Source organism: Streptomyces sp. L-9-10, assembly GCF_004151105.1.
Classification (GTDB): domain Bacteria; phylum Actinomycetota; class Actinomycetes; order Streptomycetales; family Streptomycetaceae; genus Streptomyces.
On sequence record NZ_PHRF01000095.1, the window covers coordinates 1 to 57,671 of the forward strand.

General features: G+C 71.8%; 46 protein-coding genes (1 of these 46 running past the window's edge). 20 read left to right on the forward strand and 26 right to left on the reverse strand.

Annotation, left to right across the window (positions count from 1 at the left end; translation table 11 throughout):
* Nucleotides 1-175: 175 nt before the first annotated feature.
* Nucleotides 176-808: a response regulator transcription factor gene (locus CU044_RS21370; protein WP_129770874.1), complete on the reverse strand. Its 633-nt coding sequence runs from the start codon at nt 806-808 to the stop codon at nt 176-178.
* Between the two features lie 100 nt (nt 809-908).
* Nucleotides 909-1,928 (reverse strand): Ku protein, encoded by a 1,020-nt coding sequence (locus CU044_RS21375; RefSeq protein ID WP_129770343.1) that lies wholly within the window; start codon nt 1,926-1,928, stop codon nt 909-911.
* Between the two features lie 50 nt (nt 1,929-1,978).
* Here CU044_RS21375 and ligD point away from each other — a divergent pair, with 50 nt between their 5' ends.
* Complete coding sequence (gene ligD / locus CU044_RS21380) at nt 1,979-2,863, forward strand: non-homologous end-joining DNA ligase (RefSeq protein WP_129770344.1); 885 nt, start codon at nt 1,979-1,981, stop codon at nt 2,861-2,863.
* A gap of 48 nt (nt 2,864-2,911) precedes the next feature.
* Here the strand turns inward: ligD and CU044_RS21385 are convergent, their stop codons facing one another.
* Nucleotides 2,912-3,817 (reverse strand): nuclease-related domain-containing protein, encoded by a 906-nt coding sequence (locus CU044_RS21385; RefSeq protein WP_129770345.1) that lies wholly within the window; start codon nt 3,815-3,817, stop codon nt 2,912-2,914.
* Nucleotides 3,818-4,066: 249 nt separating this feature from the next.
* On the opposite strand from CU044_RS21385, the gene CU044_RS21390 reads away from it, so the two are divergent.
* The 4 genes from CU044_RS21390 to CU044_RS21405 all read left to right on the forward strand — a co-directional run bounded on the left by CU044_RS21390 (nt 4,067) and on the right by CU044_RS21405 (nt 8,659).
* The gene (locus CU044_RS21390) at nt 4,067-4,384 is read left to right on the forward strand and encodes a zinc-ribbon domain-containing protein (protein WP_129770346.1); all 318 of its coding nucleotides are present in this window, start codon (nt 4,067-4,069) and stop codon (nt 4,382-4,384) included.
* A gap of 107 nt (nt 4,385-4,491) precedes the next feature.
* Nucleotides 4,492-5,889 carry an FtsW/RodA/SpoVE family cell cycle protein gene (locus CU044_RS21395; RefSeq protein WP_129770347.1) on the forward strand — a complete coding sequence of 466 codons (1,398 nt, stop codon included), beginning with the start codon at nt 4,492-4,494 and terminating at the stop codon, nt 5,887-5,889.
* 64 nt (nt 5,890-5,953) lie between these two features.
* Complete coding sequence (locus CU044_RS21400; protein WP_129770348.1) at nt 5,954-7,411, forward strand: penicillin-binding transpeptidase domain-containing protein; 1,458 nt, start codon at nt 5,954-5,956, stop codon at nt 7,409-7,411.
* Between the two features lie 69 nt (nt 7,412-7,480).
* The gene (locus CU044_RS21405; protein ID WP_129770349.1) at nt 7,481-8,659 is read left to right on the forward strand and encodes an amidase family protein; all 1,179 of its coding nucleotides are present in this window, start codon (nt 7,481-7,483) and stop codon (nt 8,657-8,659) included.
* On the opposite strand, the gene CU044_RS21410 is transcribed toward CU044_RS21405, so the two are convergent.
* Complete coding sequence (locus CU044_RS21410; protein ID WP_129770350.1) at nt 8,622-9,512, reverse strand: ADP-ribosylglycohydrolase family protein; 891 nt, start codon at nt 9,510-9,512, stop codon at nt 8,622-8,624. The genes CU044_RS21405 and CU044_RS21410 overlap by 38 nt on opposite strands.
* A gap of 327 nt (nt 9,513-9,839) precedes the next feature.
* On the opposite strand from CU044_RS21410, the gene CU044_RS21415 reads away from it, so the two are divergent.
* The 4 genes from CU044_RS21415 to CU044_RS21430 all read left to right on the forward strand — a co-directional run bounded on the left by CU044_RS21415 (nt 9,840) and on the right by CU044_RS21430 (nt 13,478).
* Nucleotides 9,840-10,775, forward strand: coding sequence for a diiron oxygenase (locus tag CU044_RS21415; protein ID WP_129770351.1), 936 nt, complete (start codon nt 9,840-9,842; stop codon nt 10,773-10,775).
* A 122-nt stretch (nt 10,776-10,897) separates the two neighbouring features.
* Nucleotides 10,898-11,644 (forward strand): TetR/AcrR family transcriptional regulator, encoded by a 747-nt coding sequence (locus tag CU044_RS21420; protein WP_129770352.1) that lies wholly within the window; start codon nt 10,898-10,900, stop codon nt 11,642-11,644.
* An 86-nt stretch (nt 11,645-11,730) separates the two neighbouring features.
* Nucleotides 11,731-12,051 (forward strand): hypothetical protein, encoded by a 321-nt coding sequence (locus tag CU044_RS21425; RefSeq protein ID WP_129770353.1) that lies wholly within the window; start codon nt 11,731-11,733, stop codon nt 12,049-12,051.
* 101 nt (nt 12,052-12,152) lie between these two features.
* Entirely contained in the window at nt 12,153-13,478 is a 1,326-nt protein-coding gene (locus CU044_RS21430) for a C40 family peptidase (RefSeq protein WP_240045754.1), read from the forward strand.
* Nucleotides 13,479-13,508: 30 nt separating this feature from the next.
* Here the strand turns inward: CU044_RS21430 and CU044_RS21435 are convergent, their stop codons facing one another.
* From CU044_RS21435 to CU044_RS21455, 5 genes are all read right to left on the reverse strand, one after another.
* Nucleotides 13,509-14,756 carry a styrene monooxygenase/indole monooxygenase family protein gene (locus CU044_RS21435; protein ID WP_129770354.1) on the reverse strand — a complete coding sequence of 416 codons (1,248 nt, stop codon included), beginning with the start codon at nt 14,754-14,756 and terminating at the stop codon, nt 13,509-13,511.
* A gap of 241 nt (nt 14,757-14,997) precedes the next feature.
* Nucleotides 14,998-15,699: an ATP/GTP-binding protein gene (locus CU044_RS21440; protein WP_193564029.1), complete on the reverse strand. Its 702-nt coding sequence runs from the start codon at nt 15,697-15,699 to the stop codon at nt 14,998-15,000.
* Nucleotides 15,680-16,093 carry a DUF742 domain-containing protein gene (locus CU044_RS21445; RefSeq protein ID WP_129770355.1) on the reverse strand — a complete coding sequence of 138 codons (414 nt, stop codon included), beginning with the start codon at nt 16,091-16,093 and terminating at the stop codon, nt 15,680-15,682. Before CU044_RS21445 ends, CU044_RS21440 begins: the two co-directional genes overlap by 20 nt.
* Nucleotides 16,090-16,572: a roadblock/LC7 domain-containing protein gene (locus tag CU044_RS21450; protein WP_129770356.1), complete on the reverse strand. Its 483-nt coding sequence runs from the start codon at nt 16,570-16,572 to the stop codon at nt 16,090-16,092. The genes CU044_RS21445 and CU044_RS21450 overlap by 4 nt, the downstream gene beginning before the upstream one ends.
* The gene (locus tag CU044_RS21455; RefSeq protein ID WP_240045755.1) at nt 16,569-19,511 is read right to left on the reverse strand and encodes a nitrate- and nitrite sensing domain-containing protein; all 2,943 of its coding nucleotides are present in this window, start codon (nt 19,509-19,511) and stop codon (nt 16,569-16,571) included. Before CU044_RS21455 ends, CU044_RS21450 begins: the two co-directional genes overlap by 4 nt.
* Before the next feature lie 702 nt (nt 19,512-20,213).
* On the opposite strand from CU044_RS21455, the gene CU044_RS21460 reads away from it, so the two are divergent.
* Nucleotides 20,214-20,996 (forward strand): protein phosphatase 2C domain-containing protein, encoded by a 783-nt coding sequence (locus CU044_RS21460; protein WP_129770357.1) that lies wholly within the window; start codon nt 20,214-20,216, stop codon nt 20,994-20,996.
* A gap of 121 nt (nt 20,997-21,117) precedes the next feature.
* Here the strand turns inward: CU044_RS21460 and CU044_RS21465 are convergent, their stop codons facing one another.
* Entirely contained in the window at nt 21,118-21,612 is a 495-nt protein-coding gene (locus tag CU044_RS21465; RefSeq protein WP_129770358.1) for a MarR family transcriptional regulator, read from the reverse strand.
* A 215-nt stretch (nt 21,613-21,827) separates the two neighbouring features.
* On the opposite strand from CU044_RS21465, the gene CU044_RS21470 reads away from it, so the two are divergent.
* A complete protein-coding gene (locus CU044_RS21470; protein ID WP_129770359.1) occupies nt 21,828-22,673 on the forward strand; it encodes a lysozyme in 846 nt (281 codons plus the stop codon).
* A gap of 222 nt (nt 22,674-22,895) precedes the next feature.
* Here the strand turns inward: CU044_RS21470 and lon are convergent, their stop codons facing one another.
* Nucleotides 22,896-25,307 (reverse strand): endopeptidase La, encoded by a 2,412-nt coding sequence (gene lon / locus CU044_RS21475; protein ID WP_129770360.1) that lies wholly within the window; start codon nt 25,305-25,307, stop codon nt 22,896-22,898.
* A 209-nt stretch (nt 25,308-25,516) separates the two neighbouring features.
* On the opposite strand from lon, the gene CU044_RS21480 reads away from it, so the two are divergent.
* From CU044_RS21480 to CU044_RS21500, 5 genes are all read left to right on the forward strand, one after another.
* A complete protein-coding gene (locus CU044_RS21480; RefSeq protein WP_240045756.1) occupies nt 25,517-26,314 on the forward strand; it encodes a flavin reductase family protein in 798 nt (265 codons plus the stop codon).
* Nucleotides 26,315-26,512: 198 nt separating this feature from the next.
* Complete coding sequence (locus tag CU044_RS21485; RefSeq protein ID WP_129770361.1) at nt 26,513-27,229, forward strand: spermidine synthase; 717 nt, start codon at nt 26,513-26,515, stop codon at nt 27,227-27,229.
* A 104-nt stretch (nt 27,230-27,333) separates the two neighbouring features.
* Complete coding sequence (locus tag CU044_RS21490; RefSeq protein ID WP_030355662.1) at nt 27,334-28,071, forward strand: response regulator transcription factor; 738 nt, start codon at nt 27,334-27,336, stop codon at nt 28,069-28,071.
* 365 nt (nt 28,072-28,436) lie between these two features.
* Nucleotides 28,437-29,492 (forward strand): HAMP domain-containing sensor histidine kinase, encoded by a 1,056-nt coding sequence (locus CU044_RS21495; protein ID WP_129770879.1) that lies wholly within the window; start codon nt 28,437-28,439, stop codon nt 29,490-29,492.
* A gap of 269 nt (nt 29,493-29,761) precedes the next feature.
* Nucleotides 29,762-33,619, forward strand: coding sequence for a multifunctional oxoglutarate decarboxylase/oxoglutarate dehydrogenase thiamine pyrophosphate-binding subunit/dihydrolipoyllysine-residue succinyltransferase subunit (locus CU044_RS21500; RefSeq protein WP_129770362.1), 3,858 nt, complete (start codon nt 29,762-29,764; stop codon nt 33,617-33,619).
* Between the two features lie 125 nt (nt 33,620-33,744).
* Here the strand turns inward: CU044_RS21500 and fxsT are convergent, their stop codons facing one another.
* From fxsT to CU044_RS21540, 8 genes are all read right to left on the reverse strand, one after another.
* Nucleotides 33,745-36,765: an FxSxx-COOH system tetratricopeptide repeat protein gene (gene fxsT, locus CU044_RS21505; protein ID WP_129770363.1), complete on the reverse strand. Its 3,021-nt coding sequence runs from the start codon at nt 36,763-36,765 to the stop codon at nt 33,745-33,747.
* A gap of 78 nt (nt 36,766-36,843) precedes the next feature.
* Nucleotides 36,844-38,253 (reverse strand): HEXXH motif-containing putative peptide modification protein, encoded by a 1,410-nt coding sequence (locus CU044_RS21510; RefSeq protein WP_129770364.1) that lies wholly within the window; start codon nt 38,251-38,253, stop codon nt 36,844-36,846.
* Complete coding sequence (locus tag CU044_RS21515) at nt 38,250-39,446, reverse strand: FxsB family cyclophane-forming radical SAM/SPASM peptide maturase (protein ID WP_240045757.1); 1,197 nt, start codon at nt 39,444-39,446, stop codon at nt 38,250-38,252. The genes CU044_RS21510 and CU044_RS21515 overlap by 4 nt, the downstream gene beginning before the upstream one ends.
* Nucleotides 39,447-39,826: 380 nt before the next feature.
* Complete coding sequence (fxsA, locus tag CU044_RS21520) at nt 39,827-40,021, reverse strand: FxSxx-COOH cyclophane-containing RiPP peptide (RefSeq protein WP_129770880.1); 195 nt, start codon at nt 40,019-40,021, stop codon at nt 39,827-39,829.
* A gap of 142 nt (nt 40,022-40,163) precedes the next feature.
* Nucleotides 40,164-43,559: an SAV_2336 N-terminal domain-related protein gene (locus CU044_RS21525; RefSeq protein ID WP_193564030.1), complete on the reverse strand. Its 3,396-nt coding sequence runs from the start codon at nt 43,557-43,559 to the stop codon at nt 40,164-40,166.
* 7 nt (nt 43,560-43,566) lie between these two features.
* Nucleotides 43,567-44,655 carry a MoxR family ATPase gene (locus CU044_RS21530; protein WP_129770366.1) on the reverse strand — a complete coding sequence of 363 codons (1,089 nt, stop codon included), beginning with the start codon at nt 44,653-44,655 and terminating at the stop codon, nt 43,567-43,569.
* Nucleotides 44,656-44,761: 106 nt separating this feature from the next.
* Complete coding sequence (locus CU044_RS21535; protein WP_240045759.1) at nt 44,762-46,846, reverse strand: trypsin-like peptidase domain-containing protein; 2,085 nt, start codon at nt 46,844-46,846, stop codon at nt 44,762-44,764.
* Nucleotides 46,843-47,406: a CU044_2847 family protein gene (locus tag CU044_RS21540; protein WP_129770367.1), complete on the reverse strand. Its 564-nt coding sequence runs from the start codon at nt 47,404-47,406 to the stop codon at nt 46,843-46,845. The genes CU044_RS21535 and CU044_RS21540 overlap by 4 nt, the downstream gene beginning before the upstream one ends.
* 163 nt (nt 47,407-47,569) lie before the next feature.
* Between CU044_RS21540 and CU044_RS21545 the strand changes: the two genes are divergently transcribed.
* A complete protein-coding gene (locus CU044_RS21545) occupies nt 47,570-47,758 on the forward strand; it encodes a DUF6104 family protein (RefSeq protein WP_129770368.1) in 189 nt (62 codons plus the stop codon).
* Between the two features lie 64 nt (nt 47,759-47,822).
* On the opposite strand, the gene CU044_RS21550 is transcribed toward CU044_RS21545, so the two are convergent.
* Complete coding sequence (locus CU044_RS21550; protein ID WP_129770369.1) at nt 47,823-48,629, reverse strand: hypothetical protein; 807 nt, start codon at nt 48,627-48,629, stop codon at nt 47,823-47,825.
* 171 nt (nt 48,630-48,800) lie between these two features.
* Here CU044_RS21550 and CU044_RS21555 point away from each other — a divergent pair, with 171 nt between their 5' ends.
* Together CU044_RS21555 and CU044_RS21560 are read left to right on the forward strand one after the other, a co-directional pair.
* Nucleotides 48,801-49,703: a DUF4097 family beta strand repeat-containing protein gene (locus CU044_RS21555; protein ID WP_129770370.1), complete on the forward strand. Its 903-nt coding sequence runs from the start codon at nt 48,801-48,803 to the stop codon at nt 49,701-49,703.
* A gap of 2 nt (nt 49,704-49,705) precedes the next feature.
* Complete coding sequence (locus CU044_RS21560) at nt 49,706-50,626, forward strand: PadR family transcriptional regulator (RefSeq protein ID WP_129770371.1); 921 nt, start codon at nt 49,706-49,708, stop codon at nt 50,624-50,626.
* 331 nt (nt 50,627-50,957) lie between these two features.
* Here CU044_RS21560 and CU044_RS21565 read toward each other — a convergent pair whose 3' ends face one another.
* From CU044_RS21565 to CU044_RS21590, 6 genes are all read right to left on the reverse strand, one after another.
* A complete protein-coding gene (locus CU044_RS21565) occupies nt 50,958-51,518 on the reverse strand; it encodes a Clp protease N-terminal domain-containing protein (RefSeq protein ID WP_129770372.1) in 561 nt (186 codons plus the stop codon).
* Nucleotides 51,518-51,727 carry an HTH domain-containing protein gene (locus CU044_RS21570; RefSeq protein ID WP_030355647.1) on the reverse strand — a complete coding sequence of 70 codons (210 nt, stop codon included), beginning with the start codon at nt 51,725-51,727 and terminating at the stop codon, nt 51,518-51,520. The genes CU044_RS21565 and CU044_RS21570 overlap by 1 nt, the downstream gene beginning before the upstream one ends.
* Nucleotides 51,728-51,776: 49 nt before the next feature.
* Nucleotides 51,777-52,730 (reverse strand): zinc-binding dehydrogenase, encoded by a 954-nt coding sequence (locus tag CU044_RS21575; protein ID WP_129770373.1) that lies wholly within the window; start codon nt 52,728-52,730, stop codon nt 51,777-51,779.
* Between the two features lie 73 nt (nt 52,731-52,803).
* Nucleotides 52,804-54,363, reverse strand: coding sequence for an alkaline phosphatase D family protein (locus CU044_RS21580; protein WP_129770374.1), 1,560 nt, complete (start codon nt 54,361-54,363; stop codon nt 52,804-52,806).
* Nucleotides 54,360-54,881: a phosphoesterase gene (locus CU044_RS21585; protein ID WP_240045760.1), complete on the reverse strand. Its 522-nt coding sequence runs from the start codon at nt 54,879-54,881 to the stop codon at nt 54,360-54,362. Before CU044_RS21585 ends, CU044_RS21580 begins: the two co-directional genes overlap by 4 nt.
* A gap of 494 nt (nt 54,882-55,375) precedes the next feature.
* On the reverse strand, nt 55,376-56,605 hold the full coding sequence (locus CU044_RS21590; RefSeq protein WP_129770376.1) for an NADP-dependent malic enzyme: 1,230 nt from the start codon (nt 56,603-56,605) through the stop codon (nt 55,376-55,378).
* A 531-nt stretch (nt 56,606-57,136) separates the two neighbouring features.
* Here CU044_RS21590 and CU044_RS21595 point away from each other — a divergent pair.
* A protein-coding gene (locus CU044_RS21595; protein WP_129770377.1) for an ABC transporter substrate-binding protein crosses the window boundary here: on the forward strand, nt 57,137-57,671 show its 5' portion. 431 nt of this gene lie beyond the right edge of the window; the window shows 535 of its 966 coding nt (coding positions 1-535); the start codon lies at nt 57,137-57,139; its stop codon lies off the right edge, out of view.

Genomic DNA, 57,671 nt, shown 5'->3' on the forward strand with positions numbered 1-57,671 from the left:
GGGGGCGCTTCGCTGTGGTGCTTGGCGACGAAGGAAACCCTACCAGCTTCGGCGGGGTGGCCGTGAACAGGTATTTCCAGGTCGGGTGGGGCGGGGCGGGGCGGGGCGGGGCAGGGACGGGCAGGGCAGGGACGGGCGGGGCAGGGAAGGACGGAGGCGGGGACAGGAGAAGAGGTCAGGCGCGGAGGTAGGTGAGGACCGCCAGGACGCGGCGGTGGGTGTCGTCCGCCGGGGGGAGGTTCAGTTTGGCGAGGATGCTGCCGATGTGTTTGCCCACGGCCGCCTCGGAGACGACGAGTTGGCGGGCTATCGCCGCGTTGGACTTGCCCTCGGCGACCAGGGCCAGGACCTCGCGTTCTCGGGGGGTCAGGCGTTCCAGGGGGTCTCTGCGGCGGCGGAGCAGGTGGCGGACCACTTCCGGGTCGACGACCGTGCCGCCGGAGGCCACGGACTGGAGGGCGGCCTCGAAGTCCTCCACCTGGCCCACGCGGTCCTTGAGGAGGTAGCCGACACCGGAGCCGTCGCCGGAGTCGAGGAGTTCGGCCGCGTAGGTGCGCTGGACGTACTGGCTGAGGACGAGCACGGGAAGCGACGGCTGCCGCTCGCGGAGGCGGACGGCCGCGTGGAGGCCCTCGTCCTGGAAGCCCGGGGGCATCCGTACGTCGGTGACCACGATGTCCGGGGCGTGCTCCGCCACCGCCGTCAGCAGCGCGGGCGCGTCGCCCACCGCCGCGGCGACCTGGTGGCCGAAGCGGTCCAGCAGGGCGATCAGGCCTTCTCGGAGCAGCACGCTGTCCTCGGCCAGCACGATGCGCAGCGTTCGGTCCACTCGCGCAGTGTGCCATCCGGGGCGGGGGCGCCGCCGGGGACACCGGCCGGGCCCGGGGACACCGCTCAGGGGACACCACTCAGGCCGAGGCGCGCTTCCGGGCTCCGGAAGCCGTCTTCGAGGCCGTCTTCGAGGCGGTCTTCTTCGCCGACTTGGCCGCCGTCTTCGAGGTCTTCGCCGTCTTTGATGTCGTCTTCGCCGCGGTGCCCGACTCCGGCTCGGACGCGGTCTTCTTCGCCGCCGCCGTCTTCTTCGCCGGCGCCCTCTTCGCCGTCTTCTTCGCCGGAAGCTGCGTCACCTCCGCCACCTCGTCGCCCTCCGCCCGGCCTTCCTTCGCCGCGCGCACGCTGTTCTCCAGCGCCGCCATCAGGTCGAGGACCTTCCCTCCCCCGCCCGCCGCCGGCTCGCGTTCCGGTACCGGCCCGCCTTCCGCCTTGGCCGCGATCATTTCCTCGACGGCCTCCCGGTAGTCGTCGTGCAGCGAGCCGAGGTCGACCGAGCCGAGTGTGTCCATCAGGGCGTCGGCCAGGTCGAGTTCGGCCTCCCGTACGGTGACGTCCGTCTCCGGTGCGACGCCCTCCGGGGCTCGGATCTCGTCCGGCCAGAGCAGGCCGTGCATCGCGATCACGTCGTCGACCACCCGCAGCATCCCGAGCCGCTCCCGCCCCCGCAGGGCGAACTTGGCGACGGCCACCTTCCGGCTGCGCTTCAGCGCCTCACGCAGCAGGGTGTACGGCTTGGCCGCGGGCACGCCGGCGGCGGAGAGGTAGTACGCCGTGTCCATCTGGAGCGGATCGATCGAGTCCGCCGGTACGAACGCGACGATCTCGATCGTCTTCGCCGTCGGCAGCGGCAGCGCGGCCAGATCGTCGTCGGTGATCGGGATCATGGACCCGTCCCCGTCCTCGTACGCCTTGCCGATCTCCGGCGTCGACACCTCCTCGCCGTCCAGTTCGCAGACTTTCCGGTAGCGGATACGGCCGCCGTCCGTCTTGTGGATCTGCCGGAAGGAGATCGAGTGGTTCTCGGTGGCGTTGACCAGTTTGATCGGGATGCTGACCAGCCCGAAGGAGATCGCGCCGTTCCATATGGATCGCACGTTCCATCCCTTTCATCCGAGATTCACGAAATATATGGGATTCTCATCGTATGACGCCGATCACAGAGGTGGAGGGGCGACGCCTGGCGCTCAGCAACCTGGACAAGGTCCTGTACACCGCCACCGGCACCACCAAAGGCGAGGTCCTGCACTACTACGCCCGCGCGGCGGCCCCTCTGCTGGCCCATCTCGCCGACCGCCCCGTCTCCTTCCTCCGCTACCCGGACGGGCCCGACGGCCAGCTCTTCTTCACCAAGAACCCGCCGCCCGGTACGCCCGACTGGGTACGGATCGCCGAGGTGCCCAGAAGGACGGCCGACACCGGCCGACAGGTGGTGGTCGAGGACCTGGCATCGCTGATGTGGGCGGCGAACCTGGTGGTGGAGTTCCATACGCACCAGTGGCGCGCCGACGCACCCGAGCGCGCCGACAGGCTCATCCTCGACCTGGACCCCGGGGCGCCCGCCACCGCCGTGGAGTGCTGCGCGGTGGCGCTCTGGCTGCGCGAGCGGCTGGGTACGGACGGGCTGGAGGCGTACGTGAAGACCTCGGGGTCGAAGGGCCTGCACCTCCTCGTACCGCTGGAGCGCGCCCCGTCCGCCGAGGTCTCGGCGTACGCGAAGGGGCTGGCCGTCGAGGCGGAGGCGGCGATGCCGGAGCTGGTGGTGCACCGGATGCGGCGCTCGCTGCGGCCCGGGAAGGTCTTCGTCGACCACAGCCAGAACGCCGCCGCGAAGACCACCGCGGCGCCCTACACGCTCCGCGCCAGAGCGGAGCCGACCGTCTCCACTCCCCTGACCTGGGAGGAGGTCGCGGGCTGCACGGACGCCGGGCAGCTGGTCTTCCGGCTGGGGGACATCGAGGAGCGGCTGGAGCGCTACGGGGACCTCCTCGGCCCGCTCACCGACCCCGACAGCGCCGCGCCGCTGCCCTGAGCCAGGCGGGGACTTCGAAGACGACTATGAAGACAGTGAAGACAGGCCCTACACGCGCAGCCAGCTGTGGCGGTCCCGCGCCGTCGCGTACAGGGACTCGATGTCCGCCGGTTTCAGTACGCCCCCGAGCGACGCCAGGGCCGGGATCTCGGTGTCGCGCAGGATCCGTACGTCCCCCGGCGCCGGCAGGGCGTCCAGGCGTCCGGGCTCGACCACGGCCAGTACGGGGCGTACGTCGGCCGCCAGAGCGCGCGAGGCGCGTTCCGCGGCGCGGCGGGCCCAGCGGAGATGGGGCGCGGGCGCGGCGCGCCCCACGCGGACCAGCGGGTCCTCCACACCGACCCGGCGCTTCCGGGCCGGGAGCGTCCGTACGGCGAGGACGCCGGCCGGACCGATCGCCAGATGGTCGATGCGGGCGGCGCCGGGGAGCGGTATCGAGTGCAGCACCCGCCAGCCTGCGGCCTCCAGCCCGTCGAGCCGGTCACCGACGGCCTCCTGGGCCAGTAGTTCCGCCTGCCGGGGGTCCTGATGCCATCGGCGCCACAGCGGAGACGAGGGGGAGGAAGGGGACGAGGAAGCCCCGGAGGCCCCTGAGGAGCCGGAGGAGCCGGAGGACCGGGAGGACCCGGCAGCGCCTGCCGCCCGCGGCGCGTCCAGTTCCGACAGTTCCGCGTGGAGCGCCTCGCCCGGACGGTTCGGGGCCAGGTCGTCATCGGGGTGGAGCGAGAGCCGGTCGAGATCCGCCGGGGTCGGCACTCGCGGTGGCCCCACGGTCACCTCACCGGTGAGATACGGCGCCAGGGCGGACAGCACCTCGTCGCGCCCCGCTCCGGAGAGCACACTCACCCGGCCGGTGTCCTTGTCGTACCAGGCGACGGTCGTACCGTCCCTGAGGCTGACGTACAGCCGGTCCCGGCCCTGCCCGCGCGTCGGCGTGACGCGTAATCGGCTCATGCCCCACCACCCCCACGACCATGGGAACAGCACCCGGGCCACGGGGGCAAGAGCCTTCGGCCGCGGCAGCCCTCGGCCGCGGCAGCCCTCGGCCGCGACTCTCCGTCCCCGCCCCCGACCCCGGCGGGCCTCCCTGACCATTCCGTCCCGTATCGCGCGCCAGAATTCACCCCCGTGCGGCAGACTCTCCTCAGTACGCGAGTACGCGCTCCCTCGGCACGCGCCGGTCCTCCCTAAGGAAACCCACTCATGATCATCTTCGGCACCAAGGGCTACCTCTACCAACTGGCGATACTGACCCTGGTCTGCGGCCAGTGCGGCAACCCGTCGGCGCACACGCTCCGCAAGCGCGTCACCAAATTCACGCTGTTCTTCGTGCCGCTGTTCCCGTTCTCCACCAAATTCGCGACCCAGTGCACGTTCTGCGGCGCGGAGCGGCAGGTGACCAAGGAGCAGGCCGACCAGCTCATGGCCCAGGGCACCGGCCAGGCGGGCGGACAGGGGTACGGGCAGGGCGGCGGTCAGCCGTACGGGCAGCCGCAGCAGCAGAACCCCTACCAGCGCTGAGCGACAGGGAGAACGGGAACGGGCCGGGAGCCGCCTGAGGAGTCCGGCATGCCTTACGTCCCTACATAAACGGACATAAGGCACATCGCCTTGCTACGTTTCGTCGCATGACCGCAACGACGGCGGACGCTCCCCCACCCGCGATTCGCCGCCCCAAGCGCCGGGGAGTCGAACTCTCCCTCCTCGTCTGCGCCGTCCTCATCTCCGTCTTCGGCTACATCGCCGTCGGCCTCGGCAGGAACCACGCCGTACCGCCCGACGCGGCCGGATACGGCGCCGGTCTGGGCATGCTCGCCCTCCTCGCGCATATCGCCGTACGGCTGCGCGCACCGTACGCGGATCCCCTGCTGCTGCCCATCGCGGTGCTGCTCAACGGCCTCGGTCTCGTGCTGATCTACCGCCTCGACCTGGACACCCCGGGCGACAAGGCCGCGCCCACCCAGCTGGTCTGGTCCACGCTCGGTGTCGCGCTGTTCATCGTCGTCGTCGTGTTCCTGGTCGACCACCGGGTGCTTCAGCGGTACGCCTATCTGTCGGTCGCCACCGCGCTGGTGCTGATGATCGTGCCGATCTTCTTCCCCGCCGTGAACGGGGCCAAGATCTGGATCCGGATCGACGGACTGTCCTTCCAGCCCGGCGAGTTCGCCAAGATCCTGCTGGCCGTCTTCTTCGCCGCGTATCTCGCCGCCAACCGCAACGCCCTCGCCTACACCGGCCGCAAGGTCTGGCGGCTCCAACTGCCCACCGGCCGGGTGCTCGGCCCGATCGTCGCGATCTGGCTGCTCAGCGTCTTCGTCCTCGTCATCGAACGGGACCTGGGGACGTCGCTGCTCTTCTTCGGGCTCTTCGTGATCCTGCTCTACGTCGCGACCGGGCGCACCGGCTGGATCGCCGTCGGGCTGCTGCTCGCCGCGCTCGGGGCGTTCGCCGTCGGTTCGTTGGAGCCGCATGTCCACAGCCGCGTACAGGACTGGCTCGACCCGTACGCCTCCATCGCCGCCGGCCGCGGACCCGGCCAGCTCGCGCAGTCCCTCTTCGCCTTCGCCGCGGGAGGGATGCTCGGCACCGGACTCGGGCTCGGCCGGTCCATCCTGATCGGTTTCGCCGCCAAGTCCGACTTCATCCTGGCCACGGCGGGCGAGGAGCTGGGCCTGGTCGGCCTGACCGCGCTGTTCCTGCTGTACGCCCTGCTGGTCGCCCGCGGCTACCGCACCGCCCTCGCCGTGCTCGACCCCTTCGGCCGGCTGCTCGCCGTCGGCCTCTCCGCGATCCTCGCCCTCCAGGTCTTCGTCATCGCGGGCGGGGTGACGGGGCTCATCCCGCTGACCGGCATGGCGATGCCCTTCCTCGCGCAGGGCGGCTCGTCCGTCGTCACCAACTGGGTGATGGTCGCGCTGCTCATCCGGCTGAGCGACTCGGCCCGCAGCCCGCGCCCGGAGAACGCGGAGCCGGGCGTCATCGCGCCCGCCGAGGAGAACGGGAACGCCTGGAGGAACCAGTGGTGACCCGGCACGACCGACGGGAAGAGCCACACCGACAGGGAGAGCACTACCGACAGGGAGAGCAACGGTGACTCGCTATATCCGACGGACCGCCGCCTTCTGCCTCCTCCTTCTGCTCGCCCTGCTGGTCAACGCGGCCAGAATCCAGGTCATCGAGGCGCACTCCCTCGATCACAACCCCGCCAACCGCCGTGACACCGTGGCCCGTTACTCGCAGCCGCGCGGCACCATCCTCATCGGCGGCCGAGCGGTCACCGGTTCCCGGGACAGCGGACAGCAGCTGCGGTACGAACGCACCTATACGCGGGGCCCGCTGTACGCGCCCGTCACCGGCTACGCCTCCCAGACGTACGGCACGACACTGCTGGAGAACGCCGAGGACGGCATCCTCTCCGGTACGGACCCGATGCTCGCCCCGTTCCCCTTCTGGAACGAGATCACCCGCGGCCGGCGCCCCGGCGGGCACGTCGCCACCACGATCAAGGCGTCCATGCAGCGGGCCGCGTACGACGGACTGGCCGGCAGACGTGGCGCGGTCGCGGCCATCGAGCCGTTCAGCGGCAGGATCCTGGCGCTGGTCAGCAGTCCGTCGTACGACCCCGGGCAGTTGTCGGGCACCGGCGGGGCCGTCGACGACGCCTGGGCGCGGCTGACCGGCGCGGACGCGCAGCCCCTGCTCAACCGGGCCATCCGGCAGACCTATCCGCCCGGTTCCGCCTTCAAGATCGTGACGGCGGCGGCCGCGCTGGACTCCGGGACCGTCACCGATGTCGACGCCCCCACCGGCATCCCCGAGCCGTATGTCCTGCCGGGCACACGCACCGAACTGCCCAACGAGGCCGACGGGTGCGACAAGGAGTCACTGGACTACGCGATCAGATGGTCCTGCAACACGGTGATGGCCGGGCTCGGGGTCAGGACGGGGCTGTCCGCGATGGTGGCGACGGCGGAGAAGTTCGGCTTCAACGACACCGGCATCACGATCCCTTCGGGGGTCGCCGCGTCCCGTTTCGACACCCGCATGAGCGACGATCAGCTGGCGCTGTCGTCGATCGGGCAGTTCGACACGCGGGCCACTCCGCTCCAGATGGCGATGGTCGCGTCGGCGGTCGCGAACGGCGGGGAGCTCAAGTACCCCTTCCTGGTGGACCGGACCACCGACTCGGACGGCGACATCGTCTCCCGTACCGGCGAGCGCTCCTACCGGCGTGCGATGGAACCTGCCACGGCGCGGTCGCTGCGGCGGATGATGATCGGGGTCGTGGAGGACGGGACGGGGGCGAACGCGGCGATCGACGGGGCGACGGTCGGCGGGAAGACGGGGACGGCGCAGCACGGGGTGGACAACGCCGGTACGCCGTACGCCTGGTTCATCGCCTGGGCGCAGGCCGGCAATTCGAGCAGACCGGCGGTCGCGGTGGCGGTGGTCGTGGAGTCCGCGGAGGCGAAGCGGTCGGAGATCAGCGGCGGGGGCGACGCGGCGCCGATCGCGCGGGCGGTGATGCGGGAGGCGCTGCGAGACTAGGGCGTGTTGCGAAAGCAGCGCCGTCCGGTGGGGGAATGGCCGGGGAAATCGCCGGGGAATGGCTGGGGGATGTCTGTGGTGGACGGGGTCGCGGAGGCGCTGGCGCGGATCGAGCGGCTCGATCCCTCTCTGTGCGCCTTCATCGAGGTATGGGACGCGGAAGCCAGGGAACGGGCGCGGACGGTGGACCGCCGACTGCCGCTCGCGGGGCTGCCGTTCGCGGTGAAGGGACCGTCCGGCCTCCGGTCGTACGCGGCGGGGCGGCTGATCGCGGCGGGCGCGGTGCCGGTGGGGTCGACGGCGGTACCGGGGCCCGGCACGTACTGGCAGACCTGGGGGCAGGGCAGGCACGGCCGTACGGTCAACCCGTACCGCGCCGACCGTACCCCCGGCGGATCCTCCGCCGGGTCGGCGGTGGCGGTCGCGGCGGGCATGGTGCCGCTGGCGACCGGCAGCGACGGCGCCGGTTCCGTCCGGATCCCGGCGGCCTGGTGCGGGGTGTTCGGGCTGAAGACGACCAACGGGCTGCTGCCGTCCCCGGACCGTACCGGCCTGGCCTCGGCGGGGGTGCTGGCGCGTTCGGCGGCGGAGGCGCGGGCGTATCTGCGGTGTGTGGGGGGCGGTGACGAGGCGCCGCCGCCCGCTTTCCCCGTGCGCGCCGTCTTCTCCCCCGACCTGGGGTACGCGCGGCCGGACCCGGAAGTCGCGGCGGTGGTACGCGCGGCGGTGGACCGGCTGGTGGCGGCGGGGGTCGTACGCCTTGAACCGGCGCGGCGGCCGTTCACGCTGCTGGATCCGCGCGAGGCCTGGACGGCGATACGCGAAGGCGGCAGCCCGGAGAAGGCGGCGGGAGTACGGACGGAGAACGACCGGCGGCTCGACGCGCTCTTCGCCCGTACGCCGCTGCTGCTCACCCCGGTCACCCCCAACAGGCCGCATGGTCACGAAGGTCCGGGCGAGCTGTACTCCACCGCGCTGACCTGGGCGTTCAATCTGAGCGGGCATCCCGCCGCGAGCATTCCGGCCGGTTTCACGGCGGACGGATGTCCGGTGGGGCTGCAACTGGTGGCGGCGCGCGGGGCGGACGCCTCGCTCGCCGACATCGCCCTCGCGGCCCCCGCCGTCCCCGCCCCTGCCCCGCCCCCTCCTCTCGCTGCCCTCGCCCCTGCCCAGGCTCCTGCCCCTGCCCCTGCCCCTGCCCCGAAGCCGGCTACGTCAGCGCCTCCCGGCGCTCGCGCCACGCCGTAGGGACCGAGCCCGTGCCGGTGCGGGCGGCGACGATGCCCGCCGTGATCGCACAGGTCGTGTCGACATCGCCGAAGCCCTCCGCCGTCGACCAGAGCGCGGCGGCCAGATCGTCGCGGTGCCGGGCCGCCGTCCATACCGCGAACGGCACGGTGTCGTCGGCGCGGATCCGCTGGCCGTTGCCGAGCAGATCCGCCGCCTTCCAGGGCTCGGTGGTGAAGGACAGCTCCGCCGCCCGCGCCAGGCCGTCCCGTACCGGGCCATCGGGCGTGGCCTCCGCCACCGCCGCCACGGAGAGCTCGGACCGTACCGACAGCGCCGCCGCCGTCGCGACCGCCACCGCGCCCGCTATGCCCTGTGGGTGCGCGTGGGTCACCTCGGCCGACAGCACGGCCTGTTCGGCCACGCGGTCCAGGTCGGCCGCGAACCAGGCGCCGAGCGGCGCCACCCGCATCGCCGCGCCGTTGCCCAGGCTGCCGCCCTCGAACAGCCCTGGGGCCAGGGTGCGCCAGCTCGTCGGCTCCGCCAGCAGGGCCGGCAGCAGCATGTGCATACCGTGCCCGTAGCCCCGGGCCGGATCGGCGTCGTACGTGAGGGCGAAGCAGAGCGCGAGCCGGTCCTGGTCGATGGCGCCGCGTTCGTCGAGGACGCGTTGTACGGCGAGGGCCATCGCGGTGTCGTCCGTCCAGTGCCACTCCAGCTCCGGCGGGGTGATCCTGGCCCTGATCTCCGCGTACGCGCGTTGACGTTCGCGGAAGAGAGGGAACCAGCGTTCGCCGAAGGCGTCGCCCAGGGCGAGTCCTTCGAGGCTGCGGCGGGCGGCTGCGCGGTCGGCACCGGGGTGTGGGGCGGTCATACGCGCCATCGTGCCGTGCGGCGCGGTGTTACGCGGGGGATTCGGGCGTATATCCGCCATGAGCATGCCGCGGTCGGTCGCCGACGGACCCATCTATTGGTAGACGCGATGTCAACAAGTCGCGCACAGGGGATTGACGCCCTTGTTGACGAGCGGTCTCATAAGGGGTGACCGCCGGTAACACCGCTCGACGACCCGGCCGGCAGACCGACGTGGCGCCCTGGCCCGGCGCCCCGCCCCCGTGACCCGGCCCGGCGACCGTGACCCGGCCCGGTGACCCGGCGCGTCACACACAGCCCGTACTCCAGCCATGAGGTGCGCTCAGCCATGACGACAGTGACCGAACGCGACGTACAGCTGCTCCGCGACGCACTCGGCCCGCTCCGGGACCGCGAACAGGTCGCCGAGCGGCTGCTCGAATCCTCCGCCAAGCACTCCTTCGACCCCGACAAGGACATCGACTGGGACGCACCGGTCGAGGACGGCAAGTGGTTCTGGCCGCCGGAGCTGGTCTCGCTCTACGACACCCCGCTCTGGCGGACGATGTCCGAGGAACGGCGGATGGAGCTGGCCAGGCACGAGGCCGCGTCGCTCGCCTCGCTCGGCATCTGGTTCGAGATCATCCTGATGCAGCTGCTGGTCCGTCATATCTACGACAAGCCGGTGACCAGCAACCACGTCCGCTACGCCCTCACCGAGATCGCGGACGAGTGCCGGCACTCGATGATGTTCGCGCGGCTCATCAACAAGGGCGGCGGCCCGGCGTATCCCGTGCCGCGCTACTACCACAATCTCGCGCGCATCCTGAAGACCGTCTCCACCACCCCCGGTTCGTTCGCCGCCACGCTCCTCGGTGAGGAGATCCTCGACTGGATGCAGCGGCTGACCTTCCCGGACGAGCGGGTCCAGAGCCTCGTGCGCGGGGTGACCCGTATCCATGTCATCGAGGAGGCGCGCCATGTCCGGTACGCCCGCGAGGAGCTGCGCCGCCAGATGGTGACCGCGCCGCGCTGGGAGCGGGAGTTCACCCGGCTCAGCTGTGGTGAGGCCGCCCGCGTCTTCTCGGTCTGCTTCATCAATCCGCAGGTGTACGAGAACGTCGGCCTCGACCGCCGGCAGGCCGTCGCGCAGGTGCGCGAGAGCGGCCACCGCCGGGAGGTGATGCAGTCGGGTGCCAGGCGGCTCACCGACTTCCTGGACGACATCGGTGTGCTGCGCGGGGCGGGGCGCAGGCTCTGGAAGTCCTCGGGCCTCCTCGCCTGACCACCGCCCCCGCCGCGTCCCCGCCGCCTCCGCCGCCGCCTCTCTCGCCGCCGCCCCACGGTCGCACCGGCTGCCGCGCCATTCCCCGTCCCGCCCGGCCGCCCGGCGGTTACGCTGCGGACATGACCGCGCCCGCAACGCCCGCGTACCGAAGGCTCAGCGTCGAGGAGCGCCGTACGCAACTCCTCGACGCGGCCCTCGGCCTGTTCGCGCACCGGGCGCCGGAGGAGGTCTCGCTCGACGACGTCGCCGTGGCGGCCGGGGTGTCCCGGCCGCTCGTCTACCGCTACTTCAGCGGCGGCAAGCAGCAGTTGTACGAGGAAGCGCTGCGCTCCGCCGCCGACGAGCTGGAACGGTGCTTCACCGAGCCCCCGGTGGGGCCGCCGACCGGGCGGCTGGGGCGCGTCCTCGACCGTTATCTCGCTTTCGTCGACCAGCACGACACCGGGTTCAGCGCGCTGCTCCGGGGCGGCAGTGTCTGCGAGACGTCCCGGACGACCGCGATCGTCGACGAGGTACGGCGGGCCGCGGCCGAACAGATCCTGCTGCACCTCGGAACGGGCGGCGGCACAGGTGGCGGCGCGGCGGCGCCCGGCGCGCGGCTGCGGATGCTGGTGCGCACGTGGATCGCGGCCGTCGAATCCGCCTCGCTCATATGGCTGGACGAGGAGAAGCGCCCGCCCGCCGACGAGTTGCGCGACTGGCTGGTCGACCATCTGATCGCGCTGCTGGTGGTCACGGCCGCCGCCGACGAGGACACCGCGACGGCCGTCGGCGCGCTCGTGGCGTACGAACACCCGGACGGACCCGTGGGAGCGCTGGCCCGCCGGGTGCTGCCCCTGGTCAACGCGGCGGCGCACCTCACGTAGGGCGGCGCACCTCACGTAGGGGTGCGCCTCACCTAGGCGCGCGCCTCACGTAGGTGGGACGGGGGCCCGTGGATAAGACTGGGGGCGTGAGAAGCGAAGACACTCCCTTTGTCGGCGGGCCGCTGGACGGGCGCGTACTGCCCGTACTGACCGGACCGACCGGGCAGCCGCCCAAGTGGTACGAGGTCCCGGTGCCGGACGCGGACGGCGGGCCGCCCACCGTCTTCGCCTACCGTCGCGCCCCGGCCGGCTACACCAAGCGGCTCGGGATCCAGCGCGGCTGGAAGTACGAGTACGTGGCCGAGGGCCGCGAGCGGCACACGCTGAAGTGGCCCTGGTCGAAGCCCGGCGGCCGTACGGAGCGGAGCAGCGGTACGGACCAGGGCGACCGTCCCTCACAAGGATGATGCTGTTGCGCCACTCCGCCCATTAATGCGCTCTTCACATGCCATATCACCTCATCATCGCCTAGTGCTGGACTGCCCGTCCCGCAACCGGAGGTGATGACGTGTCAGGCAGAGTGTCGCAATCCGTCTGTACGGCGGCGCTGGCCGCCGCGACGGTCTTCGCGGCGGTGCCGATCGCGTCGGCGTCGCCGTCTCCCCCACCCGTCCCGGCGGCCGTCCCCTCGGCCGTTCCGGCGGCCGTCCCCTCCCCCTCGGCTTCCGCCGGGCCAGGTGGCCTCGGCGGACCCGAAGGCCTGGGCGGACCCGGAGTCACCGACGACGCCCCGCCCCGTACCGTCGCGGAGATGCTCACCCGGCTCCAACAGCTCTACCGCGAGGCCGAGAAGGCCACCGAGGAGTACAACGCCACCGCCGCCGAGCTGACCCGGCAGCGGGCGGAGACCAAGCGGGTGGACTCCGAACTCGCGCGGACCCGCTCCGCGCTGGCCCTCAGCCGCGTCAACGCCGGGCGGCTGGCCCGCGAGCAGTACCAGGGGCAGTCCGGTCTCTCCGGCTATCTGCGGCTGTTGCTCGCCCGCGACCCGCAGAGCGCCCTGGACGAGACGTATCTGCTGGCGCGCGCGGCACGCGGCAGGGCCGAGACGCTGAACCGGCTGACGGGCGGCGAACAGCGCGCCCAGGCCCTCGCCCAGGAGTCCCGCGAGGCCCTCGCCCGGCAGCAGGCGCTCGCCACGAAGCAGAAGCGACAGCGCGACATGGTCAGATCCCGGCTCCAGGAGGTCGAGAAGCTGCTCGCCTCCCTCAGCCGTGCTCAGATCACGGCACTCAACGCTCTCGAACGGGCCGGTACGGACAAGGCCCAGCGCGAACTGCTCGCCTCCGGCGCCCTCGGCGACGGCACACCCCAGGGCGCGGGCGGTCCCCAGGGCGCGGGCGGTCCGGCCGGCACGCCCGTCCGTATGGCGCCCTCCCGGGCGGGCCAGGCGGCCCTGGAGTACGCCGTCGCGCAGATCGGCAAACCGTACGAGTGGGGCGCCGAAGGGCCCGACTCGTTCGACTGTTCCGGGCTGACCTCGCGGGCCTGGGCGCGCGCGGGCCTCGCCATCCCCCGCACCAGCCAGGAGCAGTGGAGCGAACTCCCCAAGGTCTCGCTGCGCGAGCTGCGCCCCGGCGATCTGGTGGTCTACTTCCCGGGTGCCACGCATGTGGCGATCTATCTGGGCGACGGGATGGTGATCCAGGCGCCGCGCCCCGGCACCAGCGTCAAGGTCTCCCCCATCGCGGCGAATCCCCTGCTGGGCGCGGTGCGTCCGGACCCGGAGGCCGGGGCGCTCGCCCCAGGGGTGTACGAGCCGCCCGCACTGCCCCCGGGCGCGCTGGACGGCTCGGACTCCGGTTACGGCGAGGAGGCCGCACCGGAGGTCTGAACCGAGCCGAGTCGGGCGGCGGGCCCGGCGTCAGGCCGCGCCCGCCGCCTCCGCCGCCTCCGCCAGAAACGCGTTCGTCTTCTCCGGCTCGTAGAAGAAGTTCTCGAAGTCCGCCGGGTCGTTGAAGCCGTTCGCGAACCGGTCGGCGACCCGCGGCAACTGCCCCGCCGCGCCGATCAGGTTGAGGACATGCTCCGGCGGCACGCCCAGCATCGCGTTCGTCCACTTGGTGACATGCCGCGCGGTGTCCCAGTAACGGTCGAACGCCGACCGCATCCACGCCTCGTCGAACGGCCGGTCGCCATGGCTCACGATCGAGTCCAGATACGAAGCGGCGCACTTGGAGGCCGAGTTGGAGCCCTGTCCGGTGATCGGGTCGTTGGCGACGACGACATCGGCGACACCGAGCACGAGACCGCCGCCCGGCAGCCGCCCGACCGGCTTGCGTACGGTCGGCGCGTACCGCCCGGACAGGGTCGCGTTGGCGTCCGTCAGCTCGGCCTTCGTGGCGCGCGCGTACTCCCAGGGCGTGAAGCGTTCCATCAGCTTCAGCGTCAGCGAGAGATGCTCGGCGGGGTCCTTGATGCCCTGGAAGACATCGAGCGGGCCGCCGGGTATGCCCTCCCAGAAAAGTATGTCCGCGCGTCCGGAGGTGGTGAGGGTGGGCATCACGAACAGCTCGCCGACACCCGGCACCAGATTGCAGCGGACCGCGTCGTACTCCGGGTGCTCGGGGCGCGGGCCGAGACCGTGGACGTAGGAGACGGCGAGCGCGCGCTGCGGCGCGTCGTACGGGGAGCGCGCGGCGTCGCGGCCGAACATCGAGACCAGCTCGCCCTTGCCCGCCGAGACCAGCACCAGGTCGTACGTACGGGAGAAGAAGTCCAGGTCGGAGACTGCCGCCCCATGGATCACCAGTTGGCCGCCGCGCTGCGCGAAGGTCTCCATCCAGCCGGCCATCTTGACCCGCTGGTCCACGGACTGGGCGTAGCCGTCGAGCTTTCCGACCCAGTCCACGGCCCGGGAGGAGTCGGGGGCGGCGACCGAGACGCCCAGGCCCTCGATCCTCGGCGCCTGGGACTCCCAGAAGCCCAGCTTGAGATCGCGCTCGTGCTGGAGCGCGGTGTGGAACATGCACTGCGTGGACATGACCCGGCCGGACCGGATCTCGTCCGCCGTGCGGTTGGACATCAGGGTGATCTCGTACCCCTGCGACTGGAGCCCGAGGGCGAGCTGGAGCCCGGACTGGCCTGCTCCGACGATGAGTATCTTCCGCATGGCGGGTTCTCCGTTTGCGTACGTGATGCTACGTGTGGCGCCTGGTGTGGCGTACGTGGCTGCTGGTGCGGCGTGGATGACAGGGGTGGCATGGGGAATACGGGGGACGTACGCCACGTACGCGACATGTACGACAGACAGCGCCGAAAGACGACGTGAGGCGCGGTGACGCGGCGCGCGCGTACCGACGACCGACGTGGGCTGACATGGCTGATAACTGACGTCGACTCAGGCTACTCGGCTACTCCGGAGAGACGTCGAGCGCATGCCGCACCAGCGCGAGCAGCGACTCGACGGCCGTGTTCCGTTCGCGTGCGTCCATGATCAGTACAGGCACGCTCGGCGGAATCGTCAAGGCATCACGCACATCCGCCGGCTGGAACGCCGGTGTTCCCTCGAAGTGGTTGACCGCCACGACATACGGCAGTCCGCAGCTCTCGAAGTAGTCGAGCGCCGGGAAGCAGTCGGGCAGCCGTCGGGTATCGGCCAGCACGACGGCGCCGATCGCACCGCGCACCAGGTCGTCCCACATGAACCAGAAGCGCTTCTGGCCCGGGGTGCCGAAGAGGTACAGGACGAGGTCGTCGTCGAGGGTGATACGCCCGTAGTCCATCGCCACGGTCGTGGTGAGCTTGTCGGGCGTCGCGCTGAGATCGTCGATCTCGGCGCTGGCCTGGGTCATCAGCGCCTCGGTCTGGAGCGGCGGGATCTCCGAGACCGACCCGACGAAGGTCGTCTTGCCGACACCGAAGCCGCCCGCGACCACGATCTTGGTGGCGATCGGCGCGCGCGTACGGTCCAGCTGCCAGGGCTTGAGATCCTCTTCACGTTCGGGTTCGCGTTCAGGCTCGACGGCGGTCCGCGTCGAACCGGCCGAACCGGCCGAGCCGACCGGACCGGCGACGCCGAACGCGGCGATGACGTCAGAGGCGGCGGAGTCCACTCAACACCCTTTCCAGCAGTGCGTGGTCGGGCTGGCCGGTGTCGTGCCCGGTCCCGTACACACGGATCTTTCCCTGGTCGGCGAGGTCGCTCAGCAGCACCCTCACCACCCCCAGCGGTATCTTGAGCAGCGCCGACACCTCGGCGACGGTACGCATGCGCCGGCACAGCTCGACGATGGCGAGCATCTCCGGCATGACGCGCGACACGCCCGAACCGTCCGTCAGTTCCCTGCGCTCCTCGGCCGCTTCGAGGGCGGCGACGAAGGTCTCGACCAGCAGGACATGGCCGAACCGGGTACGTCCGCCCGTGAGCGAGTACGGACGCACCCGGGCGGGCCTGCGGTCGGAGCCGCGCACAGGCAGCCTGCGGGCGGGCTCGGCGGACAGGGTCACTTGGTGTTCTCCATCGACTTGCGCAACTCGTCGCGGAGTTCGGGCGTCAGTACGTGTCCGGCGCGGCCGACGAAGAGCGCCATGTGGTAGGCCACCACGCTCATGTCGCAGTCGGGGGTGGCGTGCACCCCGAGCAGCGAACCGTCGCTGATCGCCATGACGAAGACGCTGCCCTCCTCCATGGCGACCATGGTCTGTTTGACCCCGCCGCCCTCCATCAGCTTCGCCGCACCGATGGTGAGGCTGCCGATGCCCGAGACGATGGTGGCCAGATCGGCGCTGGAGCCGCGGGGGCCCTTCCTGCGCACGGGAGTGGCCGCCTCGGTGTTCAGCCCCGGGTCGGAGGAGAGCAACAGGAGTCCGTCGGACGAGACGACGGCGACCGAGTGAACCCCTGGCACCTCCTCGACGAGGTTGCTCAACAGCCAGTGCAGATTACGTGCTTCGCTGCTCAGTCCGAATGTGCCGGTCGCAGTCAACTGCGTGCCTCCTCGACTGTCTCCCCCGACTGTCCGGTATGTTCCTCGGTCCGTGCCGCGGAGGCTCTGGGCTCGCCCGCGTGCTCGGCCCGGTCAGACCGCTCCGACTGCTCCGACTGCTCCGTCAGTTCGGCCTCGACGTCGCGCCGGCCTTCCTTCGCCCCCCGGTGGAAGCCGCCGAGCCTGCGGCGCAGTGCTTCCGCGTCCACACTGCCGGTACGCGCGGTGGGCGCGGCGGCAGGTCTGACGATCTTGGGGGTGCGCTTGGGCAGCCCCTTGTCGGTGATGCTCTCCGGTCCGTCCGCGTCGGTCGGCTCGTCCGGCTCCGCCTCGGCGGATCGCGGCTGCCGGGGCAGCCGCATCGTGAACGTGTCCTGGTCGGGGCCGGTGGTCAGCGGCTCGCCGTCGTGGACACGCTCGTGGGAGTCGGGGCCGATGGCATACGGGCCGACGGCCGTGTCCGGGGTGGTCGTCCCGTACGCGGCGACGGCTCCGGTGCCGACGCCGGTGTCAGCGTCGGAGTCGGTGTCGGTCGTACGTTCGCGCTCCGGCGCGCTCGCCCCATGGGCCTCTTCGGCCTCGGCCCTGCGGATCGCCGCCTCGGCGGCGAGCACCATCGGGTCGACTTCCGGGACCGCGGCTTCGGCGGGAGCCGCGGGTTCCGCGGGCTTCCCGGCGTCTGCGGGCTTTCCGGCATCCGCGGGACTCCCGGCTTCCGCCGCCGGCCCCTTCAGCTCCGAACGGCCCCGGAGCGTGTTGGAGTTGGCCTCCGCCGTCGAGCCCGGCAGATGGAGCGCCGGGGACCCGGCCCCGGCTCCCGCCCGGTGCTGCGGCGAGGCGGCCGGGGACGCCGGAAGCAGTGCCTGCGGCAGTACGACGACAGCGGCCACACCGCCCTGCTGGTGCTCGCGCAGCTCGACCCGTACGCCATGGCGCGCCGCGAGCAGCCCGGCGACGCGCAGGCCGAGCCCCTCGCCCTCCGGCTCGCTCACGTACGGCTCGCGCGGAGCGCTGTCGCCCCCCTCGCGGACGTCCGGGCCGGCGAGCCGCGCGTTGAGCGCGGTGAGCCGGTCCGCGGACATGCCGATGCCCTGGTCCTGTACGGAGAGCATCACCTCGCCGGTCTCCAGCAGCCAGCCGGAGAGCTGGACCTCGGCCTCGGGCGGCGAGAAGGAGGTGGCGTTCTCCAGCAGCTCGGCCACGAGATGGCTGAGATCGTCCGCGGCGAACCCGGCCACCTGCGCGTGCGGCGGCAGGGACTGGATGGTGACCCGCTCGTACCGTTCGATCTCGCTGACTGCCGCGCGCAGTACGTCCACGAGCGGTACGGGCCCGGTCGAGCCGTGGCCATGCTCGTGGCCGGCGAGCACGAGCAGGTTCTCGCTGTGCCGGCGCATGACGGTGGCCATGTGGTCGAGCTTGAAAAGGGTCGCGAGCTGCTCGGGGTCCTGCTCGCGCTCCTCCAGGCCCTCGATGACACCGAGCTGGCGCTCCACGAGCCCGAGGTTGCGCAGCGAGAGATTGACGAAGGTGTGGTGCACGGTGTGGCGCAACCGCTGGAGCTGGGCGGCGAGTTCGGTGGTGCGCTCCTGGAGTTCGGCGCGCTGGGCGACGATCTTCTCGCGCGCGCCGATCAGGCCGAGCCGCTCCCTGTCCAGCTCCCCGGCGCGGGTGGAGAGGTCGAGGAGCTTGCTGTGCAGGCTGTTGAGGGACCGTACGACCTGCGCGAACTCGTCGTTGCGGCCGGTGAACCGGACCGGCTCCTCGGTCTCCGGCGCCGCCGAGAGGCGGGCCGCTCCGATCCGTACGACCGCGAGCGGGCGGGTGAGCGTCCGGGCGACGGCGGTGGAGACCCCGACGGCGATCAGCAGACAGCCGCCGAGCAGCGCGATCCGCAGTTCGAGGCCGGTGACGGCGTCGTCGCGCAGCTTTTCGAGCCGCTCCACCTGGCTGGTGCCGAGGCCCGACTCGACGCCGCGCATCTGGTCGATCCTGGCGGTGAGCGCGGATTCGACCTTCTCCTGGTCGGCCTCGCGGTCGGAGTCGGAGAGTTCGGGCCGGTCGGTGAGCCGGGTCAGATACCCCTCGGCGGTCTTGATCTCGGGCCCGGTGACGGTGCCGGTGAGGGACTCCCGCGCCTGGGTGTCCGCGCTCTGGTCGAAGTCGGCGAGCGCGCCCAGTTCGCGCACGTGTGCCTTCTGCGCGTCGGCGCTGAGGTCGTCGCGGAGCTGGTCGCTCTTCTCGCTGTCCGAGCCGGTCCCGGACTCGACGGGCAGGCCCGTGACCGGGTCGTACTGCGGTGCGGTGTCGGTGGGGCCGGGCACGGCGAGCGCGGCCAGCAGCAGTCCGCGGGTGGCGGAGGCCTGCTCGACGGCGCGGGAGAGCGCCCCGGGGGCGCGGGTGCCGTCGGCGGCCTCGGCCGGCGTCCGCTCGGCCAGTTCGTCGGCGAGGGCCTGGAGCTTGGCGATGACCTCGGAGTACGCGCGGTACGCCTCCAGCGCGGAGCCCTCGCCGGTGAGGGCGGTGCGGCGGATGGAGGGGACGGTGGAGAGATCGCGGAGCAGGCCGGGCGAGGCGGACGCGGTGGCCCGCATCTCGTCGATCTGCCGGTCGACCCGGGCGCTGCGGGTGTCCGAGATCGTGTGCTTGCCCTTGTCGCCCTTGCCGCCGCCCCCGCCGGGCTGCTCGTCGCGGCCCGCGGCGATATAGACGATGACCTCGTCGCGCTCGTCCGCGAGGGAGTGGCTGAGGATCACGGCCTGCCGGTTCAATTCGGCGAGGACGACCAGGTTCTGGGCATCGTTCAGCTCGGTGGAGGCGGTGAGTACGGCGGGGGTGCCTGCCGCGATGACGGTGACCCCCAGGACCGCGACACCGGCCACCAGCCGGTTGCGTACCCGCACTCGGCGTCCTTCCTGAGCCTTGGCGGCATCGGTCATGGAATTCCCGTGCGTGGCGTTCTGTGCTGTGGCGTGGTGAGCCATGGCGTTCCGGGCCGTCATCTCGGCGGCCGTGGCGTTCGCGGCCTGAGCGTTTCCGGCCTGAGCGTTTCCGGCTTTCTTCTTTCCGGACTTCTTCTTTCCAGACTTCGTGCCGGCCTTCGTGGCCGAAGTGGAGGAAGTGACCGAAGTGGTCGAACTGGTCCCGGCCGTGGTGTCCGAGGTGGCCTCGTCCCGCCCGACACCGATACCCCGAGGCCGCTTCTTCTGCACCGGTGCTCGCATTCTTGATTCGTCCGCCCATGAAGCAGAGGTGACGACCGGTCACTGCATGAGAACCCCCACCCCTGGCACGGCTGTCGACCATTCCAGCGCCCTTGGGAGGAAGGCGCGCATCGGCCGCTCCGCCACCTGAACGAGTGAACATCAAGAAGGAGTTGACGAACAACTCTTCCCACTCGGGGGCCCTCGTGAACATGGCGTGCCGGGTGGACCTTCCGCGCGCGCTTTGGCAGGATGCGCGCCCGCAGCTTCCCCTGTCCCCTCAATGCGGGCCCCTTCCTGTCCTCGTCCGGCTCCGTCCGGGACTCATTCTGACCGAATGAGAGCGGTTGACCTGGCGGAACGGACCGATCGGCACGGCGTGCAGACAGCGTGAAGAGTTCATGCGGATAACCGGGAGAGTCATGCACACTGGTGCGCATGCGTATCGAACTCGCCACCAGGCCCGGCACCGCCGTACGGCCCAATGAGGACTGGACTTCCGTGGTCCTGCCCGCAGAGGGCGAGGGGGGCGCGCTGGTCGTACTGGACGGAGTGACGCCCCCGGCCGGGGACGACGGATGTGTACACGGCGTGCCCTGGTTCACCGCCAGACTGGGTGGCGCGCTCGCCGAACTGTCCGGTTCACGACGGGATATGCCACTGGCAGAGATCCTCGCGGCATCCATCGCGCGTACGGCGGATGCCCATCGCGAAACCTGTGACCTTTCTCACGTACGTACACCTCAGGCGACCGTCGTCCTCGCACGCTGGGGTGCGGACACCGTCGAACATCTGGTGCTCTCCGACTCGGCGCTGCTGATGGAGTCACCGGGCGGCGAGGTGCGCGCGGTGCTGGACGGCCGTCTGGACCGGGTCCCGCGCGAGGCGCTGCGCTCGGTGGCCACGGCGGACGCGCTGCGCAACGCGGAGGGCGGCTTCTTCACGGCGGCGGCGGACCCGGCGGTCGCGGCGAGGGCGGTGACGGGCCGTACGCCGGCGGCCGAGGTGCGCGCCCTGCTGGCGCTGACGGACGGCGCGACCCGCTGGGTGGAGGTCTTCCGGGAGGGCGGCTGGGCGGACTGCCTGGCACTGGTGCGCAAGAACGGCGCGCAGGAGCTGATCGACCGGGTGAGGGCCTCGGAGTCGGCGGACCCGGACGGGGTGGCGTTCCGGCGGGGGAAGGCGAGCGATGACGCGACGGTGACGTACGTGGAGCTGTAGCGCGCGCGGACGCGGGGCCCGCCCCGCAGGGCACCCTCCCGCCCCCTCGTACCCCCTCGCCCCCCTCGCCCCCCCTCGCCCCTCCCGCTCCCTCCGCCCCCTCCTCCGCCCCCGTTCCCGGTCAGCTCTCGGCGCGGGCGTTCAGATGGTGGAGCAGCCGGGCCAGTTCGGCGACCTCGCCGCGGTCCCAGTCGGCGAGCTTCCGCACATACCGCTCGCGGCGCGCGTCGCGCACACGCCGGAAGCGGGTGCGGCCCTCGTCGGTGATCCGGACGAGCGAGGCGCGACCGTCGGCCGGATCGGGCTCGCGCGTCACCAGTCCCAGTTCCTCCAAGGCGCGCAGCTGACGGCTTATCGTCGCCTTGCCCACCCCGAAATAGGCGGCGAGTTCGGTGGCCCGCTGACAGCTGTTCTCCTCCAGCCGTACGAGCAGTCCGTACGCGGCGGGCTCCAGCTCGGGGTGGACCTCGCGCGCCATTTCTCCGGAGCTGGCCCGAGCGCGGCGCAGAAAGACCGCCAGTTCCCGTTCCAGTGCCAGGAATTCGTGGTCCACACCACTGCTTCCGTCGAGGGCGGGATCTTTCGCCGTACCATTTCCGTGCACGTCAGCACCCATCGCGCGCTTTTCCGCTCCTGAAAGTTTCTTTCGCCGACGACCGTTGCCGCAGCTCCGCCAGTATTTCGCAGGTTTATACCAACGGAAGCCGCGTGGCGCTCTTCCGTCGTAAGGGTCTACGTGCGTAGCGTCAATACTGGCATGTCCATTGCACTACATGTCGACGTGTCAGACCCGTCATGAGATCCCCCCACCGAGGTCTTCGGAGGCACGCAATGCCCGTGCACAGATCCGGAACGACCGGTCGTTCGTTCGCCACCGCGGCCGGCGCTCTCCTCGCAAGTCTCGCGCTCCTTCTCACCCTCCCGGGTGCGGCGGGCGCCACCACCCCGGCCGACCCACCGGCCGGCATCCCCGAACGCGGCTCGGCCCACATGGGCATGGGCGTCATCGAGCACGACGGCCAGGGCGGTCTGCCCCGCGCGGACCGCGTCGTCCAGACGGAAGGCGTGGACGTCTCCGGCCATCAGGGGAACGTCGACTGGGCGTCCCTGTGGAACAGCGGCGTGAAGTGGGCCTACGTCAAGGCCACCGAGGGGAACTACTACAAGAACCCCTCCTTCACGCAGCAGTACAACGGCTCCTACAACATCGGCATGATCCGCGGCGCGTACCACTTCGGTACGCCGAACGACTCCAGCGGCGCCAACCAGGCCAACTACTTCGTGGACGGCGGCGGCGGCTGGTCCCGCGACGGCAAGACCCTGCCCGGCGTGCTGGACATCGAGTGGAACCCGTACGGCGCGCAGTGCTACGGCAAGACCCAGGACCAGATGATCGCCTGGATCCGCGACTTCCTGACCACCTACAAGGCCCGCACCAGCCGCGACGCCGTGATCTACACGGCCACGAGCTGGTGGAAGGCGTGCACCGGCAACTACACCGGCTTCGGCTCCACGAACCCGCTCTGGATCGCCCGCTACGACACCACGATCGGTGAGCTGCCGGCGGGCTGGGGCTTCCAGACGATCTGGCAGTACACCTCGACCGGACCCATCGTCGGCGACCACAACCGTTTCAACGGCGCCCTGGACCGAGTCCAGGCCCTGGCGAACGGCTGACCTCACCGCGACACCGCGGTCCGGACCGGAACGGAGGACCGGTCGGGAGCACGCGGTGTCATAGGCGGTGTTCATACATGGCCCGGGGGGGACGGTAGTGGCCGCGGCCGGGGGATGGCGATGCCTGCGGCCGAGCCGGGGGGAACGGCGGTGGCCGCGGCCGGGACTCTCGTTCCGGGCGCGGCCACTTCCGTTACGTCGGCTGCCGGGGCCTCCTGTGCGTCAGGCCGCCGCCGTGACCAGGACCTCCGCCGGGGCCAGCGCGATGTCCAGGACCTGGCGGACATCCGTCACCGGGTGGACCTCCAGCTTGTCGAGGATCTCGGCCGGGACGTCGTCCAGATCCGGTTCGTTGCGCTTCGGGATCACGACCGTCGTGATGCCCGCCCGGTGCGCGGCCAGCAGCTTCTGCTTGAGGCCGCCGATGGGCAGGACCCGTCCGGTCAGCGAGACCTCGCCGGTCATGGCGACGTCCGTGCGGACCAGCCGGCCGCTGAGCAGCGAGGCCAGGGCGGTCGTCATCGTGATGCCCGCGCTCGGGCCGTCCTTCGGCACCGCGCCCGCCGGGAAGTGGATGTGCACGCCCCGGTCCTTCAGATCCGCCACCGGCAGTTCCACCTCGGCGCCGCGCGAGCGGAGGAAGGAGAGCGCGATCTGTGCCGACTCCTTCATCACATCGCCGAGCTGTCCGGTCAGGGTCAGGCCGGAGCCGCCCGTCTCCGGGTCGGCCAGCGACGCCTCGACGTAGAGGACGTCACCGCCCGCGCCCGTGACCGCGAGGCCCGTGGCCACGCCCGGCACCGCCGTGCGGCGCTCGGCCGGGTCCTGGGCGGACTCGGGCACGTGGTGCGGCCGGCCGATCAGCTTGCGCAGGTGCTCGGCGCCGAGTGCGAACGGCAGCTCCCGCTCGCCCAGTTCGTGCTCGGCCGCGACCTTGCGGAGCAGCCGCGCGATGGCGCGTTCCAGGTTTCGTACGCCCGCCTCGCGGGTGTACTCGCCGGCCAGCTTGCGCAGCGCGTCGTCCTCCAGCGTGACCTCGCCGGCCTCCAGGCCCGCGCGCTCCAGCTGCCTGGGCAGCAGGTGGTCCCTGGCGATGACGACCTTCTCGTCCTCCGTGTAGCCGTCGAGCCTGACCAGCTCCATACGGTCGAGCAGCGCCTCCGGGATCGCTTCCAGGACGTTCGCCGTGGCGAGGAACACCACGTCGGACAGGTCGAGTTCGACCTCCAGGTAGTGATCGCGGAAGGTGTGGTTCTGCGCCGGGTCCAGGACTTCGAGCAGCGCCGCGGCCGGGTCGCCCCGGAAGTCGGAGCCGACCTTGTCGATCTCGTCGAGCAGGACGACCGGGTTCATCGAACCGGCCTCCTTGATGGCCCGGACGATACGGCCCGGCAGGGCGCCGACGTACGTACGCCGGTGGCCGCGGATCTCCGCCTCGTCCCGTACACCGCCCAGCGCGACCCGGACGAACTTACGGCCCATGGCGTGCGCGACGCTTTCGCCGAGTGAGGTCTTTCCGACGCCGGGAGGGCCCACCAGGGCCAGCACGGCGCCGCCGCGACGGCCGCCGACCACACCGAGACCGCGGTCCGCGCGCCGCTTGCGCACGGCCAGGTACTCGGTGATGCGTTCCTTCACGTCCTCCAGACCGGAGTGCTCCGCGTCGAGCACGGCCTGGGCGCCTCTGATGTCGTACTCGTCCTCCGTGCGCTCGTTCCAGGGCAGTTCGAGGACGGTGTCCAGCCAGGTGCGGATCCAGGAGCCCTCGGGGCTCTGGTCGGACGAACGCTCCAGCTTGTCGACTTCCTTCAGCGCGGCTTCCCGCACCTTCTCGGGGAGGTCGGCGTTCTCGACGCGGGTCCGGTAGTCGGCGGACTCGTCGTCGTCACCCTCGCCGTTGATCTCTCGCAGTTCCTTGCGTACGGCGTCGAGCTGGCGCCGGAGCAGGAACTCGCGCTGCTGCTTGTCGACGCCCTCCTGGACGTCCTTCGCGATGGACTCGGCGACATCCTGTTCGGCGAGGTGTTCGCGCAGCTGCTCGGTGGCGAGCTTGAGCCGGGCCACCGGGTCGGTGGTCTCCAGCAGCGCCACCTTCTGGGCGGTGGTCAGGAACGGCGAGTAACCGGAATTGTCGGCGAGCGTGGACACGTCGTCGATCTGCTGGACGCGGTCCACCACCTGCCAGGCGCCGCGCTTCTTGAGCCAGTCGGTGGCGAGCGCCTTGTATTCCTTGATCAGCTCGGTCACGGACCCGGGGATGGGGTCGGGCGCCGTCTCGTCGACGGCGATGCCCTCGATCCAGAGGGCCGCGCCGGGCCCGGTCGTACCGGCACCGATGCGCACGCGGCCCCGGCCGCGGATCAGCGCGCCCGGATCCCCGTCGGAGAGCCGGCCGACCTGCTCGACGGTTCCCAGCACACCCGTCCCGGCGTACGTCCCGTCGATGCGCGGCACGAGCAGCACCTTGGGCTTTCCGCCGCCGTCGCCCCCGTCACGGGCGGCCGCCTGCGCGGCCTCCACCGCGGCGCGGACTTCGGCGTCGGACAGATCCAGAGGCACCACCATGCCGGGCAGGACGACCTCGTCGTCGAGCGGCAGCACGGGAAGCGTGAGCGATGTGGAGGTGTCAGCCATGATCTCCCCTTCGGCAGTCAAGTTGAGCTATACCGACTCAATGCTTGTGAGTCTCTGGATGTTCCCCGGGCTCCGTTCGCTCTGAGCGATCAGCGGGCGATCAGCGGGCGGTCAGCGGATGATCGCCGGCCGTGGGACCGCCGCGTGGCGCATGACCAGCGCTGATCCTTCGGCCGGCGCCGAAGCGTCCGCGTCCTAGCGTCGGCCGTATGAACAACTCGACGGACACCCTGACGGATTCCCCGATGGCTTCCAGGACGGATCCCCCTCCCGGCTCCGTCACGGAGCCACCGACGGCGGCCGAGAGCCGCCATGTGGTCATCGAACCGAGCATTCTCTACTTCGGGACCCCCGTCGTCCTGCTCACCACCGAGAACGACGACGGCTCGGTCAATCTCGCCCCGATCTCATCGGCCTGGGCGCTCGGGCAGGTGGTGGTGCTGGGGCTCGGTGCCGACGGCCAGACCGCGCACAATCTCAGTGCCGGGCCCGGACCCCGCCGCGAGCTGGTGATCAGCCTGCCCGCTCCGGATCAGTGGCCCGCCGTGGAACGGCTGGCCCCGCTCACCGGACGCGACCCCGTCCCGGCGAGCAAGCCACCCGCGTGCCGCTTCGAACCGGACAAATTCGGGGCGTCCGGCTTCACCCCCACGCCCTCCCACCTGGTCGGGCCGCCGCGCGTCGCCGAGTGCCCCCTCCAGCTGGAGGCGTACGCCGACCGGGTCCAGCCCGACGTCTCGGGACGCTTCCTGATCGTCGAGGCGGTGGTACGGAAGGTCCACGCGGCCCCGGACATCGTCGTGCCCGGCACCGACCACATCGATCCCGCCGCGTGGAGTCCCCTCATCTACAACTTCCGCCACTACTTCGGCCTCGGTCCGGAACGCGGCCATACCTACCGGAGCGAAACCGCGGCGATGACGGCGGCGGCGGGAGGGTCCTGCCGCGCACGGCCGGGCGGTGCGTATGTACAGGGACAAGGGGGCACCACGCCGCGCCGCCGGTGAGTGGCTCAATCCCGCTACTCATCCCACATTCGTCTGGTACCACCCGAGGGGCGGCGATCACAGCCCCGGTCCGGGCCCGGCCCGGTCCGGGCCCGGGTCCATGTCCACCGCCCTGTCCGGAGGAAACGGATTGTCCCGCTCCAGCCCCTGCGAGCAGGATGTCAGGCGGTACCAGCCGCCCTGACGAAAAGGTCCAGCATGTCCGTACCCGCACCCGGCGCCGCGACCGCGCCTCATCCCGATCCCGTCACCCTCGACCGCCGCGACGGACCCTACGGCGAGATCGTGCTGCGCCAACGCGGTGAACGGCTGGAAATCATCGCCAACGGCTGCTTCCTGATGGACACCTCGGACGGCCGCTCCGAGCGGCTGCTCATCGACGCGGCCCTGGCGGCGCTGCCCGGGGAGCGGCCCGAAGAGCGGGGCCGGCCGGCTGTTCTCGTCGGTGGTCTCGGGGTCGGGTTCTCGCTCGCCCACGCCGCCGCCGATCCCCGCTGGGGCCGGATCGTGGTCGTCGAGCGCGAGCGGGCCGTCATCGACTGGCACCGGGACGGGCCGCTCCGGCGGATCTCCGGGGCGGCGCTCGCCGATCCGCGCGTTGTGATCCTGCACACCGATCTGGTGGCGTATCTGCGGACAACCACGGACCGTTACGACGCCCTCTGCCTGGACATCGACAACGGGCCCGAGTGGACCGTCACCGAGGACAACGGGAACCTGTACTCGCCTGACGGACTGGCCGCCTGCCGGGCGCGGCTGAATCCGGGCGGTGTCCTCGCCGTATGGTCGGCGAATCCCTCTCCCGCCTTTGCCGAAGCGTTGGGGAATGCCGGATTCAGCGGGGTACGGGCGGAAGAGATCCAAGTTGCCCGAGGCGTACCCGACGTGGTCCATCTCGCTGTTCGCACTGCGTAGCCGGAAGGCTCCCGCTGCCTCTACGCTGCTCCACACACACGGATCTGCATACTTCATGCAGATCGCGGAACAAGGATCGCGGAACGCGTACCAGGGGCGGGGCGATGGAGCAGACACACACCAGCCACAACGGAGTCGCGGCGACGCCCGGCGCCCAGCGCCGGGTCCTGGTGGTCGAGGACGATGCCACGATCGTCGACGCCATCGCCGCACGGCTGCGGGCCGAGGGTTTTCTGGTGCAGACGGCGCTGGACGGACCGGCGGCCGTGGACGCGGCCGAGGCCTGGCAGCCGGACCTGATGGTCCTCGACGTCATGCTGCCGGGCTTCGACGGCCTGGAGGTCTGCCGTCGCGTCCAGGCGCAGCGCCCGGTGCCGGTGCTGATGCTGACGGCGCGCGACGACGAGACCGACATGCTGGTCGGCCTCGGGGTCGGCGCCGACGACTACATGACCAAGCCGTTCTCGATGCGCGAGCTGGCCGCGCGGGTGCATGTGCTGCTGCGCCGGGTGGAGCGGGCCGCGCTCGCCGCGGTGACCCCGCGAAGCGGCATCCTGCGGCTCGGCGAGCTGGAGATCGACCACGCGCAGCGCCGGGTCCGGGTGCGCGGTGACGACGTCCATCTGACGCCCACCGAGTTCGATCTGCTGGTCTGCCTGGCGAACACACCGCGCGCGGTGCTCTCCCGGGAGCAGCTGCTCGCCGAGGTGTGGGACTGGGCGGACGCCTCGGGGACCCGTACGGTCGACAGCCACATCAAGGCGCTGCGCCGGAAGATCGGCGCCGAGCGTATCCGTACCGTCCATGGTGTCGGCTACGCGCTGGAGACCCCGGCGCCGTGACCGGGCCGGGTGACGGCGGCGGCGCCGACGGAGACAGAGCCGGAACCGGGGCCGACGGACGGGGCGTTCCGCCGTCCTCCGCCGCCTCCGGCTCCCCCCGGAAGCCCGGCTCCCCCTGGAAGCCCGGCTTCCCCTGGAGGTCAGGCTTCCCCTGGCAGTCCGGGTCCGCCCGGAAGCCTCGCTCCCGCGGCCCCCGTTCCGCCGGGAACAACGGGTGGACCACCAGCAGTGCCAGCGGCGGCCCCGGTGCCGCGGCCGACGCCCGGACCAGCGCCAGGACCGCCAAACGCGGCGACAGCCACGGGGGCCGGCGCCCCCAGGCCCTGGAATTCCGCCCCGGACCCCGCGGCCTCGACGCCAGCGGCCTGCGGCCCTTCTCCATCAAGGCCAAGCTCGGCGCCCTCGTCGTCATCTCCGTCTTCATCACCACCGGGCTGCTGATGGTGGCCCTGCGCACCGAGACCGAGCTGCGCTTCATCACCGTCTTCTCGATGATCGCCACGCTGCTGATCACCCAGTTCGTGGCGCACGGCCTGACCGCGCCCCTCGATGAGATGAACACGGTCGCGAAGGGCATCTCGCACGGCGACTACACCCGCCGTGTCAGCGGCGCGGACCGCCGCGACGAGCTGGGCGACCTCGCGTCCACGATCAATCGCATGGCCGACGACCTGGAGGCCGAGGACCGGCACCGCAAGGAGCTGATCGCCAATGTCTCGCACGAGCTGCGCACGCCCATCGCGGCCCTGCGCGCCGTGCTGGAGAACGTCGTGGACGGGGTCTCGCCCGCCGATCCCGAGACGATGCTCACGGCCCTGCGGCAGACCGAGCGGCTGGGCCGGCTGACGGAGACGCTGCTCGATCTGTCCCGGTTGGACAACGGGGTCGTACCGCTTCGGTCACGGCGCTTCGAGGTCTGGCCGTACCTCTCCGGGGTGTTGAAGGAAGCCAATCTGGCGTCCTCGCAGCGCGGGCCGATCTCCGGCTCCGGCCATCACACCCGTACGGACGTACATCTCCACCTGGACGTCTCGCCGCCCGAGCTGACCGCGCACGCGGACGCGGAGCGGCTGCACCAGGTCGTCGCCAACCTCATCGACAACGCGGTCAAGCACAGCCCGCCGCACGGCCGGGTCACCGTACGGGCCCGGCGCGGCACCGGCCCCGAGTCGCTGGACCTGGAGGTGCAGGACGAGGGGCCCGGGATCCCGGAGCAGGAGCGGCACCGCGTCTTCGAGCGGTTCAACCGGGGCACCGCGCAGTACCCGCACGGGCCCGGCAGCGACGGCGGCACGGGCCTGGGCCTGGCGATCGCCCGCTGGGCCGTGGATCTGCACGGCGGGCGCATAGGAGTGGCCGAATCGGCCCGCGGCTGCTTGATACGGGTCACTCTGCCGGGAGCACCGCGCCCCCGCCATTGACGTAGAGTTCGAAGCGAAAGCGCACGATCTCCGGGCACGGAGTCGGGGACGGGCGAGCAACAGGCCGTGAACCGGCCGTTCCCGGAGCGTCACGCGTTCCTGGCACAACGGAACCTGGCTTGTTTCCCGCCATTTATTACGCTGAAACTCGCCGTCCGATGTGACTTGCACGACGATGGCACGCCCGGCCTGCACCTCCTGGCCTGGTAGGCGTAGCCTTGATTCCCGCTGTCCATCACCTTGTGAAGCGGAAGAGGGCGGTTCACGCCGTGTCGTCTCAGTCCCCCAGTAACGCGAGCATCTCGACCGACGAAGACGGGCCGGGCAAGAACCCTGCCGCGGCCTTCGGTGCCAATGAGTGGCTTGTCGACGAGATCTACCAGCAGTACCTCCAGGATCCGAATTCGGTTGACCGTGCCTGGTGGGACTTCTTCGCCGACTACAAGCCGGGCACTCCCGGTACGGCGGACAGGTCCGATGAGGCCGCGGCGACCGCAGCCGCGGGGGCTGCGGTGCCCACGACCCAGGCGACCGCCCCAGTGACCCCGGCGCCCGCCCCGGCGAAGGCCGCGGCTCCCGCGCAGACGCAGGCTCCGGCGCGGCCGGCGGCCCCGGCCGCGGCTCCCGCCGCGCCGGCGAAGCCCGCCGCCGCCGCCCCGGCGCCCGCGAAGCCCGCGGCTCCCGCGCAGCCCCCGGCGGCCGCCGCCCCGGTGAAGGCCAGGCCCGCCGCGACCGGCGGCGAGGCCACCACGGCTCCCGAGGGCCCGGAGTACGTGACGCTGCGTGGCCCGTCCGCCGCCGTCGCGAAGAACATGAACGCCTCGCTGGAGCTGCCCACGGCCACGTCCGTGCGCGCGGTCCCGGTGAAGCTCCTCTTCGACAACCGCATCGTCATCAACAACCACCTGAAGCGCGCGCGTGGCGGCAAGATCTCCTTCACGCACCTCATCGGGTACGCGATGGTGCAGGCCATCAAGGCCATGCCGTCGATGAACCACTCCTTCGCGGAGCGGGACGGCAAGCCGACCCTGGTCAAGCCGGAGCACATCAACTTCGGTCTGGCCATCGACCTGGTGAAGCCGAACGGCGACCGCCAGCTGGTCGTCGCCGGCATCAAGAAGGCCGAGACGCTCAACTTCTTCGAGTTCTGGCAGGCGTACGAGGACATCGTCCGCCGCGCCCGCAACAACAAGCTGACGATGGACGACTTCACGGGCGTCACCGTCTCGCTGACCAACCCCGGCGGCCTCGGCACGGTCCACTCCGTACCGCGGCTGATGCCCGGTCAGTCGGTCATCATGGGCGTCGGATCCATGGACTACCCGGCCGAGTTCCAGGGCACGTCGCAGGACACCCTGAACAAGCTGGGCATCTCCAAGGTCATGACCCTGACCTCGACGTACGACCACCGCGTCATCCAGGGCGCCGCGTCCGGCGAGTTCCTGCGGATCGTCAGCCAACTGCTGCTCGGCGAGAACGAGTTCTACGACGAGATCTTCCAGGCGCTGCGCATCCCGTACGAGCCGGTGCGCTGGCTCAAGGACATCGACGCCTCGCACGACGAGGACGTCACCAAGCCCGCGCGGGTCTTCGAGCTGATCCACTCCTACCGGGTCCGCGGCCATGTCATGGCCGACACCGACCCGTTGGACTACCTCCAGCGCAAGCACCCCGACCTGGACATCACCGAGCACGGGCTCACGCTGTGGGACCTGGAGCGGGAGTTCGCGGTCGGCGGCTTCGCCGGCAAGTCCATGATGAAGCTGCGCGACATCCTGGGCGTGCTGCGCGAGTCGTACTGCCGCACCACCGGCATCGAGTTCATGCACATCCAGGACCCGAAGCAGCGCAAGTGGCTCCAGGACCGGGTGGAGCGCCCGCGCGCCAAGCCCGAGCGCGAGGAGCAGCTGCGGATCCTGCGCAGGCTCAACGCGGCCGAGGCGTTCGAGACCTTCCTCCAGACGAAGTACGTCGGCCAGAAGCGCTTCTCGCTGGAGGGCGGCGAGTCCGTCATCCCGCTGCTCGACGCGGTCATCGACTCCGCCGCCGAGTCGCGGCTGGACGAGGTCGTCATCGGCATGGCCCACCGCGGCCGGCTGAACGTCCTCGCCAACATCGTGGGCAAGTCGTACGCGCAGATCTTCCGGGAGTTCGAGGGCAACCTCGACCCGAAGTCGATGCACGGCTCCGGCGACGTGAAGTACCACCTGGGCGCCGAGGGCACCTTCACCGGTCTGGACGGCGAGCAGATCAAGGTCTCGCTGACCGCCAACCCCTCGCACCTGGAGGCGGTGGACCCGGTCCTGGAGGGCGTCGTCCGCGCCAAGCAGGACATCATCAACAAGGGCGGTACGGACTTCACGGTCCTGCCGCTCGCGCTGCACGGCGACGCGGCCTTCGCGGGCCAGGGTGTGGTCGCCGAGACGCTCAACATGTCGCAGCTGCGCGGCTACCGCACCGGCGGCACGGTCCACATCGTGATCAACAACCAGGTCGGCTTCACCGCCGCCCCCGAGGCGTCGCGCTCCTCCATGTACGCGACCGACGTGGCCCGCATGATCGAGGCGCCGATCATCCATGTGAACGGTGACGACCCGGAGGCCGTGGTCCGCGTCGGACGGCTCGCCTTCGAGTTCCGCCAGACGTTCAACAAGGACGTCGTGATCGACCTCATCTGCTACCGCCGCCGCGGTCACAACGAGGGCGACAACCCGCAGTTCACCAACCCGCAGATGGTCCGGCTGATCGACAAGAAGCGCTCGGTGCGCAAGCTCTACACCGAGTCGCTGATCGGCCGCGGCGACATCACGCTGGAAGAGGCGGAGCAGGCGCTCCAGGACTTCCAGGGCCAGCTGGAGAAGGTCTTCGCGGAGGTCCGCGAGGCCACCTCGCACCCGGGCACGGCCCAGGTGCCGGACGCCCAGGCGGAGTTCCCGGTGGCCGTCACCACCGCGGTCTCCCAGGAGGTCGTCAAGCGGATCGCCGAGTCGCAGGTCAACATCCCCGACACGGTCACCGTGCACCCGCGCCTGATGCCGCAGATGCAGCGCCGTGCGGCCTCGGTGGAGGACGGCACGATCGACTGGGGCATGGGCGAGACCCTCGCCATCGGCTCGCTGCTGATGGAGGGCACGCCGGTGCGGCTCTCCGGTCAGGACACCCGCCGCGGTACGTTCGGCCAGCGCCACGCGGTCCTGGTCGACCAGGGCACGGGCGAGGACTACACCCCGCTCCAGTACCTCACCGACGAGCAGGCCCGCTACAACGTCTACGACTCGCTGCTCAGCGAGTACGCGGCGATGGGCTTCGAGTACGGCTACTCCCTGGCCAGGCCGGACGCGCTGGTCATGTGGGAGGCCCAGTTCGGTGACTTCGTCAACGGCGCGCAGACGGTCGTGGACGAGTTCATCTCGTCGGCCGAGCAGAAGTGGGGCCAGACCTCCGGCGTCACGCTGCTGCTGCCGCACGGCTACGAGGGCCAGGGCCCGGACCACTCGTCCGCGCGCCCGGAGCGCTTCCTCCAGATGTGCGCGCAGAACAACATGACGGTCGCCATGCCGACCCTGCCGTCGAACTACTTCCACCTGCTGCGCTGGCAGGTCCACAACCCGCACCACAAGCCGCTCGTCGTCTTCACCCCGAAGTCGATGCTGCGTCTGAAGGCCGCGGCGTCCAAGGCGGAGGAGTTCACCACCGGCGGCTTCCGCCCGGTGATCGGCGACGCGAGCGTGGACCCGAACGCCGTGCGCAAGGTCGTCTTCACCGCGGGCAAGGTCTACTACGACCTCGACGCCGAGCGGCAGAAGCGCGGCGTGACGGACACCGCGATCCTGCGCCTGGAGCGCCTGTACCCGCTGCCGGGTGCGGAACTCCAGGCCGAGATCGCCAAGTTCCCGAACGCCGAGAAGTACCTGTGGGCCCAGGAGGAGCCGGCGAACCAGGGTGCCTGGCCGTTCATCGCGCTCAACCTGATCGACCACCTCGACCTGGCGGTCGGCGCGGATGTGCCGCACGGCGAGCGGCTGCGCCGTATCTCGCGTCCGCACTCCTCGTCCCCGGCGGTCGGCTCGGCCAAGCGCCACCAGGCCGAGCAGCAGCAGCTGGTCAACGAGGTCTTCGACGCCTGACGGACCCGCCGTACGTACCGGAGGGCCCGGCCCCGCGATCTCCGCGGGGCCGGGCCCTCCGGCTTTCCCGGCCCTTCCGGACGCCGAGTTCCGGACGCCGAGTTCCGGACGCCGGGTTCCGGGCGTCAGACGATCGGCGGCTCGAAGTCCCAGTAGGGGCGGTTGCGGGACCGGGCCGCGACGGTGTGGACATGCTGCGCGCCCAGCGTCGCCGCCAGGTCGTCCAGCGCCTCCCCCTCGACCTTCTCGGCGCGCCGCCCCTCGCGCAGGGCCCGCAGGTCCGCGGCGTGCGCGATCCGGGCCGAGAGTGTCAGCGGATGGGTCCTGCCGAGCGTTTCCGTGGCGCGGGTGATGGTGTCGGCGGTCAGCGTGGCCGCGCCCTCCTGGTCGCCCACGAGATTGCGCAGCGCCGAGGCGTTGATGGCGGACCCCAGTGTCCAGGGATGCCGCTCGCCGACGGCCCGGGTCATATCGGCGAGGGCGTCCTCGATCATCGCGTGCGCCTGCTCCCGCTCCCCCACATTGCGCAGGATCAGTGCGTGGTTGGCGCGGGCACCCGCGACGAACGGATGGCCTTCCCCGAGCATCGCCAGATAGCCGTGGACGACCTTGTCGCTTATGTCCCTGGCCTGGTCGATGTCGCCGTGCTCGCGGGCGAAACAGCTCTGGCCGGCGGCGAACATCATGGTGAGCGGGTCGTGTTCGCCGAGGACCCGCTCGCAGTTCTCCAGGACCTGGGTGAACAGCACGGCCGCCTTGCCGCGGTCACCCGAGCGGTACAGACACAGCGCGAGGTTGTGCTCGGCGCGCAGCGTCTGGGGGTTGTCCCGGCCCAGCACCATGCGGTGGACGCGCACGCTCTGCGACTGGAGCGATTCGGCCTCGTTGTACCGGCCGAGCAGCCGCAGGTCGGTGGCGTAGTTGATCTCGGAGAAGAGGGTCCAGTTGTGCCGCAGGCGCAGTGTCTGCCGACGGGCCTCCAGCGTGCGCCGGTTGAGGTCGAGGGACTCCTCGTACCGGCCGAGCAGCCGTAGCGAGACGGCCAGGTTGTTCTGGGCGTTGAGGGTGCGGGAGTCCTGTTCGCCCAGCAACTCGCGGTAGCAGACCAGGATCCAGGAGGAGACCTCCAGGGCCTCCTCGTACCGGCCGAGGCCGCGCAGATCGGCGGCGAGCCCTCCGGAGGCCCGCAGATGCTCCAGGTCCTTCGGGCCGCGCTCGGCGCGCAGATGGTCGACGGCGGCGCGCTCGATGGCTTCGGTGCCCGCGTAGTCGCCGACCGCGCGCATCAGGTTGGCGTAGTGGTAGCTGACGTCCCAGATCCTCGGGTGCGTCTCGCCGAGGAGCCGCCGCCAGGCCGCCAGCGCGCGCCGGCCGAGGTTGATGCCCGCGCGGTACTCCCCGGAGAGATACATGTAGCGCAGGCAGTTGAGGACCAGGGTGTGCATCGCCGGGTCGGTGCTCTTCAGGACATCGGCCCACTTGAGATGCGGGGTGATCTCCGCGTACCGGGGCCACAGCCGGGTGTCGGTCGGCCTGCCCGGGTCGGCGGCCACCAGCGCCCGGCGCACCACCTCGATGAAGTCCTTGTGGTCCTGCTCGGGCATGTCCTGGTGGACGATCTGGTGGACCATGCGGTGCATGTAGAGGGTGTCGCCCGCCACGCCGGAGAGACCGGCGTCGTGCACCGAGTCGTGGACCTCGCGCTCGCCGACCCCGGCGGCCCGTACGACGGCGTACTGCCGCAGCTTGTTGATCGCCCGCGCCCAGCGCACCGGATCGTCGACCAGCCCGCGCAGCTTCTCCGGGAGTGTGTCCACGGGCAGGTCGCGCACCAGCCGTACGGGGATGGCGCCCGGCGCGAAGAAGGTGCACAGCCGGAGCAGGTCGACGGATTCGGGGACCGTCTCGCGGAGCTTGTTGAGCAGTATCGACCAGCCGGTCTGGAAGGCGAGCGGGAAGTCGGCGGAGACCCGTACGACATCCTGGTCGATGCCGTCCTCCAGCAGCTCGATGTACTCGTCGACCGACATGTCCGAGTCGTTGAGCCAGCCCGCGGTCTGGTCGAGCAGCAGCGGCAGGTCTTCGAGGACCTCCGCGAGCTGCCCGGCCTCCACGTGGGTCAGGCGCGGGGCGCGGCGGCGGATGAACGCGACCGACTCGTCGCGCTCGTAGACGGGCACCTCCATCAGGGCGCTGTTGTGCTCGTCCCACTCCGGGTTGCGCGCCGTGATCAGCACATGGCCGGGGCCGGTCGGCACCAGGTCCCAGATCTGGTCGGGTTCGTCCGCCCCGTCCAGGACCAGCAGCCAGCGCCGGTACGGATCGCCGCGGCGCAGCGCGTCCCGGGCGGCACGCAGCCGCTCGCCGTACTCCACACCGGTGGACAGGCCGAGCGCCGGGGCGAGTTCGGCGAGCCGCTGCCGGCAGGTGACCCGCTTGTCCGCGGCGACCCACCACACCACGTCGTACTCGGCGCCGAAGCGGTACACGTACTCGGCGGCCAGCTGGGTCTTGCCGACGCCCGACATGCCGTGCAGGGTCACCACACCGGCGCCTCCGTCGGCTTCCTGGAGCGCCTGGTACGCGTTGTTGAGCAGCGTCTCGCGGCCGGTGAAGCGGGTGTTGCGGCGTGGGACCCCGCCCCACACGTCGGGGGTGTCGGCGGGATAGCGCGGGCCGGACAGCGCGTCGCCGAGATCGGGCAGCGGGTCGGTGGGCAGTCCGAGGCGGGCGAGGACGCGCCGCTCGGCCTCCGACGCGCCGACGGTGGTCAGATCGGCGGCGGCGAAGACGGCGGTGGCGCCGGGCAGCGCCGAGGTGGTGACCGTGACGGCGGCGAACCGGTCGGGCTGGGCCGCGACCACCTGGCGCAGGGCGCGGTTCCACTCGTCGTGGCTGCGCGGGCCGAGCTGGAAGTACCAGTCGCTGAGGACGACGAGAATGGGTCCTGGCGCCAGCAGCAGATCCTCAAGACCCTCCTCCAGCGATGTCTCCACCGGCGGGTCCCACCGCTGGTAGACGACCGAGAGGCCGCGGCGCTGGAGCCGGTCCCCGATCCAGGCCGCCCAGGCCCGGTTGAAACCGGCGAAACTGATGGTGACAGCCTGCGTCCCGGTTGCTCCAACTGGCTTACGCGCTCCGGGCATTCGACCGTCTCCCTGCTTCGTCATACGCCCTTTTAACATACCCCTGGGGCCCTGGAATCCATCCGGGTGCGCGCCGTATTAACTTGCGTTCCTTTGGCGCCAGATCATGCGCGCGGTGCGTACGTACGCCACCGCGCGGGCGAGATGTCCGGGCGGCGGCGGTGTGTCGGCGAGCCGGTGGTACATGGAGATCATCTCGTTGACGAGAACGCGGCCCTCCGGAGTCAGCGCACCGGAGGCCGCCAGCACCGGCAGGACCGCGCCGACCTGCTCCTGGCAGCGGGCGTGTTCGGCCCAGGCCACATCGCGGGCCGGGGGCCGGTCCGTACCGAGCGCGCAGCGCTGCCAGTAGTCGGCGAGCGCGATGTGCGAGTAGGCGCCCTGGAGAAGGCCGTCGAAGGGCCTGGCGTCGGGGCGCCAGGGCGCGAAGTGCCGTGGTGTCGCGTCCTCGTGGTGCAGCGGGGTCAGGGCCGCGAGCGCGGCGAGCTTGGTGTGCTGGAGTTCGTGGACGAGGGTCGACGCGAAGTGGGCGGCGGTGGCGGGCCTGCTGCTGAGGATCGCGCCGAACGCCTCGCGCCGGGTCCCGCTGCACTGCGCGGCGCCCTCGCGGATGGACGACGGGCCGGTGGCGGCGCCCGCGGAGGTGGAGCCGGGCGGCGGGGAGAGCGGGACCAGACAGCGCAGCAGGGCGGCCGTCTCGGCGGTGCGGTGGGCGCCGCCGGTCCGGAGCATGGGCGCCACCCCGTCCCACACCTCCCGCCAGGCCGCGCGTTCGCTCCCGTCGAGGCCCGCGACGGAGGAGAGCCCGAACCGCTGGAGACCGCTGCCCGCGGTGCGGTACGGGTCGAGGTCGTCCAGCGGTACGGGCGCGGCGCCCGGCAGGACGGCGGGGAGTGTGAGCACGGGCAGCCAGCGCGGGTCGCCGGAGGTCGCGCCGCTCTCCGCCGGCCGTATGGTGACTCCCGTCCTTTCCTGACGCAACGTCACCTCCCCTTCGGACTGGGCGACATGGACCGTGGATGCGCCCGGGCCGGTGCGCAGCGCGCCCAGCGTGGGCAGGACGAGCAGCCCGTCGGGGGCGGTCAGGCGTGTCTCGAAGGGCAGCCCCGCGCGGATCGCCGCCGCCGCGGCGAGGGCGCTGAAGTGGGCCAGATCGGCGGCGAGTTCGGGGGTCGGCGCGGCGACGGCGGTGAGGCCGCGCAGACAGCGCTGCGCCCAGGGTCCCGCGAGCGGATGGAGGAGGACGGAGCGCGCGGCGGCCCTGTCCGCGCGCTCGGCGGCCTCCAGCAGCGCCCAGTCCTGGCGCAGCCGGTCGAGCCGGCCGGGCGGGCAGACGGCGGCGGGGGCGGCGGACGCGGCGTCGAGCAGGGCCCGCAGCAGTACGAGGCGGCGCGTGTGCTGGTCGCGCACGAGCAGCCCGAGCGCCTCGGATCCGCCCTCGGTACGGCCGAGTTCCCGCAGCAGCGGCTCCGGTACGACGGGGCTCACCCGGGGCCTCCGTGGCCGGGGAGCGGTGCCGTCGCTTCGGTGAGCGCGGCGGCCACATGGCGGATCAGCCGCTGGAGGTCCGCGCAGTAGACGGAGGGGTTGGTGAAGCCGTGCCCCGCCCGGTAGCGGTGGGCGTAGTGGCCGCCGCCGCAGACGGTGAGCAGCGGACAGGCGCGGCAGCCGGCCGCGAGCGACGCGGCGCCCGACTGGCGGGCGGCGACGGCGGGATGGCGGGTGGCGTCGTCGAGGGTGTGCCGGAAGATGTCGAGGCCGGTGGCGGCGGCCGTGTCGTAGGCGGACTTCAGGGAGTCGACCTGTTCGATGGAGCCGTCCGTCTCGATCACGATGGCGTTGACGGGGTCGAGTCCCAGGGACTCGGTGGCGCCGGGCAGGCCGAGCAGCAGGGCGAGGCACTCCTCGAAGAGCCGGATCCGGGTCTCCCTGCGCCCGGCCGACCACCAGCGGTCGAAGACCGCGCTCAGCCAGTCGCCGTACGGGGTGGGGCGGTCGGGGTCACCGGGACCGCCGGGGCCGCCGGGGCGGTCGCGGTCGCCGGGTTCGGCGGCGGGCAGACCGGGCGGCGGGGCGGACCAGTTGCCGTGCGGGAGCAGGAGATCGAGGGCGGGCGGGCGCAGCGCGAGCAGCGACGTGTACACCTCGGCGGGGTCGGTGCGCGGGTCGACGACGGTGAGGATGCCCGCGTACGCCTCGGGGTGGTGCTCGGCGAGCAGCCGGGCGCCGCGCGAGACCGCGGGCCAGGAGGGGCGGCCCGCGTGGTCGACGCGCAGGGTGTTGTGGGCGGCCCGGCCGCCGTCGAGGCTGATGCCGACGCGTATCCCGTGCCGGGCGAGGGTGGCGATCCGGGCCTCGGTGAGCAGGGTGGCGTTGGTCTGCACGGTGGTGTGGACGGTGCTGCCGGGCGGTACCCGTTCACGTACGAGTGCGGCGAAGGCGCCCAGCCGGTCCGCGCCCGCGAGCAGCGGCTCACCGCCGTGCAGGACGAGCGAGAGGTCCCGTAGCCCGTGGGTGGCGGCGTGCTCGGCGATCCGGGACGCCGCGCGGTCCAGGACGGCGGGCGGGGCGGCGGCGGGGCGCTCGCGCCAGGTGCGGTCGGGGCCCTCGTACAGATAGCAGTAGCGGCAGGCGAGGTTGCAGCGGCCGTGCACCTTGACGATGAACTGCCCGAAGGGCACGGGCGGTTGAGGGGGGACGGAGGCCGGAACGGGTGCGGGTGCGGGTGCGGGTACGGGTACGGGGGCGGGGGCGGCGGGGCGTACGGGGGCGGCGGCGGACGCCCCTCGGACCACCGGTGCCGCCACGGGTGTCGGCCCGCGCGGCATCGCCTGTCGAGACACTCCACACCCCCGATGCTGAACGGCGTCCGGGACGCCCGGGGATCGCCCGGACAGGTCCCAGGGACACCGGGCCTGGTTCCCTGGACGGCCGGGCGGGCAAACGCGCGGCGCGACAGGTTGTCCTGTTCAAAAGGGGCCCCGGGCCGAAAACACCCGCGAGTCCGGGCCCGGGGACGGGGGCGGGGACGGACCCGGAGCCGGAGCCGGGATCCGTCCGGTCAGAACGCGTTGGTGAAGCCCCACAGCATCTCGCGGGGCTGTTCGGCCCGGCCGCGCAGATCCGCCACCACCTCGGCGAGGACCGGGTGGTCGAGGGTACGCAGTGCCTCCAGGTCCAGCGCCAGCAGATCCGGCAGCCCGCCGGGGCCGTCCGGTGCGCCCGCGCCCGACGTCGTACGCGTCGCGTCCGCCATGCCGGCGTCCGTCGTGTGTGCCCTGTGCGCGGCGTCCGTCGTGTGCGCCGTCCGTGCCAACTCGTCCATCACGCCTCCCCGTTGCCGTGCCCGTGCCGTCGTACCGGTCGTACCCCTTCCGTACCCCGTACGCGCCCGGTCCTCACCGCTCCAGCTCGGCCAGCCGTTCCATCGTCGAACGCCCCCGCTCGCCGCCGCCGTCCGGCAGCCTGCTCCACTCCGTACGCGCCGCGCGGTACGCCTCGCGCGCGGCCCGGGGCCTTCCGGCCTCCTCGTAGGTCATGCCCCGCCAGTGGTTGGCCTCGGCGCGCAGTGCCACGGCTTCCAGCCGCTGTCGCGGACTGTCCTGCTCCGTCTCCGCGGTCCTGGCCGAGTCCGCCGCGTCCCTGAACGCCTCGGCGGCCTCGTCGAGCCGGGTCGGCCGGTGCAGGATCCGGTGCGCGTCGAAGTGGGAGCGGCCCAGTTCCAGCCAGCAGCGGGCGGCGGTCAGCGGATCGCGCGCCTCCTGGGCCGCGAGTCCGAAGAGATGCTCGGCCTCCCGCAGATCCACCCGGTCGCCGCCCAGCCGGTGGCGCAGCATCAGGGCCTTCCCCAGCATCAGCAGCCGGTCGGCCTGCCGGACGCCGGGCACCGTTTCCGTACGGCAGTCGCGCAGCACCCGTACCGCCGCGCCGATGTACCGGCTGCCGTCCGGCCGTTCCGCACGCCTCAGCAGGGTGCTGCCCCACTCGGCGAGCAGATCCGCGTGCGCCCGCGAGTCACGGGGCACTCCGCGCGAGGCACGGGCGAAGTACTCGGCGGCCTCCTCCAGATCGCCCGGGTCGCCGGAGCGTTCGTAGCGGGCGACCCGCACCCGGCCCGCCCGCGTCCTGAGCGAGGCGAGCAGCCGTTCGTCCCGTACGGTCACCAGCGACTGCTCGACGAGCGTCCCCGCCTCGTCCAGGCCGTCGCCCGACCGCAGCAGCGCGTCCACCAGGTCGAGCAGGATCCGGGCCTGTGTGCCGACGGTGTGGCCGCCGGGGGCGAGCGCCCTGCGCAGCGAGCGCGCCGCCTGGCCCGCGTACACCTGGGACTGCTCGGGGTCGCCGGTCGCGCCGGACAGCCGCAGCAGCGTGCGTCCATGGGCCAGCGGCAGGCCGGGCGGCCGGTTCTCCTGGTCGGGCCAGACGTCCGCGAACGCCTCCAGCATGCCGATCGCGCCGTGCAGCAGCGCGCTGTCGCCGCCCAGCCGCCACTGCTCCTCCAGGGCGCGCACCCGCTCCAGGGTCAGCCGCAGCGCCTCGCCCGGTTCCAGTCCCGGCGCCGCGCAGGCGACGGTGTACTCGCGGTCGGCGCGGCGCAGCAGCTCCAGCGCGGCGCGCCGGTCACCGCGCCGCCGCCGGTCGTCGGCCGCGGCGTGCAACACCTTGGCGAGCACGGCCCGTTCCCGTACGGCCCGGGGGTGCGCGGCGGCCTTCTGGGCGGCGCGTTCGGCCTCGCGCAGCAGTCCGCCGCCGCCCTGGACCTCCCACAGCCGCAGCAGACAGCGGGCGAACTCGGCCCACAGCTCGGGGTCGGAGCCGGACGCCGGTTCCTCGCGCTCGGTGGCGCCGCGCAGCAGTTGTACGGCGTCGATCAGATACTGCACCATGCTGTCCGAGTCGAACTGGCGCAGCAGCCCGCGGGCGCTCTCCACCGCGTCGTTGGTGGGCGGGGCGAGGACCTGGCCGCCGTACGGCGCGAACGGCGGGGGCAGCGGCATGAACCGTTCGAGCACCCGGGCCGCGACCTCGGCGAAGGGGTCGGGGGCGCGCCGCGCGCCGCCCTCCGGCCCGCCGTTCTCCACAGCGTCGCCGTTCTCGCCGTCCGGCTCGATCTCCGTCTCGCCCTCGCCGCGGAACGCGCCGTCGTCGTCGAGGCCGCCGCGCGGGAGGTACGGGCCGCGACCGCCGTCGCCCAGCTGGGCCAGGGCCAGAGCCGGGAAGTTGGGGCCGCCTCTGCCGAATCTCTGCTCGATGTACTCCGAGCAGTGTTTGAGCACGAGCAGCGCCTCGTCCCGTCCCAGGGGGCCGAGCAGCGCGTCCTGGACGCCCGGCGCGAACTCGTACCACTGGCCGTCGTCCGCGCCGTCGCCCTTGCTGCGCGAGAGCAGTCCGCTGAGCAGCACCTCGGCCAGTTCCGACGGGCCCGAGTCGGGCAGCATCGTGCGCTGCACCAGCTGCATCACCGGCAGATAGAGCGGGGCCGCGGCGAGATAGACGGCCAGCTGCCCGGCGGCCGGCGAGGCGGCCGAGCGGAACCGGCTGACCAGCTGGAGCGAGGACATCCGGTCGCCGCGGCGCGGCACGGGCGCCGCGGGCTGGTCGGCGCGCACCCAGGCGACCGCGCCGGAGATCTGGCCCGCGCCGGTGCCCGACAGCAGCCGCGCCCAGGCGTCGAGCGCGCCGGCGACCGGGGGCAGTACGGGGATCGCGAGGGCTCCCGGCCGCGCGGCGGGCGCCGTGGCGGCGTCGCCGCCGACCTTCAGCACGGCCGCGCCGCCCGGCCCCTCGCCCCGGGACAGGACGCCGTAGGAGACGGGCAGCCGGGTGCGGTTCCACATGCGCTGCGGCAGCGGTTGCAGTACGGCGGTGGGCGCCTGGCGGCCGAGCTGGTGCAGCAGCCGCTGGGCGCGTCCGCTGTGCCAGAGCGGACCCGCGCAGTCGCTGACGACGACGGTGACACGGCGGCCGGTCGGGTCGCTGAGCCGGTCGGCGGAGCTGAGCGGCGCTGCGGCCGGGTCGGGGCTTCTGCTGACGGCGGGCGCGCCGTCGGGCCCTTGGTGCAGATAGCGCACCTGCACATCGCGGAAGGCGCCCAACTGGCCGAATATCTGCTGGAGTTCCGCGAAGAGGCGCTCCCAGACGCGCATCGACGACGAGGCGTCCATGACGAACTGGAGCAGCGCGTCCGCCCGCGACACCCCGCGGAATACCGGGATGATCAGCCCGCCGGCCCGAGCGCTGAGTTCCACTGTCGCCACCTCGTCAAGGGTACGGCGCAACGGCGGCGCGGCGGGCCGGTAGCGCTGAAGTGGCCGTAACGCGCGCTGGAGTTCGAGGGGGGCGGGCAGCGCGGGGGCGGCGGGCACCCCGAGGGTGAGCGCGGTGGCGCCGCGCCCGTACCGCGTGCGCCGCACGCCGTGGCTCGGTACGGGGTAGAGCGAGATCCGGCGGTCGCCCTCCTCGCCGGGGTCCGGCCCCGGCGAGGGCTCGTCCTCCGGCCCGGTCTCCTGGACGGGGTCGGTGAGGACCGCCGGTGCCACGGCCGTCGCGCCGGTCGGGGGCGTCCGCTCGGCGCTGTCCGTACCGTCCGCGCCGTCCGCGCCGGGGCCCTGCGCCGTCCGGCCGCGTCCGGTCTGCTCGGCCAGCCAGAGGGCGTCGCAGATCTGTTCGGCGTCGGGGTCGAGACCGGCCTCGCGCAGCCGGGCGACGAGCGCGGTCAGCAGAGCGCCGCCGTACGGCGCCCGCCCGCCCGCCGGGCCGTCGTCCGTCGTACGGTCCGCCGCACCGCCCGCCATCAGCGCATCACCTCGGCCGGTCGAGTCGCTGGATGAGCAGGTCGGCGAGGCGGTCGCGGCCCGCCGGGGCGGCGGCGTCGGTGAGATAGATGGCGTTCAGCAGCTGGTCGGTGGAGATCAGTTCGCTGCGGGAGCGCTCCAGGAAGTGGATGATCAGATCGTCGCCGGCGCGCGCGGCCTCGTCGCCGAGATGGGCCCGTACGAACGTGGCGAGCCGCTGGTGGTCGGGGCGGCCCAGCTCCAGATGGATACAGCGGCGCATCAGGGGCGCCGGGAAGTCGCGCTCGCCGTTGCTGGTGAGGACGACGAACGGGAAGGCACGGCACTGCACCCGGCCGCCCTTGATCTTCACCTTCCTGCCGTCGTCGGTGAGGACCTCGGCCTCGCCGTCGGGCAGCCGGTCGGCGATCCGCTCCAGCTCCGGAATGCCGAACTCCCCTTCCTCCAGCACATTGAGGAGGTCGTTCGGCAGATCGATGTCGCTCTTGTCCAGCTCGTCGATGAGCAGCACGCGGGGCTGCTCCGAGGGCAGCAGCGCGGTGCCCAGCGGGCCGAGCCGGATATAGCTGCCGATGTCCGCCGACGGGTCATGACGGTCCGTGCCGCCCGCACCGTCCGTGCCGCCCGCCCCGTTCGTGCCCGCGGCGCTGTGCGCGGCCAGTTGCACGTCCTGGAGCCGGGCGATCGCGTCGTAGTGGTACAGCCCGTCCTGGAGGGCCGACCTGCTGACGATGGGCCAGCGCAGCACCCTGCCGAGCCCCAGTTCGTGCGCGACGGAGTGGGCCAGCGTGCTCTTGCCCGCGCCGGGGCTTCCGGTGACCAGCAGCGGGCGCCTCAAGTAGAGGGCCGCGTTGATCATTTCGAGCTCCTCGGCGCCCGGCCGGTGCAGCTCCGCCTCGTGCCGGTAGCCGCCGAGCCGCCGGTCGGCCGAGCCGTCGCCGCCGTCCCTGCCGTCGTCCGTACCGCCCTCGCCGTGCGGGGAGTTGTCGCCGCGGCCCGCGAAGTCCCGCCAGGGAGGCGGCGGAGGCAGTTGCGTGATGCCTCCGTGCGGTTCGCCGGCCCCTCGGTAGATGAGCCACTCGCTGGGTTCACTCATTGCGTGTTCCTCGTCATCACTCGTCCGCCAGGGGCAGCAACCGCCGAACGTGCCACACGGTAGCGATCCGCCGCCGACCCCGTAAGAGGCCGACGGCCGGGGCGGTTCACGGCGCTTCCAGCAACTGGCCGGAGCCGGGAAGCGGGTGGTGCGGATCGTCGTAGAAGAGCGCGACTCCGTCCGACCAGAACATCTCCGTACGGCCCGCGCGCACTCCCTGTCTCAGTTCCTGGATCTTCCACGGCAGCTGATCGGCGGTGCCCGCCTCCGCGACGGTGGCCACCGCGCCCCGGTGGAAGTCCGCGCAGACCACGTCGGGACGGTCCATGCCGCGTCGCAGGAGGGCGACATGGAAGCCGCCGCGCACCACCCGCGCCAGACCGGCGGAGGTCTCCCCGTCGGGCCGGTCGCCGTAGCGGCAGAGCACGGGCACGGTCTCGTACGCCAGAGAGCGCAGGCTCTCCTCCGTAGGAACGGGTACCCGCAATCCGTCCTCGCAGTCGATGACCTCGGCCTGCATCGCCGCACTCCACGTACGGCTCCAGCGCGCCCTGCGCTCCCGCGCCTCGTCCTCCGAGAGCGGTGACTCCTGGTCCGAACAGCGCACGACCACCGGACGCGTGACGCCGAGCGGTGGCTCGTCGGGCGACAGCTGCCAGCCGTCGACCTCAAGGCCGAGCAGCGCCTGTACGACGGCCACCTGGAGCATGGCGGGGCTGTCCGGCTCGTCGCAGCGGCGGAACGCCTCGGTCAGCGCGGCGGTGAGGCGCGTGCGCAGCGAGTGGCCGGGGGTGCCGCGGCTGTCCTCGGCGACCGGCACCACCTCTCCGCTGTGCCGGGCGACGCCCACCCGCCAGTCGTAGCTGTCCCGCTCCCAGCCGCGCGGCTCCAGCTCCAGCAGGACGAAGGGGCGCTCCCCTTCCCGTGGCCGCTCGCCGTAGGCCGGGGCCGCCCGCCGCTGCTCGCGGTCCGTACGGTGGCGTCCGGCGGACCACAGCCGGGTGATCTCGTTGCGGAACTCCCGCGAGAGCTGGCTGTCGGCGAGCCCCTTCACCCAGTCCCAGAGTTTCTGCTCGGCCGTCGCGGTGGTGTGCGTGACATAGGGGCGCTCGGCGGAGATGACGCTCATGCAGTAGCGCAGGACGAGTTCGAGCGCGGCCTCCCCGCCGCGGGTCTCGTAGAGCGCCCCGAGCCCGTCCCGCCAGCTGCGCGGCGCGGGATAGCGGTCCACGGAGTGCACATTGGGCAGCCGGAAGAGCAGATCGAGCAGGCTGTGGGTGGAGACCGGCGGCGGCAGCTCGGCGAGCCTGCCGAGCAGCGTGACGCGCTGCTGCGGGGTCAGCGCGCGGTCGGCGCCGGTGGCGAGGGAGCTCTGCACGTCGGTCCACGTACGGTCGGTGCCCACCCGGCTGATGTGCCGGTCGGCGTGGTAGCGGTCATGGGCGTGGAACACCGCCTGGTAGTCGTCGTCCGACTCCGCCCCGGCCATGGTGGCGGGCACCGGCAGCGAACGCAGCCGGTCGATGGCGATGGAGGTCCCGCCCATGGCGCCGAGGAGCTGTGACTTCAGCACCCCGACCACTTCGCCGCGGTGCAGATCGACGGCGGGCCCGCCGGAGACCCCCGGCGGCAGCACGTCCCCGCCGAGCCGCATCTGCTCGTCGGAGTCGGCCCAGCCGCCGACCGTGCCCTGGACGGCGCACTGCCCGCTGAGCCGCTTCAGCCGGCCGCCCACCTCGGTCCAGCCCGAGTAGAGCACCGGCTCGCCGCCGAAGAACTTCGCGGGACGCTCGCTCACATACACGCAGGCGTGGTCGACGGGCCTGCTGAGCCGGACGAGCGCGAGATCCGGCGCCGGCCAGCCCGCGCCGGGACCGGCACCGCCGGGGGACGCCTCGGGAAGCGCCGCCACGACGGCCCCCGCGACCGCCGTCTCGCCGCTTCGGGGACCGGTTTCGAAGACCACGGTCACGTCCCGCCCCTCCCCCTGCAACGCCACATGCGCACATGTGAGAACCCAGCTCGGGGCGATGAAGAAGCCGCTCCCCAGGAAGCTTCCGCTCGGCCCGTCAGGGTCATACCCGCCCTCCGGGCCATGGATGCGCACGGTGGCGGCCATGACGAGGTCGCGGAGGGCGAGTCCGCTGTCCCCGAAGGCCCCGGGCACGCCCCGGCCGAGCCCGTCGATCATGCTCCGCTCCCGGCCGGGGGCGTGGGCCCGTCGGGATGCGCCGGTGCGCCGGGTTGTGCGCCGGGCGTGCCACCGGCGGTCGGCGCGACGGGCGGGACGGACGGCGGGACAGCGGGCGGGACGGCCGGCGGCGCCGACGGTGGCGCGGCGGGCGGTGGTGGTGGCGCGGTCTGGGACGGCACCAGCGGCCGTGGCCCGGCGAGATCGGCGGGCGGACCGCCGTCGTTCCACGTCAGGGTGACTTTGATGCCCCCCTTGGCCTCACCGTCCGCGAGCAGTCCGACGATCTTGCCGGACTTGGCGGTGAGTTCGATGCCGAACTCAACACTCACCTCGTCGGGACGCACCGCGCGTAGAGGCCCGGCAAGAGACCGCGCGACGCTGGTCACGACGGATTGCAGGCTCTCGACCCGGGCCTGCACCTGGTCGGCGAACCCGGTGTCCGCGTAGGTCAGGCCCCCGGAAGGGCGGCGCAGTTCCGCGGCCCCCGAGATCCGGGCCCATACGGGCGTGCCGTCCGGCATTTCGATACGCGTGACATTGGCCTCGTCATCACCCATGACTTCCCCCGTTTCCCCCAATTCCCCGCAGATTAACGGCAGTAGAGGGCCGGCGCGAGGGTCATGGGAAAGGACGGCGGCACGCACCCGAACGGTTCTCCGCGGCGGCGGGGACCTCGTTCCCGGTCCTCACACCCCGCTCACCAGGCATTAGGCTGATTCCATGTACTTCACCGACCGTGGGATCGAGGAACTGGAGAAACGGCGCGGCGAGGAGGAGGTCACTTTCGAGTGGCTGGCCGAACAGCTGCGTACGTTCGTCGACCTCAATCCCGATTTCGAGGTCCCGGTAGAACGTCTCGCGACGTGGCTGGCGCGGCTGGACGACGAAGACGACGACTACGACGAATAGTCGCTCATCCGATCCGCAGTCCCGTCGGCCGTCCCGTCGGCCGTCCCGTCGGCCGTCCCGTCGCTCATTCCTGGGCGCGGAACCGGTCGTACGCGAGTCCCAGCACGCCGTGCGTGACGAGCAGCGTGCCCGCGAAGGCCCACCCGGCGCTCCGGCGGCGGGCCGCCCAGAGGACCAGCGGTACGCCCGTCGCGAGTTGGGCGGCGGCGAGCAGCCGGGCCTTGGGACCGCGGAGCCAGGGGCCCAGCGGCCCGTCCTCCACCACGTCCAGCTCGGCCCGTACGGTGTCGCGCCAGCCGGCCCATTCGAGAGGCTCGGCGTCCGGCTGGATCCGTGCGACCTCGCGCAGCCGGTCGGCCGGTTCGCCCGGGGTGAGACCCGCCGGAAGCATGAGGCCGGTACGGGTGAGGAACGCGGCCAGCACGCGCAGCCTGGCCCGGGAGTCCGCCTCCGGGTCCTGACGGGTCAGCGGCTCCAGCGCCTGGAGATCCAGGACGGGATCGAGGCCGAGGCGGGCCGCGAACGTACGCATCGCCTCGTCCTCCCCGGCGGGCGTGCCGTCCGCGAGCCAGACATAGCCGACGGTGCGCCGGAAGCCGGCCGCCAGGGTGTAACCGGCCCGGTCCGCGTCCCACCACAGCGCGAGAACCGGCCAGTTGGAGCCGACGGCGAGCGCGGTGGCCCAGCTCACGACCACCCGGTCGACCGGATCGCCGCCGTGCAGCCAGGGCTTGCCCTCGGGCACCAGCACGGTCCAGCCCTCGCCCGCCGGGGCGAGCAGCAGCCGTTCGCGGAGCAGATGGGCGGCGGGCCGTACCGCCGCCGGCTCGGCCCGGCAGAGCAGGAGAGCCCCCACGGAAGTCGCGTTCATAGCTTTACGCTAGGGCACTTTGCCGGGATATGGGCGTTGTGACCGCCGGGCGGCTGTCCTCGCGCCTCACGGGTTCGGCCACCCGGCCTTGACTTCCGATAACCGCGATATATCGTGTTCACCAAGAGACGCGATATGTTGCGTTACGCCGGGCCTCAGGAGGTCAGCACCATGGCAGAGTCGACGTGGGAAGTCGCCGAGCCGAGAAAGCTCACCTTTGACGACCCGGTGACCTCGCTCAATGTGCGGGTGGTCAACGGGACCGTGAACGTCGTCGGCACGGACGAGTCCGTCCTGAACGAACAGGGCGGCGCCCATCTGGAGATCTCCCAGGTCGAGGGCCCGCCGCTGATCGTGACCAGAGACGGTTCCACGCTCACGATCGCCTACGAGGACCTGCCCTGGAAGGGCTTCCTCAACTGGCTGGACCGCAAGGGCAGGCACCGCAGCGCGGTCGTCTCCGTCGCGGTACCCGCGGGGACGGAGGTCGAGGTCGGGGTGGTCGGCGCGGGGGCCGTGGTCTCGGGGGTACGGGGGCGTACGGACGTCCGGGGCGTCAGCGGCGACACCACGCTCGTGGGGCTGTCCGGCGCGGTGCGCGCCGACACGGTCTCCGGCAACGTGGAGGCCCAGGCGGTCACCGGCGAGCTGCGCTTCCACTCCGTCTCGGGCGATCTGACGGTCGTCGAGGGCGCGGGATCGTCCGTACGGGCCGACTCGGTCAGCGGCGACATGGTCGTGGACGTCGACCCGACGGGCGAGCCCACCGACATCAAGCTGACGACGGTCTCGGGCGGGATCGCGATCCGGCTGCCGCACCCCACGGACGCGCGGGTCGAGGTGAACACGGCGAGCGGCGCCGTCTCCAACGCGTTCGAGGATCTGCGGGTCAGCGGCCAGTGGGGCGCGCACAAGATCACCGGCACACTGGGGGCGGGCACCGGCACGCTCAAGGCGACCACGGTGTCCGGCTCGATCGCGCTGCTGAGAAGGCCACCGGCGGAGGACGGCCCGTACGACTCCCCCTCCCCGTCCCGGGCCGGCACCGCGCCGTCCGACACGAAGGAGCTCTGACCATGCCTCCGGTCTTCGCCCACGGCCGACTCCGCCTCTATCTGCTCAAGCTCCTCGACGAGGCGCCGCGCCACGGCTACGAGGTGATCCGCCTCCTGGAGGAACGCTTCCAGGGCCTGTACGCACCGTCCGCCGGCACGGTCTACCCCCGGCTGGCCAAGCTGGAGGCCGAGGGCCTCGTCACACACGCCACCGAAGGCGGCCGCAAGGTCTACTCGATCACCGACGCGGGCCGCGCCGAACTGGCGGGCCGCGGGGGCGAGCTGGCCGACCTGGAGCTGGAGATCCGCGAGTCCGTGGCCGAGCTGGCGGCGGAGATCCGCGACGACGTACGGGGCGCGGCGGGCCAGCTGCGCAGCGAGATGCGCGCGGCGGCCTCCGAGACCCGCAAGGGCGGCACGCGGACGGACTGGGAGTCGGCCTTCGGGGACAACGACTCCTGGCGCGCGGCCAAGGAGGAACTCAAGCGCGCGAAGCAGGAGTGGAAGGAGCAGGCCCGCCGCGCGAAGGACGAGTCCCGCCGGGCCCGCGAGGACGCGCAGCAGACCCGCGAGACGGTGGAGCGCATCGCGAAGCAGGTCCAGGACCAGGTCCAGGACCACTTCGTGCGGGGCGACTGGCCGAGCGCCGTACGCGAGGGCATGTCGGAACTGGCCGACCAGCTGAGCGGCCTGGCCGGCACGGCCTGGTCCACCCGCAAACCGCCGCCCGCCGAGCAGGCGGAGCCCGACCCGGGCTGGGCTGCGGACATCCCGCGGACGGGGGACCCGGCACGCGACCTGGACCGGCTGCTGGACCGCTTCCGCGACGACATCCGCGACGCGGCGCGGGACAACGGGGTGACGGAGGCGCAACTGACGGAGGCGAGCGGGCACTTGTCGGCGGCGGCTACGCGTATCGACGGGGTGTTGCGCAAGGGGTGACGCGGGGCGGGGGCCGGGGTGCGGTCGTCTCTGGCGGGGGTCGGTTTTCGGGTGCGGGTTGTGGTCCGGGGTGTGGTCGTCTTTGGCTGAGGCCGGTGGTCGTGTGCGGGTTGTCGCCGGGTGGCGCTCCGGGCTCATGTCCGGGACTGCATGATTTACGGCACGACTCCGGCCAGACGATGGTTCGGGCGTCCGCGCGCCACACATCACGCTCTACGTCCCGGACACGACCCCTGCGCGCCCCCCTTCACCCCGCGCCACCGACCAGGTCCCGCCCGGTCGACGCCGCACCAGGCGCTCCGAGCACACGAAGATCGGCCGGACCGAACACCTAGCTCGCCTTCGACAGGCCGCCGAACATCGCGCGTTCCACCGCCGCGTACGTCGCTCCGTGGTCCGCCAGGACCTCCGACACCACCCCCGGCCGTGCCGTCAGCGCGAGCAGGAGGTGTTCGTCGCCGATGTGGCGGTCGCCGCGGCCCAGTGCGATCCGGAGCGACTTCTCCAGCGTGGCCTTCGCCGCCGGGGTGAATCCCCGGTGCCCCGACCACCACCGCCTCGGCTTCCTGCCGACCCGCATCGCGCCCTCGCCGTGGGCCTCCTCGACCTTCGAGACGATCTCCCCCACGTCGATCCCGATCCCGGCCAGCGCGTCCGTGTCCGCCTGTGTCAGCCCGCCCCGCCTGCGCGCCTGGGCGAACGCGTCCTCCAGGGAGTCGCGCCGGTCGGTGATACCGAGCGCGGTCAGCGCGAAGGACGCGCGGGTGCCCTGCTGGTCGAGCAGCGCCAGCAGGAGGTGTTCATCGGTGACTGTGTCCGCTCCCGTGCGCTCGGAGTGTCCGACGGCCCCGGTGACCACACCGCGGGCGCCCTCGGTGAACCGTTCGAACATCACTGCCTCCCATGCTTCTTGTGCGCGGCCTGCCGGCTGACGCCCAGCTCGTCCGCGATCTCCTGCCACGACCAGCCCTGGTTGCGGGCGCTGCGCACCTGTACTGCTTCGAGCTGCTCCAGCAGCCGCCGCAGCGCGGCGACCGCCCTCAGCCCGACCCGGGGGTCGCGGTCACCCGCCCGCTCGGCGAGATCCGTTGCTTCGGTCATGACGTCAACGTACGTTGACATGGAGGCGTTGTCAACACACGTTGACACCTCAGGGGGTCAGTACGACCTTGCCGAACAGATCGCCCGCCGCCATCCGCTCGAAGCCCTCCCGCGCCCGCTCCAGCGGCAGCACCTCGTCGATCACCGGCCGTACGCCCTTCACCGCGCAGAAGGCGAGCAGGTCCTCCAGCTCGTCCCTCGACCCCATCGTCGAGCCGACGACCCTCAGCTCCAGGAAGAAGATCCGGGTCAGCTCGGCGTGCGCCGGACGGTCACCGCTCGTGGCGCCCGAGATCACCAGCGTGCCACCGCGCCGGAGGCACTTGATGGAGTGTGACCACGTCGCGGCGCCGACCGTCTCGATGACGGCGTCCACCCGGTGCGGCAGCCGCGCGCCCGGCTCGTACGCCTCCAGCGCGCCCAGTTCGACCGCGCGCGCCCGCTTGGCCTCGTCGCGGCTGGTCGCGTACACCCGTAGCCCCGCGGCGCTGCCGAGGACGATGGCCGCCGTGGCGACCCCGCCGCCGGCGCCCTGGACGAGGACCGAATCCCCGGGCCGGACACCGGCGTTGGTGAACAGCATCCGGTACGCGGTCAGCCAGGCGGTCGGCAGACAGGCGGCCTGTTCGAAGGTGAGCTGCGGCGGCTTGGGCAGGACGTTCCCGGCGGGCACGGTGACCTGCTCGGCGAACGTGCCCTGGTAGTGCTCGGTGAGGATCGAACGGGGCTCCGCGCCGTGGTCACCTCCGCCGATCACCGAATGCACGACGACCTCGTTGCCGTCCGGGTCGAGACCGGCGGCGTCACAGCCGAGGATCATCGGCAGCCTGCCCTCGGGCAGGCCGACCCCGCGCAGCGACCACAGATCGTGGTGGTTGAGCGAGGCGGCCTTCACCGTGACGGTGGTCCAGCCGGGGCGCACCTCGGGCGCGGGGCGTTCGCCCAGCTCAAGGCCGTTGAGGGGGTGGTCGCGGTCAATACGGGCTGCGTAGGCGGCGAACATGACCTTGACGATAGAGCGGACGCGGGACGCGGAGGAACCGTACGCGCGTGTGACACGCGTCCCGCGCCCCGGATCAGTCCCTGCGGTACTGCGCGGGCGAGTTCCTCGTCGCCGGGTCCTCGTACGCGCCCGCCGTTCCCCGGTCCACGTGGAAGGTGGTCAGCGTGGACACGGGCGAGGCGGGATCCCGGCGGTCCTCGATCACCCGCATATGGGTGGTGAAGCGCTCCGGTGTCACCTCGTACACGTCGTAGCCGTACCGGTTTCCCTCGAAGTACTGGAGGTGCGGATTGGCCCGGCCCATGAGCGGGCCGTTGGTCGCGTTCCACTCCGGGTCGTACGCGCTGGACGTCACCGAGTGCGCCGTGAACTCCGTACCGATGACGGGCGATTCCGTGTCGTCGTAGTCCGGCCTGATGTCATCGACGAACGCCGAGTGCCAGTCCCCCGTGAGGACGACGAGGTCCTCCAGACCGCTGGTACGGACATGGCCGAGCACCTCCTTGCGCTCGGCGAGGAAGCCGTCCCACTGGTCGGTGAACATGTACGAACCGCCGGGCGAGCCGCGCAGCTGGCTGAGCATGATCGAGTTGGCCCAGATGTGCCAGGAGTCGGGGGCGCGGTCGACGGTCCTCTTGAGCCACGCCTTCTGGTCGGCGCCGAGGATCGTGCCGTCCGGGAGGTTCTGCGCGGAGCGGTACTGCCGCAGATCCAGCACGGCCAGCTCCAGCAGATCGCCCCAGCGGCGTACCCGGTGGATGTCCGGGTCGGGCAGGGCGGAGTCACCGGCGTCGCGGTGCGGCAGATGCTCGTACCACGCCTGGTAGGCGGCTGCCCGGCGCTGGAGGAACGGCGCCCCGCCGCCCGTACCGCTGTAGTCGTTGGCGACCTCGTGGTCGTCCCAGGTCAGGAACCAGGGGTGGGCCGCGTGCGCCTCGCGCAGCGACGGATCGCCCTTGTAGAGCGCGTGGCGCTTGCGGTAGTCGGCGAGCGTGTAGATCATCGGGCCGTTGTTGTCGCGGACGACCTCGCCGCCCTCGGGCCCGTACTCGTAGATGTAGTCGCCGAGATGGATGACGAAGTCCAGCCGCTCACGGGCGATCCCGCGCAGTGCCGCGTAGTAACCCTGCGGGTAGTTCTGGCAGTTGGCCGCGGCGAAGCGGACACTCCCCACGCGTCCCGAGGGCGCGGTCCTGGTCCTGCCGAGCCTGCTGGTACGGCCCAGCGCGGTGAACGCGTACCAGTACGCGCGGCCCGGACGCAGGCCGTGGACCGGTACGTGCACGCTGTGCCCGAGCGTCGCGGACGCGGGGGCCGTGCCCCGGGCGACGACCCGGCGCAGCGCCCGGTCCTCGGCCACGACCCAGCGCACCTCGACGACCTCCGGCAGCGGCTGTTCACCGGGCTCGGCGAACGGCTCGGGCGCGAGGCGCGTCCACAGCACCACGCTCGTGGGCTGCGGATCGCCCGAGGCGACGCCGAGCGTGAAAGGAGCGGCGTCGTACGTCGAGCCGAGCGCCTCGGCGGCCTCGCGGGCCTGCGCGGGCGAGAGCCCGGCGCTCAGCGGCCAGACCACGTTGAGCGCTCCGGCGGCTCCGGCCGCCTTGAGCAGATCGCGTCGGTTCAGTTTCATGCCCGTCCCCCCGAGGCCGTCAGAGTCAGCGAGAGCGCGTCGGCGTAACCGTCGTTGGAGACCCCGGAGCCGGACCGGGTGAAGACGAGCAGCACCCGCGCGGACCGGGCGCCGGGCGGCACGGCGGCCTGGGCGCTCCGCTCGACCAGCGCGGTCCGGCCGCCGCGTTCGGCCGCGGTGACCGGGCCGAGCACGGACAGGGCGACGGGTGTGCCCCTGCCGTCGCGGAACTCGACCGACAGCCTGGCGCCGTCCTCCTGCGTGGCGTACCCGCCGAGCCACCCGGAAACGGCGTACCGCACACGCCCGGCATCCACGGCGGCGCGGCCGGCCGGCCCATCGACGGGCAGCGGGACGTCCTGGACGAGGGCGGTGCGCGGGCTGTTCCCGCCGGAGAAGAACCGGCTGCCACGGTGTGCGGGGCCGGGGTCCGCGGAGGTGGGATAGCCGTTCCCGACGTCGTACCCGACGAGCGCGGGCGCGCCTTCCCGTACGACCCAACCGTGAACGGCGGACACGGGCTCGGCACTCCCTCCGGGTCCACGCTCGGCGTCACCATTGACGAGCAGGTTCACAAGCGCCTCCTGAGTCGACAGTCGTCACAGGGCATCACAACAGGCGGTCATGAACCAGGGGCTGATGGGGGATTGCGGCCCGGTGCGGTGTGCCTCCGGCGGGGGGCGGGGCGGGTGCGGGGTGCGGGGTGCGGTCGCCGGGTTGCGGTCTCGTTGCCGTGGGCCGGGGTCCGGGGCCTCCGGAGGCACATGTCCGGAGGCCCCGGCCCCCGGCCCACGGCAACAACCCGCGCACAACCACCGGCCTCAGCCGAAACGCACCCCGGACACGCCCCCCAGCCGGAGGCGAACCGCGCCACCCGGCAACAACCCGCACCACACCACCGGCCCCAGCCGAAGACGACCGCGCCCCGGACCACAGCCCGCACACAAAAACCGGCCCGAGCCGAAAGGCACCCCGGACCACGCCCCCCGCCGGACGGCGCACCGCCGGACGGCTACCGGCGCGCCACGCCCTCCGATCGCGCCGCCGCCGCCACCGCCGCCGTCACCGCCGGCGCCACCCGCTCGTCGAACGGCGACGGAATCACATAGTCCGCCGCCAGCTCCTCGCCGACCACGTCGGCCAACGCGTTCGCCGCCGCGATCTTCATGCCCTCCGTGATCCGGGACGCCCGGACCTGGAGCGCGCCCGCGAAGATCCCCGGGAAGGCGAGCACGTTGTTGATCTGGTTCGGGTAGTCGGAGCGCCCGGTGGCCACGACGGACGCGTACTGGTGCGCGATGTCCGGGTGGACCTCCGGGTTCGGGTTGGCCATCGCGAAGACGAACGCGCCCGGCGCCATCGACGCGACCGCCGGCTCCGGGACCGTGCCGCCGGAGACGCCGATGAAGACGTCCGCGCCGGAGAGCGCGGCTTCCAGCGAGCCGGAGAGCCCGGCGCGGTTGGTGATCTCGGCCAGTTCGCGCTTGACGTCGGTGAGGTCGTCGCGGTCGCGGCTGACGACGCCCCTGCGGTCGGCGACCGCGACATCTCCGATGCCCGCCTCCAGCAGGAACTTGGCGATGGCGACCCCGGCCGCCCCCGCGCCCGAGATGACGGCGCGCAGTTCGCCGAGCTCGCGCTTCGTCAGTTTCGCCGCGTTGCGCAGGGCGGCGAGCGTCACGACGGCCGTGCCGTGCTGGTCGTCGTGGAAGACGGGGATGTCCAGTCGTTCCTGGAGCCTGCGCTCGATCTCGAAGCAGCGCGGCGCCGAGATGTCTTCGAGGTTGACGCCGCCGAAGGACGGCGCGAGCCGCACGACGGTGTCGATGATCTCGTCCGTGTCGGTGGTCGCGAGCGCCAGCGGCACCGCGTCGACCCCGCCGAACTGCTTGAACAGGATCGCCTTGCCCTCCATCACGGGGAGCGAGGCCTCCGGCCCGATGTCGCCGAGTCCGAGCACCGCCGTACCGTCCGTCACGACGGCGACGACCTGCGACTTCCAGGTGTAGTCGTGCACCAGCTCGGGCCGCTCGGCGATCGCGCTGCACACCTTCGCGACCCCGGGGGTGTACGCGAGGGACAGATCGTCCTTGTCACGCACCGGCACGGTGGCCTGGATGGCCATCTTGCCGCCGCGGTGCAGCGTGAAGGCCGGATCGAAGGGCTCGTCCGGAGCACTCCCCGTACCGCCCTGGTTGTCGGTGGCGCTGTCGCTGCGAGGATTGACAATCTCCGCTGCCATGTGGATGACCCCTTAAGTCTTCATCAGTTGAGGGTTGCCGCTCCTGGTCAAGGAGGGGTGGGTGGGCACCGCGTGCGCGATCCGCGCCGGGTTGGTCCGCTCGGCGCTGAAAGGTGACAACTACGCGCGGGCGCGCCGCACACGCGCCCTGAGCCCCGGATGAGGGGTGTAATCATCCTTCTTACCGGACGGACCACGTCGTCCACGAGTCCGTATCTCCCCGGCATCTCCCCGGTGAGATGACTCATAGCCGAATATTCGGACACTTCCGATAAGCGGCATGAACCACGCCCCAGAAAGAAGACGGGCCGGAGATTATCCGGCCGGAAGAAGGTATTCCAGCAGATGGTCCGGTCTTGATGTACCGCCACGCCGGGGGCAGGGGGTCTCCCGTTACCCGATTTTGACATGCCCGGTCCCCTGAATGGGCCAGTCCGAATGGCAAGATGCCCTAATCACACTCGGTCGCGACACTCGAAGACGCGTGCTCGGCCATTTGGCAGCTCCCTCATCCGCCGGAGGATCCTGATCATGACCGCAAGCACCACTCGCCGGACGACCGCCGCGAAGTCCAGGATCGCCGCGGTCGGCGCGCTCGCGGTCGCGGGCACCCTGCTGCTGACCGCTTGTGGCGACCAGACCGAAGGCGCCAAGAAGAAGGACAGCGGCTCCTCCGCCGGGGCCAAGGCCCCGCTCTTCGACCAGCTGCCGAAGGCGATCCAGGACAAGGGCGTCGTCAAGGTCGGCTCGGACATCGCGTACCCGCCGGTGGAATTCAAGGACAAGTCCGGCAAGACCGTCGGCATCGACCCGGATCTCGCCGACGCGCTCGGCAAGCAGCTCGGCGTGAAGTTCGAGTTCGAGAACGGCACCTTCGACACCCTGCTGACCGGTCTGCGGTCCAAGCGGTACGACATCGCCATGTCGGCCATGACGGACACGAAGGACCGGCAGAACGGTGTGGACGGCGACACCGGCAAGAAGGTCGGCGAGGGCGTCGACTTCATCGACTACTTCACCGCCGGTGTCTCGATCTACACCAAGAAGGGCGACGACAAGGGCATCA

What these genes read in the sequence shown, in the direction of transcription:
- CU044_RS21565 (WP_129770372.1), bottom strand. Translation starts at nt 51,518, where the DNA reads ATGTTCGAACGGTTCACCGAGGGCGCCCGCGGTGTGGTCACCGGGGCC.
- CU044_RS21590 (WP_129770376.1), bottom strand. Translation starts at nt 56,605, where the DNA reads ATGGCAGCGGAGATTGTCAATCCTCGCAGCGACAGCGCCACCGACAAC.
- lon (WP_129770360.1), bottom strand. Translation starts at nt 25,307, where the DNA reads ATGGCTGACACCTCCACATCGCTCACGCTTCCCGTGCTGCCGCTCGAC.
- CU044_RS21530 (WP_129770366.1), bottom strand. Translation starts at nt 44,655, where the DNA reads ATGAGTGAACCCAGCGAGTGGCTCATCTACCGAGGGGCCGGCGAACCG.
- CU044_RS21420 (WP_129770352.1), top strand. Translation starts at nt 10,898, where the DNA reads ATGACCGCGCCCGCAACGCCCGCGTACCGAAGGCTCAGCGTCGAGGAG.
- CU044_RS21415 (WP_129770351.1), top strand. Translation starts at nt 9,840, where the DNA reads ATGACGACAGTGACCGAACGCGACGTACAGCTGCTCCGCGACGCACTC.
- CU044_RS21570 (WP_030355647.1), bottom strand. Translation starts at nt 51,727, where the DNA reads ATGACCGAAGCAACGGATCTCGCCGAGCGGGCGGGTGACCGCGACCCC.
- fxsT (WP_129770363.1), bottom strand. Translation starts at nt 36,765, where the DNA reads ATGCCCGGAGCGCGTAAGCCAGTTGGAGCAACCGGGACGCAGGCTGTC.
- CU044_RS21540 (WP_129770367.1), bottom strand. Translation starts at nt 47,406, where the DNA reads ATGGGTGATGACGAGGCCAATGTCACGCGTATCGAAATGCCGGACGGC.
- ligD (WP_129770344.1), top strand. Translation starts at nt 1,979, where the DNA reads ATGACGCCGATCACAGAGGTGGAGGGGCGACGCCTGGCGCTCAGCAAC.
- CU044_RS21395 (WP_129770347.1), top strand. Translation starts at nt 4,492, where the DNA reads ATGACCGCAACGACGGCGGACGCTCCCCCACCCGCGATTCGCCGCCCC.
- CU044_RS21560 (WP_129770371.1), top strand. Translation starts at nt 49,706, where the DNA reads ATGCCTCCGGTCTTCGCCCACGGCCGACTCCGCCTCTATCTGCTCAAG.
- CU044_RS21485 (WP_129770361.1), top strand. Translation starts at nt 26,513, where the DNA reads ATGTCCGTACCCGCACCCGGCGCCGCGACCGCGCCTCATCCCGATCCC.
- CU044_RS21385 (WP_129770345.1), bottom strand. Translation starts at nt 3,817, where the DNA reads ATGAGCCGATTACGCGTCACGCCGACGCGCGGGCAGGGCCGGGACCGG.
- CU044_RS21480 (WP_240045756.1), top strand. Translation starts at nt 25,517, where the DNA reads ATGAACAACTCGACGGACACCCTGACGGATTCCCCGATGGCTTCCAGG.
- CU044_RS21410 (WP_129770350.1), bottom strand. Translation starts at nt 9,512, where the DNA reads ATGACCGCCCCACACCCCGGTGCCGACCGCGCAGCCGCCCGCCGCAGC.
- fxsA (WP_129770880.1), bottom strand. Translation starts at nt 40,021, where the DNA reads ATGGCGGACGCGACGCGTACGACGTCGGGCGCGGGCGCACCGGACGGC.
- CU044_RS21555 (WP_129770370.1), top strand. Translation starts at nt 48,801, where the DNA reads ATGGCAGAGTCGACGTGGGAAGTCGCCGAGCCGAGAAAGCTCACCTTT.
- CU044_RS21455 (WP_240045755.1), bottom strand. Translation starts at nt 19,511, where the DNA reads ATGACCGATGCCGCCAAGGCTCAGGAAGGACGCCGAGTGCGGGTACGC.
- CU044_RS21460 (WP_129770357.1), top strand. Translation starts at nt 20,214, where the DNA reads ATGCGTATCGAACTCGCCACCAGGCCCGGCACCGCCGTACGGCCCAAT.
- CU044_RS21525 (WP_193564030.1), bottom strand. Translation starts at nt 43,559, where the DNA reads ATGGCGGGCGGTGCGGCGGACCGTACGACGGACGACGGCCCGGCGGGC.
- CU044_RS21545 (WP_129770368.1), top strand. Translation starts at nt 47,570, where the DNA reads ATGTACTTCACCGACCGTGGGATCGAGGAACTGGAGAAACGGCGCGGC.
- CU044_RS21575 (WP_129770373.1), bottom strand. Translation starts at nt 52,730, where the DNA reads ATGTTCGCCGCCTACGCAGCCCGTATTGACCGCGACCACCCCCTCAAC.
- CU044_RS21580 (WP_129770374.1), bottom strand. Translation starts at nt 54,363, where the DNA reads ATGAAACTGAACCGACGCGATCTGCTCAAGGCGGCCGGAGCCGCCGGA.
- CU044_RS21490 (WP_030355662.1), top strand. Translation starts at nt 27,334, where the DNA reads ATGGAGCAGACACACACCAGCCACAACGGAGTCGCGGCGACGCCCGGC.
- CU044_RS21535 (WP_240045759.1), bottom strand. Translation starts at nt 46,846, where the DNA reads ATGATCGACGGGCTCGGCCGGGGCGTGCCCGGGGCCTTCGGGGACAGC.
- CU044_RS21435 (WP_129770354.1), bottom strand. Translation starts at nt 14,756, where the DNA reads ATGCGGAAGATACTCATCGTCGGAGCAGGCCAGTCCGGGCTCCAGCTC.
- CU044_RS21470 (WP_129770359.1), top strand. Translation starts at nt 21,828, where the DNA reads ATGCCCGTGCACAGATCCGGAACGACCGGTCGTTCGTTCGCCACCGCG.
- CU044_RS21550 (WP_129770369.1), bottom strand. Translation starts at nt 48,629, where the DNA reads ATGAACGCGACTTCCGTGGGGGCTCTCCTGCTCTGCCGGGCCGAGCCG.
- CU044_RS21465 (WP_129770358.1), bottom strand. Translation starts at nt 21,612, where the DNA reads ATGGGTGCTGACGTGCACGGAAATGGTACGGCGAAAGATCCCGCCCTC.
- CU044_RS21390 (WP_129770346.1), top strand. Translation starts at nt 4,067, where the DNA reads ATGATCATCTTCGGCACCAAGGGCTACCTCTACCAACTGGCGATACTG.
- CU044_RS21405 (WP_129770349.1), top strand. Translation starts at nt 7,481, where the DNA reads ATGTCTGTGGTGGACGGGGTCGCGGAGGCGCTGGCGCGGATCGAGCGG.